The sequence below is a fragment of the Acetobacter fabarum genome, assembly GCF_029069195.1.
Taxonomy (GTDB): domain Bacteria; phylum Pseudomonadota; class Alphaproteobacteria; order Acetobacterales; family Acetobacteraceae; genus Acetobacter; species Acetobacter fabarum_A.
Genome location: NZ_JARDYK010000014.1, coordinates 1 through 40,600, shown reverse-complemented (window position 1 = coordinate 40,600; position 40,600 = coordinate 1). Strand labels below are relative to the sequence as shown.

The 40,600-nt window shown below is 50.7% G+C and carries 43 protein-coding genes, 2 tRNA genes and 1 pseudogene; 25 read left to right on the top strand and 21 right to left on the bottom strand.

The genetic code is table 11. The annotated features are described in order from the left end of the window. The first annotated feature begins 760 nt into the window (after window positions 1–760). A complete protein-coding gene (locus PY793_RS12915; protein ID WP_275178423.1) occupies window positions 761–1,015 on the top strand; it encodes an AbrB/MazE/SpoVT family DNA-binding domain-containing protein in 255 nt (84 codons plus the stop codon). Continuing rightward, window positions 1,015–1,350: a type II toxin-antitoxin system PemK/MazF family toxin gene (locus PY793_RS12910; RefSeq protein ID WP_275178422.1), complete on the top strand. Its 336-nt coding sequence runs from the start codon at window positions 1,015–1,017 to the stop codon at window positions 1,348–1,350. The genes PY793_RS12915 and PY793_RS12910 overlap by 1 nt, the downstream gene beginning before the upstream one ends. A gap of 521 nt (window positions 1,351–1,871) precedes the next feature. Here the strand turns inward: PY793_RS12910 and PY793_RS12905 are convergent. Then, a complete protein-coding gene (locus tag PY793_RS12905; RefSeq protein ID WP_275178421.1) occupies window positions 1,872–2,444 on the bottom strand; it encodes a recombinase family protein in 573 nt (190 codons plus the stop codon). 211 nt (window positions 2,445–2,655) lie between these two features. On the opposite strand from PY793_RS12905, the gene PY793_RS12900 reads away from it, so the two are divergent. Then, complete coding sequence (locus PY793_RS12900) at window positions 2,656–3,426, top strand: DUF4755 domain-containing protein (RefSeq protein ID WP_275178420.1); 771 nt, start codon at window positions 2,656–2,658, stop codon at window positions 3,424–3,426. Between the two features lie 15 nt (window positions 3,427–3,441). Here the strand turns inward: PY793_RS12900 and PY793_RS12895 are convergent, their stop codons facing one another. After that, window positions 3,442–3,828, bottom strand: coding sequence for a hypothetical protein (locus PY793_RS12895; protein WP_275178419.1), 387 nt, complete (start codon window positions 3,826–3,828; stop codon window positions 3,442–3,444). Window positions 3,829–4,388: 560 nt separating this feature from the next. Here PY793_RS12895 and PY793_RS12890 point away from each other — a divergent pair. The 6 genes from PY793_RS12890 (at window position 4,389) to PY793_RS12865 (ending at window position 10,892) form a co-directional block, all read left to right on the top strand. Beyond that, window positions 4,389–5,657, top strand: coding sequence for a DNA-primase RepB domain-containing protein (locus tag PY793_RS12890; protein ID WP_275178418.1), 1,269 nt, complete (start codon window positions 4,389–4,391; stop codon window positions 5,655–5,657). 108 nt (window positions 5,658–5,765) lie between these two features. Then, window positions 5,766–6,647 carry a GTPase family protein gene (locus PY793_RS12885; RefSeq protein WP_275178417.1) on the top strand — a complete coding sequence of 294 codons (882 nt, stop codon included), beginning with the start codon at window positions 5,766–5,768 and terminating at the stop codon, window positions 6,645–6,647. Window positions 6,648–7,482: 835 nt separating this feature from the next. Beyond that, a complete protein-coding gene (locus tag PY793_RS12880) occupies window positions 7,483–7,977 on the top strand; it encodes a hypothetical protein (protein ID WP_275178416.1) in 495 nt (164 codons plus the stop codon). 13 nt (window positions 7,978–7,990) lie between these two features. Next, window positions 7,991–8,410, top strand: coding sequence for a hypothetical protein (locus PY793_RS12875; RefSeq protein WP_275178415.1), 420 nt, complete (start codon window positions 7,991–7,993; stop codon window positions 8,408–8,410). 314 nt (window positions 8,411–8,724) lie between these two features. Then, window positions 8,725–9,123 carry a hypothetical protein gene (locus PY793_RS12870; RefSeq protein ID WP_275178414.1) on the top strand — a complete coding sequence of 133 codons (399 nt, stop codon included), beginning with the start codon at window positions 8,725–8,727 and terminating at the stop codon, window positions 9,121–9,123. Then, window positions 9,123–10,892: a hypothetical protein gene (locus PY793_RS12865; protein ID WP_275178413.1), complete on the top strand. Its 1,770-nt coding sequence runs from the start codon at window positions 9,123–9,125 to the stop codon at window positions 10,890–10,892. The genes PY793_RS12870 and PY793_RS12865 overlap by 1 nt, the downstream gene beginning before the upstream one ends. 53 nt (window positions 10,893–10,945) lie before the next feature. On the opposite strand, the gene PY793_RS12860 is transcribed toward PY793_RS12865, so the two are convergent. Beyond that, window positions 10,946–11,599: a Flp family type IVb pilin gene (locus PY793_RS12860; RefSeq protein WP_275178412.1), complete on the bottom strand. Its 654-nt coding sequence runs from the start codon at window positions 11,597–11,599 to the stop codon at window positions 10,946–10,948. Window positions 11,600–11,760: 161 nt separating this feature from the next. After that, window positions 11,761–11,946, bottom strand: a complete 186-nt coding sequence (locus tag PY793_RS12855) for a Flp family type IVb pilin (protein ID WP_275178411.1) — start codon at window positions 11,944–11,946, stop codon at window positions 11,761–11,763. Between the two features lie 430 nt (window positions 11,947–12,376). Here PY793_RS12855 and PY793_RS12850 point away from each other — a divergent pair, with 430 nt between their 5' ends. Together PY793_RS12850 and PY793_RS12845 are read left to right on the top strand one after the other, a co-directional pair. Continuing rightward, window positions 12,377–12,922, top strand: coding sequence for a hypothetical protein (locus PY793_RS12850; protein ID WP_275178410.1), 546 nt, complete (start codon window positions 12,377–12,379; stop codon window positions 12,920–12,922). Then, the gene (locus PY793_RS12845) at window positions 12,919–13,533 is read left to right on the top strand and encodes a recombinase family protein (protein ID WP_275178409.1); all 615 of its coding nucleotides are present in this window, start codon (window positions 12,919–12,921) and stop codon (window positions 13,531–13,533) included. Before PY793_RS12850 ends, PY793_RS12845 begins: the two co-directional genes overlap by 4 nt. Before the next feature lie 4 nt (window positions 13,534–13,537). On the opposite strand, the gene PY793_RS12840 is transcribed toward PY793_RS12845, so the two are convergent. The 5 genes from PY793_RS12840 to PY793_RS12820 all read right to left on the bottom strand — a co-directional run bounded on the left by PY793_RS12840 (window position 13,538) and on the right by PY793_RS12820 (window position 16,494). Then, a complete protein-coding gene (locus PY793_RS12840) occupies window positions 13,538–14,515 on the bottom strand; it encodes a DUF6538 domain-containing protein (RefSeq protein WP_275178408.1) in 978 nt (325 codons plus the stop codon). 97 nt (window positions 14,516–14,612) lie between these two features. After that, window positions 14,613–14,703, bottom strand: a tRNA-Ser gene (locus PY793_RS12835). A 72-nt stretch (window positions 14,704–14,775) separates the two neighbouring features. Beyond that, window positions 14,776–15,420 carry a phosphoribosylanthranilate isomerase gene (locus PY793_RS12830; RefSeq protein ID WP_275178407.1) on the bottom strand — a complete coding sequence of 215 codons (645 nt, stop codon included), beginning with the start codon at window positions 15,418–15,420 and terminating at the stop codon, window positions 14,776–14,778. A gap of 2 nt (window positions 15,421–15,422) precedes the next feature. Beyond that, entirely contained in the window at window positions 15,423–16,136 is a 714-nt protein-coding gene (pyrF, locus tag PY793_RS12825; protein WP_275178406.1) for an orotidine-5'-phosphate decarboxylase, read from the bottom strand. Next, a complete protein-coding gene (locus tag PY793_RS12820; RefSeq protein ID WP_275178405.1) occupies window positions 16,129–16,494 on the bottom strand; it encodes a LapA family protein in 366 nt (121 codons plus the stop codon). Before PY793_RS12820 ends, pyrF begins: the two co-directional genes overlap by 8 nt. A gap of 224 nt (window positions 16,495–16,718) precedes the next feature. On the opposite strand from PY793_RS12820, the gene pdxA reads away from it, so the two are divergent. The 7 genes from pdxA (at window position 16,719) to PY793_RS12785 (ending at window position 22,268) form a co-directional block, all read left to right on the top strand. Further along, window positions 16,719–17,690 carry a 4-hydroxythreonine-4-phosphate dehydrogenase PdxA gene (pdxA, locus tag PY793_RS12815; protein WP_275178404.1) on the top strand — a complete coding sequence of 324 codons (972 nt, stop codon included), beginning with the start codon at window positions 16,719–16,721 and terminating at the stop codon, window positions 17,688–17,690. Further along, window positions 17,687–18,409: a pyridoxine 5'-phosphate synthase gene (locus tag PY793_RS12810; protein ID WP_275178403.1), complete on the top strand. Its 723-nt coding sequence runs from the start codon at window positions 17,687–17,689 to the stop codon at window positions 18,407–18,409. Before pdxA ends, PY793_RS12810 begins: the two co-directional genes overlap by 4 nt. Further along, window positions 18,410–18,742 carry a hypothetical protein gene (locus tag PY793_RS12805; protein ID WP_275178402.1) on the top strand — a complete coding sequence of 111 codons (333 nt, stop codon included), beginning with the start codon at window positions 18,410–18,412 and terminating at the stop codon, window positions 18,740–18,742. It abuts the gene before it with no gap. Between the two features lie 7 nt (window positions 18,743–18,749). Then, window positions 18,750–19,946: an anhydro-N-acetylmuramic acid kinase gene (locus PY793_RS12800; RefSeq protein ID WP_275178401.1), complete on the top strand. Its 1,197-nt coding sequence runs from the start codon at window positions 18,750–18,752 to the stop codon at window positions 19,944–19,946. Then, entirely contained in the window at window positions 19,946–20,437 is a 492-nt protein-coding gene (locus PY793_RS12795) for a hypothetical protein (protein WP_275178425.1), read from the top strand. Before PY793_RS12800 ends, PY793_RS12795 begins: the two co-directional genes overlap by 1 nt. A 164-nt stretch (window positions 20,438–20,601) precedes the next feature. Next, on the top strand, window positions 20,602–20,799 hold the full coding sequence (locus tag PY793_RS12790) for a DUF3311 domain-containing protein (RefSeq protein WP_408744712.1): 198 nt from the start codon (window positions 20,602–20,604) through the stop codon (window positions 20,797–20,799). Then, a complete protein-coding gene (locus PY793_RS12785; protein ID WP_275178399.1) occupies window positions 20,796–22,268 on the top strand; it encodes a sodium:solute symporter family protein in 1,473 nt (490 codons plus the stop codon). The genes PY793_RS12790 and PY793_RS12785 overlap by 4 nt, the downstream gene beginning before the upstream one ends. An 85-nt stretch (window positions 22,269–22,353) precedes the next feature. Here PY793_RS12785 and PY793_RS12780 read toward each other — a convergent pair whose 3' ends face one another. Further along, window positions 22,354–22,737 carry a toxin-antitoxin system protein HicB gene (locus PY793_RS12780; protein ID WP_275178398.1) on the bottom strand — a complete coding sequence of 128 codons (384 nt, stop codon included), beginning with the start codon at window positions 22,735–22,737 and terminating at the stop codon, window positions 22,354–22,356. 114 nt (window positions 22,738–22,851) lie between these two features. Here PY793_RS12780 and alkB point away from each other — a divergent pair, with 114 nt between their 5' ends. The 3 genes from alkB (at window position 22,852) to PY793_RS12765 (ending at window position 27,308) form a co-directional block, all read left to right on the top strand. Beyond that, complete coding sequence (alkB, locus tag PY793_RS12775; RefSeq protein WP_275178397.1) at window positions 22,852–23,532, top strand: DNA oxidative demethylase AlkB; 681 nt, start codon at window positions 22,852–22,854, stop codon at window positions 23,530–23,532. A 29-nt stretch (window positions 23,533–23,561) separates the two neighbouring features. Then, window positions 23,562–24,743: a serine hydrolase domain-containing protein gene (locus tag PY793_RS12770; protein WP_275178396.1), complete on the top strand. Its 1,182-nt coding sequence runs from the start codon at window positions 23,562–23,564 to the stop codon at window positions 24,741–24,743. Window positions 24,744–24,923: 180 nt separating this feature from the next. After that, window positions 24,924–27,308 carry a TonB-dependent siderophore receptor gene (locus PY793_RS12765; protein ID WP_275178395.1) on the top strand — a complete coding sequence of 795 codons (2,385 nt, stop codon included), beginning with the start codon at window positions 24,924–24,926 and terminating at the stop codon, window positions 27,306–27,308. A gap of 119 nt (window positions 27,309–27,427) precedes the next feature. Here the strand turns inward: PY793_RS12765 and PY793_RS12760 are convergent, their stop codons facing one another. From PY793_RS12760 to PY793_RS12735, 6 genes are all read right to left on the bottom strand, one after another. Beyond that, window positions 27,428–27,796 carry a helix-turn-helix domain-containing protein gene (locus tag PY793_RS12760; RefSeq protein WP_275178394.1) on the bottom strand — a complete coding sequence of 123 codons (369 nt, stop codon included), beginning with the start codon at window positions 27,794–27,796 and terminating at the stop codon, window positions 27,428–27,430. Window positions 27,797–28,259: 463 nt separating this feature from the next. Then, window positions 28,260–28,931: a methionine ABC transporter permease gene (locus tag PY793_RS12755; RefSeq protein WP_275178393.1), complete on the bottom strand. Its 672-nt coding sequence runs from the start codon at window positions 28,929–28,931 to the stop codon at window positions 28,260–28,262. Then, window positions 28,912–29,892, bottom strand: a complete 981-nt coding sequence (locus PY793_RS12750; RefSeq protein WP_275178392.1) for a methionine ABC transporter ATP-binding protein — start codon at window positions 29,890–29,892, stop codon at window positions 28,912–28,914. Before PY793_RS12750 ends, PY793_RS12755 begins: the two co-directional genes overlap by 20 nt. Beyond that, window positions 29,889–30,704 (bottom strand): MetQ/NlpA family ABC transporter substrate-binding protein, encoded by an 816-nt coding sequence (locus PY793_RS12745; RefSeq protein ID WP_275178391.1) that lies wholly within the window; start codon window positions 30,702–30,704, stop codon window positions 29,889–29,891. Before PY793_RS12745 ends, PY793_RS12750 begins: the two co-directional genes overlap by 4 nt. 178 nt (window positions 30,705–30,882) lie before the next feature. Then, window positions 30,883–32,307, bottom strand: a complete 1,425-nt coding sequence (locus tag PY793_RS12740) for an FAD-binding oxidoreductase (protein WP_275178390.1) — start codon at window positions 32,305–32,307, stop codon at window positions 30,883–30,885. A gap of 160 nt (window positions 32,308–32,467) precedes the next feature. Further along, a complete protein-coding gene (locus PY793_RS12735; RefSeq protein WP_275178389.1) occupies window positions 32,468–32,653 on the bottom strand; it encodes a hypothetical protein in 186 nt (61 codons plus the stop codon). A 406-nt stretch (window positions 32,654–33,059) separates the two neighbouring features. On the opposite strand from PY793_RS12735, the gene PY793_RS12730 reads away from it, so the two are divergent. Beyond that, on the top strand, window positions 33,060–33,512 hold the full coding sequence (locus PY793_RS12730; RefSeq protein WP_342803933.1) for a dihydroneopterin aldolase: 453 nt from the start codon (window positions 33,060–33,062) through the stop codon (window positions 33,510–33,512). After that, complete coding sequence (locus PY793_RS12725; RefSeq protein ID WP_275178387.1) at window positions 33,509–34,294, top strand: SDR family oxidoreductase; 786 nt, start codon at window positions 33,509–33,511, stop codon at window positions 34,292–34,294. Before PY793_RS12730 ends, PY793_RS12725 begins: the two co-directional genes overlap by 4 nt. A 254-nt stretch (window positions 34,295–34,548) precedes the next feature. On the opposite strand, the gene PY793_RS12720 is transcribed toward PY793_RS12725, so the two are convergent. The 3 genes from PY793_RS12720 to PY793_RS12710 form a co-directional block, all read right to left on the bottom strand. Then, the gene (locus tag PY793_RS12720; protein WP_342803932.1) at window positions 34,549–34,722 is read right to left on the bottom strand and encodes a DUF6538 domain-containing protein; all 174 of its coding nucleotides are present in this window, start codon (window positions 34,720–34,722) and stop codon (window positions 34,549–34,551) included. A gap of 105 nt (window positions 34,723–34,827) precedes the next feature. Then, a tRNA-Glu gene (locus PY793_RS12715) sits at window positions 34,828–34,903 on the bottom strand. Window positions 34,904–34,955: 52 nt separating this feature from the next. Continuing rightward, window positions 34,956–35,855 carry an energy transducer TonB gene (locus PY793_RS12710; RefSeq protein WP_275178385.1) on the bottom strand — a complete coding sequence of 300 codons (900 nt, stop codon included), beginning with the start codon at window positions 35,853–35,855 and terminating at the stop codon, window positions 34,956–34,958. Between the two features lie 134 nt (window positions 35,856–35,989). Between PY793_RS12710 and PY793_RS12705 the strand changes: the two genes are divergently transcribed. Together PY793_RS12705 and PY793_RS12700 are read left to right on the top strand one after the other, a co-directional pair. Next, window positions 35,990–36,469 carry a DUF2946 family protein gene (locus tag PY793_RS12705; RefSeq protein ID WP_408744711.1) on the top strand — a complete coding sequence of 160 codons (480 nt, stop codon included), beginning with the start codon at window positions 35,990–35,992 and terminating at the stop codon, window positions 36,467–36,469. Between the two features lie 144 nt (window positions 36,470–36,613). Further along, a complete protein-coding gene (locus tag PY793_RS12700) occupies window positions 36,614–38,737 on the top strand; it encodes a TonB-dependent receptor (RefSeq protein ID WP_275178424.1) in 2,124 nt (707 codons plus the stop codon). Window positions 38,738–38,824: 87 nt separating this feature from the next. Here PY793_RS12700 and PY793_RS12695 read toward each other — a convergent pair whose 3' ends face one another. Both PY793_RS12695 and PY793_RS12690 read right to left on the bottom strand, forming a co-directional pair. Beyond that, window positions 38,825–40,279, bottom strand: coding sequence for an NAD-dependent succinate-semialdehyde dehydrogenase (locus PY793_RS12695; RefSeq protein ID WP_275178383.1), 1,455 nt, complete (start codon window positions 40,277–40,279; stop codon window positions 38,825–38,827). A gap of 225 nt (window positions 40,280–40,504) precedes the next feature. Continuing rightward, window positions 40,505–40,600 (bottom strand): annotated as a pseudogene (locus PY793_RS12690) (IS5/IS1182 family transposase); the annotation flags it as partial.

Genomic DNA, 40,600 nt, shown 5'->3' with positions numbered 1-40,600 from the left:
AAACCCCAGAAAACCAACACCTAAGCCGATTCATAAACCCATAAAAACTCTTAAAACCATCATAAAAATAATCATTAAATATGTTACAAAATGTCCATGAACGGCGCGGAGTGTTTTAGCTTATGAGCAAAACCGCCAAACACCCCGAAATGACAGGCCCACACACGAAGCCCCTGAACATTAACGCGCGCCATGACTAAACTTGCCCCGCCCCTAAAACTCAGTCCATCAGAGAAGAAGGAATATGCAGCGGGAGAAAACCGAAGTCTCATGACCGTAAACGACTGAATGTTTTTGAGGAGTCTGAGTTGGAAGATTATCTGGCTTGATGTTCCACAGCCGACAAAACGACAGGTCTTCATACCTTTGGGCGCATGACATGACTTGTTGAATACCAGAGCCGTAGCCCTACTACTCTGACACGCAGATACCAGCAGTTTCTACGTTGGGTCATGTAAGATGTAGCCATGCACATTCCGTGCGCCACAAGTGTGTATCACACAGCGGGAAGCCAAAAATTTTGTGCTGTAAAATCAACCACTTAAGTGGCGTGGCGGAGAGAGAGGGATAAAAAAATGCCCGAACCGCAACATATTGAGTTTACAGTAGTTTTTTACACAAAATCTTGATTTTTCCACTGTGTTACACCAGTGTGTATCACATGCATCTATCTAACTTGACAAGGTCATAAAATTTTTGACTTCATTATGTATATACGGTATATTCAGGCATAACGTTTATACATGACAGGGAGGTTAAAATGTCTGAGGCTATCGTAACAGCTGTTGGTAGCTGGGGGAATAGTGCTGGTGTTCGTCTTAATGCTTCCATTCTCCAAGAAGCCAATCTTCAAATTAAAGATAAGGTAGAGGTTAGAGTTTCAGGAGGAGAAATAGTTATTCGCCCTCAAAAAAAACGCCAGACCCTTGATGAACTTATGGCTCGTTTTGACCCTGAAAAGCATCGTCACGACTTGATGCTTGATGCTTTACCCGTTGGAAAAGAAACTATCTGATGGTTTATGCGCCAGAGCGGGGTGATATCTTCCTGCTCAATTTATCGCCCCAAGCTGGCAGTGAAATGGCTGGCGAGCATCGTGTTCTGGTTTTATCCGAACGTAACTTCAATGTCGGAACTGGCTGTTTCATAGCTTGTCCGATTACGACAAAAATTAAAGGCTCGCCTTTTGAAGTGGTGATTCCACTTGGGCTGAAGACACGTGGATGTGTGCTGGCGTCAGAAGTTAGGACGATGGATTACATTGCACGCAATGCAAAATTTATAGAAAAAGCACCAGCCACTCTGATTGATAATGTGACGGCTCTTATTTCAACGATTATTGGCCTATGAATTTAGGTATTGGTGTTGTTGACAGCCGCTATCGCGTTTAATGATATAAACAGTTCAAAGGTAAGAGGTATTTATGTCTCAGTCTAATTTGAAACCATGCCAAGATTGCGGGAAACAGCTTTCTCCATCCGCCAAGGCATGTCCGGATTGCAATTCAACTGATCCATTCCATTATGATTTGAAGAAGAGAAAAAGAGAAACAACTATCCTTTTGCTGGTTTTACTATTTATCATAGCCATTTTTGTAGCTTTTTATTTCCATATTCTTACCCCTAATATGGTAAGAAATTTTATATCCAACAACCTTAATCATTCTTAGAAAAGAAAAAGAAACAAATATCTCGAATCCCAGTAAAGAAAAATATTTCTTTACTGAGATTGCTCATAACCGAAAGTTAAAGAGAATAAAATGATTTAATGCATTATTTAAGTGGATGCAGCTCGTCCCAAAACTCCACGTTTCCGGGACATGGCAGAAAAGCTCTGGCTGTCATGTCTTAGTTTCATATCAGAACTGCGGTTTATGATACAGCCTGAACGGGGTTCATGGCTCTCCATGCTGTCATGCGTGAGGTATTCAGGATACGGGCTACCTCACTGACAGACTTCCCTTCCTCCCTGAGCCTCTGGGCGTGTGTTCTCTGATGTTTGGTCAGGGAACTCTTTCTCCCAAGATGAACACCATTGGCCCTGGCTGATTCCAGACCAGCTATACAGCGTTCCCTGATAATCTCCCTCTCAAACTCCGCAAAGCCAGCCAGAAGGGTCAGAAACAGTCTTCCCGATGGTTTGGCCGTATCAACCCCAAGATTGAGAATACGCACGCTTATGGCTTTTTCATGAAGCGTATCAATCAGGGACAGGACATCCACCGCATTGCGACCAAGCCTGTCCAGCTTCACCACAGTCAGCGTATCCCCCTTCCTTAGAGCCTTGAGCAGTCCTGAGAGCACAGGTCTCCGGTTCGCCAGCACACTCCCTGAAATTTTCTCTGTCCTGATCGTGCGGGAAGTCAGACCATAACGCACCAGCTCCTTGATTTGTGGGTCATTGGTCTGGTCGTCAGTTGATACGCGGGCATAGCCATAATCCATGTTATTTCTCCATCAATAATTACTCCATTGGTGATACAGATTTACGATACAGAAGTTTCATCAATAAAAATGCACTTATTCTACAATATCAGAAATATGTGTTTCTGGTATACTATATTGAAAGAGTTTTTTACATGATGGAGACTTGCGTGACGTTTAACAGGCCCAAAAAGATGTGCTGTTCCCTGTCCTCTGACATGGGAGTTTTGTCATGATTGTCATTGAAAAAGTCTCGGACGGGATTAATATTAAACAGGCAACAGACAAGTATATAGCTTGTCTTTTGTTCTTCAAAATTCCTGTTATATGTGCATCACTTTTGACGTTTTTGGGATTTCTAGCTGTTTTATTTGGCAGCGAAAGAAACGCACATGGAAGTATTATAACCTCTGCGATAGGCATGTTTGTAACTACATATTTTATATGTTTGCTTCCTTTTCCCATATTTTGGCTATTACGAATGGTATACTATAATTTGATTGGAGGTAGATTACTAAATAAAAAATACAGCGCAATATTAAATGTAGAATATTCAAAAATAAAACAAAAAATTGAAACCTATCAAAAGCCAATTATCTATGCCGATTATAGTCTTGCCATTCTTCAATGTCGCACTACTCGATTGGGGTGGTCCAAAGTGATGGCTTACCCCAACTTCATTGCGTTCAATGGACGAGACTTCTTCATGACCGACAATATAGGTCGCATGGTCAAGTTTAACTGGGATGACGTTCGCCAGTGGAGTCACGGCACACAAACAGGTGGAATGTTATATGGTGGAACCCCAAGCCAGGGCATTAACAATGAAATCGCCAATAGCCAACAGAGAGTAAAAAATGCAGAAGCCAGTGGTTTCTTTGTGACCATCAGGGATGTCAATCAACCTAAATGGCAGTTCGAGACTTCAGACCAAGCTCTACAAAACAAATGGATGGAAATCTTCCGTCAGGTCAAAGACGGAACCCTGAAACTCCAGGCCTGAATGAATTCACATCAGTCAGACACTTCCCATTTCCTGTCTGGCTGATGTTCCCTTTCTGAGGGATGTCATACACTTCCTGACCAGCATGGTGGCTTGCTTCTTCATTCTGTCAGGAGGTTCAATTCCCATACCCTGGAGACGTTCCAGCAAAGCCAGAACAGCAGAAGCATCCTCTGCACTGACAGCAGGTTTTCCATTGGAAGCCACCAAGGCTTTCCCTGCATTTCTGTCCTGTTTGATTTTTTCCAGAATAGCCAGTGTCAGCCACTCTCCGGCTTTCATGCCCTGCTTCCGGCTCTGTGTAATGACAGCTTGTCTGACATCAGCAGAAATTCCCCTGATGCCCCATGTTTTCGTAGTGTCTTCCATATGTTTCCTTCCTTGTTGAACAGATCTGTCCAACCAGTATGACAGGAATACAGGCAAGGAAGACTGGACATTGCAAGGAATGGCTCAACAGCCAGTTTGACTGGGATAATGAAAAGCCTGGACAACAAAAAACCCAGACTTGTGAGAATCTGGCTTCCATAACACAGATGGGAAACCACTCCATCCAATTACTGTTTTTTGTGTGATATTATTATGCCCTGCATGTTTGAATACATCAAGAAAAAACGCAATATATTAAAAATAATATTTTTATATTGAAATATTTCTATCATCTATGCTTTAATAAGAAAAAAGCCAGATGCAATAACATCTGACTTTCATAACCATGATGGAGACGAAACCACCGAGAAACAAAGACAACCACGTTTTATGATTTTGATTATGTAGTATTTAAATGAATTAGTCAAGAAAAAAATGTGCGTATTGGAAGTTTTTCTCCATCATTATTAAGGGAGAAAAATTTTATGGGCGCAATTTTAAAGAAAGAGATTTATACAGACCCAAGTGAAGCCAGAATATTACCCTATAATGGGCAAGCCTTTTTCACTCTCAATCGTATCAATAATGGGCATATGACCCAAAAAGCCTACAAGCTGGATCAGCTTGAGTTTGTCCTGTCCCATATTGCCAATGACAGGGATACCTACATGGCTCAGGGCTTCTTTTCCAGGCCATGCAGACGCGCCCTGTTCATAGAAACCATGACCCACGCCTATGTGGATATCGACTGCTACAAGACAGAATTTTTTCCAGACTGGATGACCAGACAGCAGAAGGTGCAAAGCATCCTCTCCTATTGTGATGACAATCTTATTCCTGTTCCTTCAGCCATCATCTCATCAGGACGTGGCATTTATCTCAAGTGGTATTGGGCCTCACCTATCCCAAGAGAGGCTGTAGGACGTGCTGTAGCCCTCAACAAACAGCTTGTGTCCCTGTTTGCCCCACTTGGTGCAGACCCGGCCTGTGTGGACGTATCCAGAATCCTGCGTGTTGTGGGAACCCTGAACAGCAAGAACAACCAGCCAGTAGAACTGTTGCACCAGACAGACAGGGATGGTCATGCCATGACCTATGTTTTTGATGATTTTGCAGACGAGGTTCTGCCCTATTCCCTTGAGCAGATACGCGAATGGAGAGAAGCCCAGAAAGAACGTTATGAAGCCAGGGGACAGGTCATTCATCTGGCACGTGAGAAAGCCAGGGAAAGGCTCAAGGCTGGCAACCGAAAGGCATTCAACAGGTTTGACTGGTCATGGCGTGTTGTGGAGGACATCAGGACCATAGCAGACAAAAAATATGGGGGTGTCATTCCTTACTGTGAGGAATCAGGGCATGTGGCTGGCCCTGACATGTATGCCCATATCGGGGCTTCCATGCTTGGCAATATCATCCCCTCCCAACAGCTATGGCCGGAAATCAAAACATGGGCTGGTCTCATCCTTCCTGCTTCCTATGTGAATGACAAAAGAAACCTGCTGGCTCATTCGTCCACCTTGCTCAAGAAAGCCAGGCAGGTTGCCAATATGACGGAAGAAGAACGTATAAGGAACGAGGAAGCCGGACTTAATCGTAAAGGAGCTTATCGTTATAAAACACAGACCATCATCGACAGGCTTGGTATTACCTCTGATGACATGCGAAATTTCAATCTCAAGGTGTTAATCGACAAGGACGAAAAACGCAGGAGAGACAGGGAAAACACCATGCACAAACGCAGAGAAGCAGGTGTTATGGAGCGTGTGGAATGGTTATCAATGGTAAAAGCAGATAGTGCAGAAAGCCGTAGACCATGGCTGTCGTTGGGAATTTCCAGAGCGACATATTATAGAAATAAATAATACATATTTAAATTATGAAAATTTCAGCATCCGAAAAATCATTGAATATTTCAAAGACATAGGTAAAATATTTTTCATCTTTTTTTACTATAAGATGGTGAAAGTCAAATGTCCAATTTTTTTTCAGAAAAGTTCGATACTAACAATGATGATAAAATAAAAATCAGACAGTTAATAGAGAATAGGATTAATAAAATAAAAACTTATACGCCGAAAATTGGCGTTTTTGGTGTTACTGGTGTCGGTAAGTCATCTTTATGCAATGCTCTTTTTGGTAAAGAAATTACAAAAGTTAGTGATGTACATGCTTGTACACGACAAATACATGAAATTAAAATTGGTTTTGACGAAAATGGTAGCCAAGGGATTATCCTACTAGATGTTCCTGGCCTCGGGGAAAGCCTAGAACGAGATAATGAATATAAAAAGCTTTATAGTGATATAATTAAAGACCTTGATCTCGTAATATGGGTCATAAAAGCAGATGATCGTTCATATTCTGTCGCTGAAGAAGCCTATAAAAATATTCTTTTACCTCACATTGATAGATGTCCCGTGTTTTTCGTAATAAGCCAAATCGATAAAATTAATCCTATTAGAGAGTGGGACGAAGCAAATAATAAACCAGGACCAACGCAAGAAAAAAATATTTTAGAAAAAGAAAAAAGCATTAGTGAAGCCTTTAATGTAAGCTTCCGCAATATTTCTGTCGTTTCTTCAACAGACAATTATAATGTTAGTGAAACTCTTGAAAAAATAATTGAAATACTCCCAAACGAAAAAAAATATTCCGTTTTTCGAGAAGCAAAAGAAAATTTAAAAAACGAAAAAATGGAAGAAAATGCTGAAAAAGGCGTCTGGCAAGGCATCAAAGATTGGATTGGAAATGCATGGAACGAAAATAAAGATTTAATTATTGAAGTTCTGTCCTCATCACTCATGGGAGTGGTAGGTAAAATTGGGAAGAAATTTTTGAGTTTATTGAAATAAATTAACGATTAGGTTGCGCCTATTTTTCAAAAAAATAAAAATAGGTGCAACACTTCGTGATATATCAGAATTTTTGAGACAGGTTGTGTCCCTACATATAATCTGCGAAGCCCCGAGATAAATTAAACCATAAAAATAAAGTCACAGATAGAAGAAAACTACCTGTAGAAACTCTTTTTAGGTTGGAATGTGTGAGCGTAGCATTGCGGAGCGACTAAAAGGAACAAACAACAATTTAGAGTCTCACGTGTGAAAAGAATAAACCAGGGCAATGAGCGAAGCGATGCCCATTACGCTAGTGAAGTAAGGTTTAATCTTAGGTCACATAGTGACCGGGGGTCTGGGGGGATTTTTTCAATTTTTTGACCAAAGTATCGATTTGGCTTTTGTGTGAGACTCAGCACTCCCTACATATAAACACACATTTCATGGAAATGCTCAGAATTGCCACATCATAAGCATTTTACCCTTCAGGCATATAATCCTACCCCTTAAAGATTTTTCGTTGCTCCATATGTCTTATGTCGTGTTTTCCGAGCTGTCCCGCGTGATGGAAATACCGGGTTTTTCCAGAACCTTGGTTTCTCTGGATTTTGGCATGATTTCCCTTTTTATCTCCATTGCTCAACAGGTTTTTATGTTGAGTAACGCGCTGTTTTTTCTTCTCATAGTCAACACAAAACCCTGTTGACCATTCCAAAAAAACATAACAACCATTCAACATAAATAATAAAATATGGTATTTATAAATATAGATTAACATTATACTTGATTTTATGTTTAATGTTATGTTAATATTTAATAATACAGCAACATAATTTAAAGGAGGGATATTATGGCAAAAGCCAAAAAAGCATTATTTACATCATTTGGTCTTCTCAATTTTCAGGAACGCAAGGTGTTGAATGAAGGCAATACGTTCTTTGAAGCAACACCAGAGGGTGGAAAGTCCGACAAGACGTTTTGCGTCACACTGGATGATGGAAAACAGATGTATTGCTATGTGAGCAACGACAAACTTGCTTTTTATAAGGCCAATCTGGATGGCACTCACAAGCAATGGCTGTTCAATGTTTTTCCGGATGGAGGCATATTTTCGGCTCATTCCATGGAAAACAAAAAACGTAAAAAAGAACAGGCCAAGGCTCAGGAACAGAAAACACAGCAGACTGGTGCTCAGAAGCCGGAACGCAGGACTTTGACGCTCCCCAAGGCTTCACATCAGAAAGCCCCTGTTGTCGTGGAAATCACAAAAAAGAAACGCAAATTCCCTTACCCTTCACCATTCAAACAGACAAAATTCACAAGAAGTTTTTCAGTTATTTTATAAGGAGAATTTTATCATGCAATTTCGATTATTAGACAATAAAGCCAGACCCAAATGGGAAATCAGTCGTTGGACATACAGCCCTGAAAGGAAACGAGCCATCAAAGAAACCCTTGGCACTTTCCCCTGCTACTATTCCCTGGTTTCCCGTGACATTCTGGATAAATGCACCACGCAGGAAAAAGCAGAGGTTCTGGAATGGTGGCGTGTCACCAGTGAAGCCGTAAACAGGGAGCGTGTCAGAAGTCAGGTCACAAAGCTTCCTGTTATCTTCAAAGACCTTGAAACCCTGCTAGATGTTATCCAGGATAGTCCTGAAGACCTCGCAGAACTCAAAAACCATGCCTATGCGTTGAAAGATACTGTCAGCAAGGTGGTTCGCAGGAAGTCACGCCAACAGAAAAATCAGGAAGCAGTCAACAGCAGTCCCGCTTGACCTTTCCTTATGCTTCTCCCTTCATAGTCAACAGGGTTTTATGTTGACTATTCCCCTATTTTTATAAAATCACATCAACACAAAATTATGTTTAAGTTTTCAGGTATGTAACACATTTTATGTAAAGCACCTGTATTAGACTTACAAAATACATTTTTATACCTGTTTATGTTTTCTCATCTTGTTTGCCATCTCCCTTGTTATCTTTTGAGTATAGCCAGGCATACCAGTATCCGCTTCGCGTCTTCTGGTAACTGGCAAGGGGGAAAATGCTTTTCCCCCGTTGACCCCCATTTAAGCAGGAGACCCATTTCATGAGTGAAAAAAGAAAACTGAAAAAATCGTTACTGGTTCGTCTGGATGATGAACAATATGCGTGCATTACAAACCATGCCAGACAGCGTGACATCACAGCCAACAGTCTTGTGCGCGAGTGTCTGGCAGGTGCTCTTTCTCCCTCTGATACATATCAGAAGGTCAAGCCAGTCAAAGCCTATAGTCCACGCACACCTCCCAAGCCGGAATACATCAAGGAGCTTTACAGGCTCAGGGAAAGCACGGCTGAACTGTGTGGGGCACTGGTGCAATACGCCATCAAATCACGTCAGGAGGGTCATGTCATGGCTCATGCTGAAGCAGAATCCCTTATCCCTGATGTGCGTGAAGCCGTGCGTAATCTGGACAGGCTCCGCAAGAAGCTTGAAGGAAAATAATGATTAGCGGGGCTACACGTGGCAAGGGTGGCTCAGGACTATGGCGTCACCTTCTAGACTACAAGCGTCAGAATGATGCTGTCATGGTCGGTGCATCACGTGGGTTGATTGAAACTGGCACGAAAGACCAGATTAAAGAACTCACCCATATTGGCAGTTATGCCAGCCATTCCAAGCCTCTCCACCATGTTCATGCAGACCCCGCGAAAGACTGGACACCAGACCAATGGGCTGATTTCTGGAAGTTCTATGAAAATGAATTTTCTCTTCAAAAACAGCCCTTCACTGAAGTTGTGCATGTCAAACATGGTCGGGAACATAAACACAGGGTGTATTCCCTTCTGTTGCCATCCGGTTCCTGTATCCGAATGGATAACGATTTCATCAGACGTGAGAAACTGAATCGGCTGGCTGAAATACGCACAGGAGAACCCATCCTGTCCGGCAGACATAATGGTGCTGTTATCAAGGCTCTGGGTGCAGAGGGCAAAACAGTAGAAGCCCAATTACTCAGGAATGCCGGACTGGAAGGCACACGCACCAGAGGGAAACTGAAGCCCCAGGAACGTGCTCAACAGGAACGCACCCATATTGATAAGGCTGGTCTGGCTGTAATCGTTCTCAAGGGCTGGAAGAGCTTTGTCCCGACTGTTCTCATGGAGCAGTTAAAGACCTATGGCTGTCATCTGGCTATGGGGGATAAGGGGCCAGTTGTCATGGACCAGACGGGGAATGTTCATGCGCTGAACAGGCTGGTCAACATGGCTTCCAAAGCAGAGGGAAAACCTTTGAAAATCACAGCAAAACAGGCTGTGAACTACGTCAGGGGGTATGACCTCCCATTTTATGCAGACATTCAGAAGAAAGGAAAAATTAATGACAGAACCATTCCAGAACTCGGAACAGGACAAGAGGATTACTTTATATCAGCAGACCTACCAGGAAGCCTGTGGAGCGAACAGAAACACACAGGACATTCTCGACCTGATGAGCAACCAGACAGGAGACAAACCCTCACCCATCGACCAGATACAGCAGTTGCTCGAAACCATCGCACAGCAACAGGTTCAAATCCTGTCATCACAGGGGAAAATTTTGCAAAGACTATCAGCACTGGAAAGCTGAACAGACATATCACCCACGTTGCCAGCCTGTCCCATAGTGTTCTTATTACCCCGGATTATATCAGGGACATAAAAACCCAATTGAAAGAATCCAAACAGGCAGACTGGTATTTTTATCGCAGAGCCTATCAGAACCTTAAAAACCAGCAATACTGGCTTGACCAATGCACCAACAGCATTGACAGCAACATTCTGCTTTTGCTGGTGGAACTGCTCCTGAGCCTGTTTTTTGGTGGGTCTGTGACCATCAGAAACAAGCCTTATCCCATTGCCATGAATTTTGGGCTTCCTGCTCCCATCAGTGATGCGACATGGAACATGATGAGCGATGACCAACAGGACAATATCCTGTTTGAAAGTTATCTTTTATACAGGGCATCCTACAGGAATTATCAGAAGTTACATGCCCAACAGACCAGGATTCCTGTCACGTTTGAGTTTTTCCTGAACCTGCATGGCAAAGATATGCTGACACAGATGATTGCCAGAAATGTGGGCTATCTGGAAAACAAAGTCATCGACAGGAAGAACAGGGAAATTGACGCGGAAAATGCGAAAATTCTTCAGGACACAAATGACAACATGGCATGGATGAAACAAAACAATTCAGACGTTGCAAGCCATGGAAACACATTGAAAATGTAAGGAAATACTCATAAAAAAGGAACCTCGAAAGGTTCACTCTGAGTGGTTTTTTGTTATGAACCTTTCATCAGTTGTTCTGACATTGTGTTCCATAAACCATCGACACTGTATACATGACCTTGTGCAGTTGTAACTTCTATTGAATTACTATTCTGTGCCCCCGATTCAATAAGACGGTTTCCGTTTGCATAAGCTTCCAGACCTTCAGAAGCCTTTTCCCAAGACGTTATAGGTTGATGAGTTGATGTATCATAAAGACCAAATACATGTGTAATTTGATCATTTGGATTTTTCTGATTGTAATCGTTCAATAAAGATAAGTCACTGCTTGCCCAGACGTTGGAATTTGGTGCGTCACTATTTTCTCCTCCCAAACTACTATCTAAATAACTATCATTAAAATTATCCGATAACGAATCTTTCAATTTATTCATGTCATCTCCTGTTGTAATTTGAGTTATCGGGGCTCCATTAGAGCTTCCACTGGAGCCAGTAGAACTACTACCGCTAGAATTACTATTGGTAGAACCAGAGCACTCCCCCGACCCTCCAAGATATTTGGATACGGTGCAATAAGTATTTGATAAATTCATACCAACTGCGGACATGCCACTAACAGCCAAAACACCAATCAAAGAGGCAATAAGGCCATATTCTATGGCTGTCGCCCCAACATCCTGTTGTATTTTCTTTTTATAATAAATCATGATTTGAAATCCTCCTTTGTATATATACAATTTTATTGTAATATATATTCATGAATAACTTCAAACATATCGAGCTATTTGAAAAATTCTTTTCATACTCTGGGCAAAAAAAAGGAACCCCAGAAGGTCCCCCTCTACTATTTCAAACCTGTTTCTGTGGGTTAACTACCAGATGCAGAAGATGCTTCAGCTAAAGAAGAACCAACAGAAGTAAACACACTTTTAAGGTCTCCACCAACAGTTCCAACGGCACCAATAATTGCTACAGAAATCAAGGCAGCAATCAGACCATACTCGATAGCTGTAGCACCAATTTCATTTTTACGAGTTTTAACTAAAGTTTTCATATGAAAATCCTCCAAATATTAATATAGATCACCACATACTTATGATGCCTTGAATATATGATACTGCATTGATTTGCATATTTTCAATAAAACGAACTTTTATGATTTATTTTCTTGACATTATCATTTATGTATAAAATAATGATTATATGTTGTATTGACATAAGTGACCATCAAACTCCCTCCCGAAAGCAGTTTGGTGGTTTTTTGTTGCCCGTAAAAAATTTCCAAAAATGTGAGTCTGTAATTTTCTTCAAAAGACCATTACAAAGTAATTGTGAAATAATTAAATAAATACTGTTTCAAAAACTTGACTTTTTGAATACGCATTCCTTATTATGTAAATACAAATGGAAAATCGTATTCAATATTGTATATTCAAAAGTATTTTAGAAAATAATCCCTGATTAACAATTTAAGGAGATATTTTATGAGTGAAATTACATTCCGCACTGGAAACCTGACCGTCCATCATATTTTTTCACCTGTTGAGGGGTTTGATGACATCGCACCAGGATATGTGGAGAATTTCAGGATATTCCTGCAATCCTCTAAAATTACAAAAGCAATGCAGGAAGCCTATATTTCCGCATTGCGTGAATTCCCGGTATATCCCGAAAGCAACAAGCTTGAAGACACGATAGAAGAACAAGCCTATAAATTATTAGATTTATATAATTCTGATGCCATCCGGAATATTCTGGACGTGCTCACTCCACAGATTATTGAAAAATATGGCGAAGACCAGTTATCCGTTTTCATAGTGGCTTTTCTGGAAGGCGTTTTAAGGGATATTGAAATCATAAAGGGGGATGGCAAAAATCGCATGTCCTATTTCAATCTTGACCTTGATTGTGGCTGTGCTTCTGTCCTGAAGAGCTACTTTCCTGATGATTATGCATTGGGAGATTATCTGGCCCGCTATTTCCTTGCGGACAGAGTGACAGCCCTGCATGTCTTTGGCGGTGTGCAATGATTTATGGATATGCACGTGTCAGCACCAGAGACCAGTCGACTGATATGCAGGTCAGTCGATTGCTGGAAGCCGGGATTCCAAAAGAAAGAATTTTTATGGATGTCATTTCCGGTGCAACAGAAGACAGGCCACAGTTAAACAGTTTGCTGAATCTGTTGAACAAGGGTGATGTTATGACTGTCTGGAAGGTGGACAGGCTTGGAAGAAGGACGGCCCATCTCGCACGATTGCTGGAAGAATTTGACCAGAAAGGGATAACAGTCAGAAGTCTGACAGAGGGGGTGGATACGTCAGACAGGTCAAGCCGTGTCAGTTATCTGCTGATGTCAGTCATTGCTCAAAATGAGCGTGAAACCATTAATGAGCGCATTAGAAGTGGCATAGACCATGCCCAGAAATACGGAACGAAAACAGGTCGTCCCATAGGCAGACCCAAAGCCAGTTCTGCAAAAGTGCAACATGCTCTGGACCTTTTAGCCTCTGGAAAAAGCTACAGACATGCATCTTCCATTGCTGGCGTGTCTTTAGCCACATTGGTCAGACGTGTTCAGGCCATGCAACAGAAGAACCAGTTCACACGCCAGACCAGTATTTTTGAGGCGTTGAAGTAACCTGCTACCAGAGGAATGTCCCATTCCGGTCAGCCAGATGGTCAAGGAATGCAGGGTATTTCACCTTGTCCATAAACAGTTTAGCTTCTTCATATGAGGTGAAAGCCCTGCGAATATCCTCCTGACGTAGCTGTTTTTCCTCCAGGGTTCTTCCGCGACCTTTGACATCAGCAAAGCCCCTGTCCGCAACATACCCACAGGACACAGCCCAAGCCATGAAGGTGCGGATTTCTGACATCTGACGTTCAATGGTTTTCGTCTTGCGAACCTGTCCATCCCGGCCCGGAGTGTCGCGCAGATGGTCTGCATAGCGTTTCACGTCAGCCTTGGTCATATCCCGCATGGGTTTGCGACCAATGACAGCAAGCACCTGCTTCATCGTGGTGTTATAGGCTGAGATGGTTTTTCTGCTGTAGCCGGGATGGTCCCGAAAAAATTCTTCAACAAGGTCCGGCCATGGTGTCATGGAATAGGTGTCTGATTCTGCTGTTTCCTCAGTAACAGAAGCAACAGGAGCAGGACTTGCCACACCACCAAGTTTGATGGCTCTTTCCAGCCCTTCGGTAACACCTTTGCTGTGTGCTTCCTGCCATGCGTCAGTCAGGATTGTCAGGTGTTCCAGATGTTCCCTGTCTTTACGAACGTCATGTTCCAGCAGACCAATGCGGGCTTTCATCCACTCAGCAACAGCCTTGATGTCATTTTCCGGTAGCTGGCTGATTTCCTCCTGATGACGTTGCAGAAAGTTTTTCAGGTCAGAAGCCGTAATCTGTTCATCTCTGTAGGCTGTGATGGCTTGAGCGAGCTTCTGACGCATGTCGTTCCAGATATTTGACAGTGTAGCGACCAGAGCCACAGCCCTGTTTCTGGCTGTCATTCTATCATGGGTTTTCAGGCTTTTAACAACATAACATCCCATAAGGGGACGCAGATCAGCAGGGTTCCTGACACGCAGATACCAGCAGTTTCTACGTTGGGTCATGTAAGATGTAGCCATGCGCATTCCATGTGCCACAAGTGTGTATCACACAGCGGGAAGCCAAAAATTTTGTGCTGTAAAATCAACCACTTAGGTGGTGTGGCGGAGAGAGAGGGATTCGAACCCTCGGTACGCTATTAACGTACACACGCTTTCCAAGCGTGCGCCTTAAGCCGCTCGGCCATCTCTCCGGCGCGAGGACGGTAATAGCAAGATTATAGGAACAGGCAAGAGGGAAAAAGTCCTCCTGCTCTGTTTTTTCCTTAAATCCTGTCCGCCTGCCGTGCATTGCGCACAAATTGCGCAATCAAGTCCGGGTTCTTGATGCCAGGGGCACTTTCTACTCCCGACGACACATCCACATCACGAGCCCCCGTGAGACGGATAGCTTCTGCCACGTTATCAACCCTGAGCCCCCCGGCAAGCATCCACGGAAATAAAGGCTTCCACCCTGCCAGCATGGCCCAGTCCAGCTTCTGGGCATTTCCTCCGGGGCGGGTTGCATCTTTGGGGGGGCACGGCTCTATGAGCATTTTCTGAACAGGGCAGGACGCTGGCAGATCCCCGGCCGCCGCGACAGGGAACGAAAGCCAGACAGGCAGGCCGAATACCTGCGCAACCTGCCGAGCGCGCTCCTCTGACGCATAAATCTGCAAGACATCGAGCGCAGCATGGTCCAGAACCCGGGAGATGTCTTCATCCCGTGGATGCACAAACAGGCCAACGGTCCGAGCCTGCCCCACACCTCGGGCAGCAAGCCCTGCCGCCTGTCGCGACGCTACACAGCGTGGAGAGCGGTCAAAAAAAACAAAGCCAATCCAGTCTGCCCCGTGTTCCACACAGGCATCAAACCCCGCTTCCTCCGTAATGCCGCAGATTTTAACACCTGTGCGCAAACGTTGGGGCATATTCAGCTTTCCAGTTCCGCCATAATGGCAGCAGCCGCGACTGCTGGTTCTGCCGCCTGTGTTATGGGACGACCGACCACAATCCAGTCCGCGCCTGCATCCCGCGCCTGAGCAGGGGTCATGACCCGCTTCTGATCCCCTTTTGCTACGCCAGCAGGACGAATACCGGGAGTGACAATAACCGGGTCACTTCCCAGGTCATCTCGCAGTACATCCAGTTCATGGGCGGAGCAGACCAGACCATCCATACCCGATTCAACAGCCAGCCTGGCCAGACGACGCACCTGTGCCCGCGCGCCATCCATAACACCGGTTTCCGCCAGCCCCTGATCGTCCAGACTGGTCAGAACCGTAACGCCCAGCAGCAGAGGACGCTGCCCTTGAGGAAAAGCTTCATCACAGGCAGCGCGAGCGGCCTCCATCATGGCGCGACCACCCGAAGCATGCAGCGTGAGCATACGTGGACGCAGATGCGACAGGGAGCGCACCGCTGCGCCAACCGTATTGGGGATATCGTGCAGTTTCAGGTCCAGAAACAGCGGTGAGTCACCTGCAACATCTGCCACGGCCTGAAAACCGGCAGCATAGGTAAACTCAAGCCCCAGTTTGATAATACCAGACACGGGTGCCACATCCCGCACCCATTGCCGCGCCTGAGCAGGGTCCTGTGTATCCAGAGAAACAATAAGGCCGGTGCGCCGGTGTATTTTAGACATTGGAGTGTTCTTCGCTCCCTGCGGGGTTAAGCGGTAGCGTCACAACAGGCTGCTCATCAGGAGCAGACACTACGGGAGGAGCACGATTAGCCAGCATGGCCCGCACCTGTGCCAGTTGCGCCTCCAGATCCCGGACCTGCTGCTCGGCCTTGCGCGCCCTGCGCCCCTGCCGGAACTCAACCACCCACAGGCAGAACGCTCCGAGCAGAAAAGCCAAAGCCCCCACACTCAGGGCCAGCACACCCAGCGAGCACTTCCAGCTATATGTGAGCATCCACATATCTAGCGGATCCTGATTACTGGCACTGAACACAACAAGTGCAAGCAGGAACGGTACAACAATTATGAGCCTGATCATGGTGATGTGGTAGCCCTATCCTACGCAAAGAACAAGAATGGCAGACAAACCAGCCGCAAGACAGCCTGTACCACCTTATCACGGTCTTTTAACCACGTGTTGGCATAAACACATACTCCGCACACCTCTACCCGACTGCCCCCCTTTACGCGCGCGCTTTTCTGCGTTTCTCTGCCAGAAGTCCAGACAAACACAACAACAAGACAAATAAGGAAGATACAGCCATGCTGGTTCTGACTCAGGGTGACCCGGCCAGTATTGCGCCCGAAATTACCGCCACGGTCTGGCAGACACTGCGCCAGAACGGGCCTGCCTTTGCATACGTGGGCGACCCCTCCCTGCTGGAGCGGCGCGTGCCGGTACAGACCATTCGCTACCTGTCCGATGGTGCGGATGTGTTTGGCCATGCCCTGCCTGTACTACCCCTGCGTCTGGCTACACCTCCTGCACCGGGGGAACCAGACCGCCGTAATGCCGCCAGTGTGATTGAGAGTATTCGCCTGGCCACAGAACTCACCCTGAGCGGGGAGGCCTCGGCCATGATCACCAACCCGATCAGCAAGGAAGTCGTGCAGGGGGCGGGGTTTCGGCATCCCGGTCATACGAGCTATCTGGCAGAGCTCTGCCAGACACCTGGGGATGAAGTCATGCTGCTGGCTGGCCCCTCCCTTAAAGTCGTGCCCATTACCGTGCATGTTGCCTTGCGGGATGCCATCACCCAGCTTTCCACGGAACTGATCATCCGCACCGCCCGCACGGTAGCGGCAGGCCTGCAACGCGACTTTGGCCTGCGCCACCCAAGACTGGCCTTTGCGGGCCTGAACCCCCATGCAGGCGAACACGGGTTGATGGGGCATGAGGAACAGGAGATTATTCTCCCCGCCATAAACGCCCTGCGCCATGAAGGGCTGCATGTCAGCGGCCCACTGCCGCCAGACACCATGTTCACCCCCCATGCCCGCACACAGTATGACGTGGCCCTGTGCATGTACCATGATCAGGGCCTGATCCCGCTCAAGACACTGGACATGGCCGAAGGCGTGAACGTAACCCTTGGCCTGCCCATTATCCGCACATCGCCAGACCACGGGACGGCATTTGACATAGCAGGCCAGAACAAGGCAGACCCACGCAGCCTGACAGCGGCCATAAAACTGGCCGCAACGCTGGCCGCGAACAGAAGGAAAAAGGCATGAGACCGGCCATCAGGCTTGGCGTCAACATTGACCATGTTGCCACCGTCCGTAACGCCCGTGGGGGCCAGCACCCCGACCCCGTAGCCGCGGCCCTGCTGGCCGTGCAGTCTGGAGCCGATGGCATCACGGCCCACCTGCGGGAAGATCGGCGCCATATCCGCGATACAGACCTCGAGCGCCTGCGTTCCGAGGTAGGCGCCCCCCTGAACATGGAAATGGCCGCAACGCAGGAAATGCTCGCCATTGCCCAGAACCTGCGCCCCCATGCCTGCTGCCTTGTGCCTGAACGCCGCGAGGAACTGACAACCGAAGGCGGGCTGGACGTAGCAGGCCAGTCCATAGTACTGACGCCAACAGTCCATGCGCTCAAGGAGCAGGGCATCCGGGTTTCCCTGTTTATTGACCCCGACCCCACCCAGATTGCCGCAGCAGCCGCCATGGGTGCACAGGTTGTGGAACTGCATACCGGAGCCTACGCACAAGACCGGGTGGGGGAGCTGGAGCGTCTGCGACGCGCGGCTTCTCAGGCTGCCAGCCTAGGGCTGGAAGTGCATGCAGGCCACGGCCTGACTTACGACAATGTAGGGCCTGTTGCCGCCCTTGCCCCCGTACGGGAACTGAACATCGGCCATTTCCTGATCGGTCAGGCCATTTTTGACGGGCTGCCAACAGTTATCCAGACCATGCGCGCCCATATAGACAAAGCAGCAGGACACTAAATGAAAGAACAGGACTACAAGGCCCCAAAGGCGCTCATGGCGGCGGTTGTAGGCATGGGGGTGCTGATCATTATAGGTGTGGTTGTGCTGGTAGGCGTGGTCATCCACCGCATGAACGCTCCCCACCCGCCTGCCCTGACCAGCGCCACCCCGCTAACGGACGTTCGAGACGCCCATCTTGCCCTTGGGCCGGACGAACATATGCTGGCCATAACCCGCGTACATGATGACCTTCTGGCCATCCAGATCGCGGGCAGGGAGCACGAGCGGATCATGCTGTGGAATGTGGCCACCGGGCAGGTTCAGCCCGGACTGGACACCACACACCCCTGATGCGCTGATGCCTGTATCCCCTCCCCCGTTTACGCCAGATGGCAGCCTGAACGCACTGGGCCTGATGAGTGGTACATCGCTCGACGGGGTGGATGCCGCACTCATCCGCACGGATGGCACGTCCATTACCGCCCACGGACCATACCTGACCTTGCCCTACCCGGCACACATACGCCAGAACCTGCGCCAGCTCCTTGATAGCGCCCCCACCCTTACCCCAGACAATGCTGCACTCAAGGAGGCCGAACACGCCCTGACGCAGGTGCATGTGCAGGCCGTGCATCGCCTGCGCCAGCTTGCGCCGGACTGGGCGGTGGATGTTGTGGGTTTTCATGGCCAGACCATTCTGCACCAGCCCGGACGCACATGGCAGATCGGGGATGCAGCCTGCCTTTCCGCCCGGACCGATCTGCCTGTGGTCCATGATTTTAGAAGTGCCGATGTTGCCGCGGGGGGAGAGGGGGCCCCTCTGGTCCCGCTTTACCACGCCGCCCTGCTCCGCAAGCGCCCCGGCCCGGTTGCGGCACTCAACATTGGTGGCGTTGCCAATCTTACCCTTGTAACCAGTGATGGGCGCATTCTTGCGTGCGATACCGGGCCGGGCAACGCCCTGCTGGATGACTGGGCCTACCAGCACACCGGCATACCGTGCGATACCAATGGCCAACTGGCGCGTCAGGGTACAGCCAACCCCGCTCTGGTGGACCGGCTGCTCGCACACCCATTTTTCCATAAACCTGCCCCCAAGTCGCTCGACCGGATGAGCTTCCATAGCGCTCTGGCGCAGATCGGAGCACTTGGTGCTGCGGATGGTGCGGCAACACTCACCGCCTTTACCGCGCGGAGTATTGCCTGCACTCCGCTCCCAGAACAGCCACGGGAATGGTTTGTCTGCGGGGGAGGCCGGCACAACCCGGCCCTTATGGCGGCTCTTGCCCAAGCCCTGCCCGGCTCCCTTTACTCTGCCGAACAGCTTGGCTGGAACGGAGACGCGCTGGAAGCGGAATGTTTTGGTTTTCTGGCGGTACGCAGCCTTGCCGGGTTGCCCCTTTCCCTCCCCACCACAACGGGTGTACCGTCTCCGCAGACAGGTGGGCGGCTGACTTGCATGAACATTACACCACGGGGGCGTCGGCTCTGGTCACATACACACGCGGATAGCCCTTCCCTCCCCATTCAGACTGACAGGAAAGACCTTGCTTGATGAAACGTTTTTTCGCGCTTTGCATTGTCTTGCCCAGCCTGGGCTTCGTAGCCGTGCACCACAATGCCGCAGCCCAGACCATGCTGGATAACAGCGCCCAAAAAGCATCGCCTTTTGTCAAGGAAACGCTCAAATCACTGACAACGCGTTTTTCTGCCGCACACCCCAAGTTCCGTAACCTGAGCGTACATACCAACAGCGACAAAAAACAGGTTATCTGCGGGCAGGTCAGCCTGAGCGAAAACAAGAGTCCAGCCGAAGACAGTTTTCTGTCCTTTGGAGCTGCGGAGGATTCGGAACAGCCGGTAGTGTACGAATCCCGGTCCATCCCCACCACACTGGACTCGCGCGAGGCCAATCAGTGGATCAACCATGGCGCTGATCTGGAAGAACTGGAAGAACTGGGTTGCGTGCCAGAGGGTAGCTACCGCCAGTACGGCGACAGCCTGAACAAGGTGTTGCAGGAACACAAGATCAACACCAGACGCTAACCTCTTTTGCCCCTGCCCCTTATAACAATCACGTTATAACAGGGGCATATCTGATGCGCAAAAAACACAATCCTGATTATACTCGCCTGAAATCGCTTCAGGCATAATTGACATAAACCGGTTTCCATCGGCATGTTCAGTCGGTCGCGAACAAAAATAACAAAATAACCCGGTTTCACGAAATGAAATATCTTAATTTCCTCCTTCTGCTGCCCTTTTTGGGTTTGCTCTGGACACCACTGTATGATCGACATGACCCGGTCCTGCTCGGGTTTCCCTTCTTTTACTGGTACCAGTTCGCCTGGGTTCCGGTGACATCCGTCCTGATCTGGGTGGTCTGGAAAAAAGGGAACCGCGCATGAGCACGATCAATCCGTGGGCGCTTGGCGTCTTCATTCTCTTCTTTGCCGCAACCATTGTGATCGGGTCTTCCATCCAGTGGCTACGCGCGCTGTTCAGCAAAAAAAACAATGCCACCTCGCATGAGGAATGGTCACTGGGCGGGCGCGAATTTGGCCCATGGGTTACGTGGTTCCTGGTCGGCGGGGATTTTTACACGGCCTATACCGTAATTGCCGTACCAGCACTGGTTTACGCTGCGGGCGCTTATGGTTTTTTTGCGCTGCCCTATACCATTATCGTGTATCCGTTCATTTTTATCGTCATGCCCAAACTGTGGAAAATCGCGCGTGAAGGCGGGCATGCCACAGCAGCCGATATTGTGCGTGCCCGCTTTGACAGCCGTGCGCTGGAAATTGTTGTCGCACTCACCGGGCTGGTTGCCGTCATGCCCTATATTGCCTTGCAGCTTATTGGTATCCGCACCGTTATTCAGGCACTTGGGCTACCGGGGGATCTTCCCCTTATCATCGCCTTTCTGTCTTTGGCGGCCTATACATGGCTGGGCGGGCTGCATGCTCCAGCCCTGACTGCATTTATCAAGGATATCATGATCTATATTGCCGTCCTTGTGGCAGTTACGGTCATTCCTCTGCACACCGGCGGATATGGGGCACTTTTTTCTTCTGTTGAACATGCCCAGAGCATACTCAAGCCCGGTCAGGGCCTGCCTTATGCAACACTTGCCCTTTCCTCCGCACTGGCGGCCTTTTTGTACCCCCACACACTTACGGGTATTCTGGCATCCCGCTCGGCAGATACCATTCGCCAGAATGCGGTATTCCTGCCTGTTTACACCATTGTACTGGGCCTGATCGCCATGCTGGGCTTTATGGCGCACGCCGCTGGAATTATCACAACCAATAATTCCATGGTCGTGCCCATGCTGTTCCAAAAGGTGTTTCCTGCGTGGTTCGCTGGCTTCTGCCTGGCCGCCATTGCGGTTGGGGCGCTTGTACCTGCAGCAGTTATGGCTATTGGCGCTGCAAACCTTGTAACCAGTAACCTGCTCCCTGCGCAAAAAAACCCGGTACGCACCAGCCGCCTGACCTCACTTGTGGTCAAGCTGGGCGCTCTGGTGTGCGTATTGTTCCTGAATGCGCAGTTCGCCATTGACTTCCAGCTTCTTGGCGGTGTGTTTATTCTACAGACCTTTCCTGCACTTATTATGGGTCTGCTCAAAACACGCTTTTCCGCTACAGCCATGCTGACAGGCTGGCTGGTTGGCACTGTGTTCGGGGTCAGCCTGTGCTGGATGGACGGACTCAAGCCTGTTCACCCGGTCAATTTTGGCCTGTTCTCGGGCAATGTTTCCACAGGCCTGCTGGCTCTTGGGGTTAATGTTGTTATCGTTATTGTGGTCTCGGCTTTTTGCCCGGCCAAAACGACAACCATCGTAGCAGAACATGACAATGTGGAAAAACCGGCCTAAACGCTGCTCCACACGCTCCACAACAAAAAGGGATGCTCCCAGCCGGAGCATCCCTTGATTGTATGCGCCCACCTGCTGGCCCCGCCTAAAGACTGAGCAGAACAGCCGAAGCAGACTTTTCTCCGCCGGGTTGAAAGGTCCTGACCTGCTCACGCACAACATCATACAAATCTATGCCGCATCGGCGTGCGGGCTCGGCCATCTGCTCATAAATTTCTTCCAGCAGGTAAGTCTTCTGGGCGTCATCGCTCAAAAGGAGCGGAGAACGCCTGTTATACTGGCACAAACTCAAAAAGGAGCGTAGTGCTGCCTCGCCCTGCGGTTCCAGACCAGCAACCGTGCTTGCAAAAAAATCCACCTCCGCGTTCAGCCCAACAAATACCCCCCGAAAAATAGAACGGGGCACCTGGTAGCTGATAAGAGCGGGAATACCGCCAATAAGCATAATATCCTGCGCAGATAGGGGCATGGGTGTTGTCTGACTCCTTGCAAGCTGGAACAGTATTCGGCAATGCTGATAGCATTCTTCTGTGCTGTGCCAAAGACCGTACGGGGTCGCAAACGGTTTTCATCAGGAGCCGCCATGACAGACACCCAGAACCCCGCCAGACAATTAGACCTCCTGCTGCCAGACAACCGCCCCAGCCGCGAGGTGCTGGAGCCAGGTGCCCTGCTGCTACGCCAGTTTGCCACACCGTCTGCCGCTATTTTTTTACAGGCTTTGCAGGCAGTGGCTCAGCAGGCTCCTTTTCGCCACATGCGCACACCCGGCGGGGGCTGCATGTCCGCCGCCATGACCAGTTGCGGAGCGCTGGGGTGGGTCAGTTCTCCACAGGGTTACACGTACACACCATTGGACCCACTTGACCAGCAGCCATGGCCCGCCATGCCAGCAAGCCTTTTTACGCTTGCACAAAATGCTGCGCAAACCGCTGGCTATGCCGGATTTACCCCCAATACCTGCCTGCTCAACTGTTACCAGAACGGTGCCCATATGGGGCTGCATCAGGACAGGGATGAAGGGGACATAACGCAACCTGTCGTATCACTCTCTCTCGGGCGGACTGGCCTTTTTATGTGGGGTGGGCCAAACCGGCGCGACAGGGTACGCACCTTTGCGCTGGACCACGGGGATGTTCTGGTCTGGGGTGGCCCGGCCCGTTTGCATTACCACGGTATTAAAGGGCTTGCTCCCAGCTCCCACCCGACAACGGGACTAACCCGGTTCAACATCACCTTCCGCCATGTTATGCCATCCTCCTGACCCTTTTTTCTGGCCCGGACATACCCAACATGCCCTTCCGCACCCCTCTGACCCGCCGCAAAGCCCTGCTCGCCGGACTGACGCAGGCCACCTGCCTTGCAGGCCTGTACCGCCCGACTTATGCCCAGCAAACCCAACCTGCCCCGTTTGCCCCGGTGGAAGAGATTTTTCGCAAAGCCATACAGAAGGGCAAAACACCCGGAGTAGTTGCCGCCATAGGCCATGAAGGCCAGGTCGTGTGGCGTGGTGTTTTTGGTCAGCGCAGCGTGCTCCCCCAAGCGGAAGCCATGACATGGGACACCCTTTTTGACATGGCCTCCCTGACCAAAGTTCTAATAACAGCCCCTGCTGTCATGCAGTTTTATGAACGGGGCCTTATCGCGCTGGATACACCAGCCTGCCATTACCTTCCGGCTTTTGCTGCCAATGGCAAGCAGGACATTACCATCCGCCAGCTTCTCACACACTACTCCGGTCTGGCACCGGATCTGAATATGAGCTTTGCATGGCAGGGTAAACAGACAGGGGTTCAGATGCTTATGAACTGTACCCCCCAAACTCCACCAGATGTGCAATTTGCTTACAGTGACCTCAACTTTATAACACTCGGCCTGATTGTGGAACGTCTGTCCGGTCAGTCCCTTGACGCTTACGCAATGGAGCATATCCTTAAACCTCTTGGTTTACACAATTCCTTTTTCCTTCCTGCTCCATCATACCAAAGCACTATCGCACCCACAGAATATGATGAAAACGGGCATATGCTGCGCGGCATTGTGCATGATCCGCTAGCCCGGCGTATGGGAGGGGTCGCAGGGCATGCCGGGCTGTTTTCCTGCGCGCAGGATACAATAACTTACTCACAATCCATCTTGAACAAGCTGGCGGGCCTGCCTTCGGATTTTCCGCTCAAGGCAGAAACCCTGCACCTTATGTCTACCCCCCAGCAACCCGCTGGTAAAACCGACCTGCGCGGATTGGGATGGGACATAGCAACCCACTACTCCACGCCACGCGGAGCTTACTTTCCCTCCTCTTCTTTTGGTCACACCGGCTTTACCGGCACATCTCTCTGGCTGGTGCCCAACACCCGTAGTTTTGTGGTAATTCTGACAAACCGCTTACATCCGCATGGACAAGGCACTGTGGTTTCCCTGCGTGGAGATGTTGCCACTGCCGCAGCACTGGCCTTGCGCTCAATGGAGCACTAAAGGCCAAGTGTACCGCCATTTATGGAGCAGGAAAAACCAGTGTGTGATTCCTGCATCACTTCACGATTATATTTCTCCATATATAGGTTTATGTGTGGCCGTATATAGACAAAGCCCTCACTCGCCCGGCAAAACAGGCATCCATTTTGTACCCCTCCCTACCCCGGATGAGCCTGATCCATGCATGCACGTTTCCATACATTTTTCGCCACCGGAACATTTGGCGCGCTGCTGCTAACAACGTCTGCACTGGCAGCAGAGCCTGTGGTCCCCGGGCAACAGGGCGCAACAAACAGGCAGACTGCCCTTAAAGCGTCTGCCTCCCCCACCCCAAAAACCACCAGCCCTCAAACGGCCAAGACCATGGCTCCCATTGCCGGGATTCTGGACGGCTCGAACGGTGAAACCATAAACGTCCATGGCCACCATGCCGCAGACGGCACCAGCGCCAGATACATGAACAAGATTGTCTATCTTGGCCCACTGGGGAACCGGGATACGCTGGATACACCCTACTCCGTTATGGGGGTGCCGCATGATGTTGTGGTTAACCAGCAGATCCGTAACATTAATGACATGGCGCAGTATCTGCCCTCTGTTCAGCTCGAAATTCGCGGTGACCCCAATACCTCCCGCCCACAGTCGCGCGGGTTTGAGGCCGACGTCTGGTCCAACTCCCGTCTGGATGGGTTGAACGTGGTTTCCACCACCCCCTATGCAGGGGAATGGGTGGATAACCTGCAGGTGCTCAATGGTCTGTCTGGCGCAATGTATGGCCCCCAGAACCCTGCTGGCATGTTTGAATACACACTCAAACGCCCCACAGACCGACGGACCGAACGCCTGTCCGTTGGTGTGGATTCCATTGGTACACCAACGGTTAACGGTGATATCTCAGGCCGGATAGGCAAGAATGGCTGGTTTGGCTACCGGCTGAACATGCTGCATGCCAATGGCACGGCCTATACACAGGGCAGCTGGATACGGCGTGAGATGGTCAGCGCTGATTTTGACATCCATCTGGATGAAAAAACGGTCATCGAGCTTGATGCCAGCCATTACACGTTTGTAGAGCGCGGGACAGCCCCCGGTTTTGCAGTGCAGGAAATGGCAACAAAAACGATTCCATCTTATGTAAGCGCCCTACCCACCGCTCCAGACCTGAGCAAACCCTATCTGGGGCAGGACTGGAGCGGCTATAATATGGAAACCAACACTTTTCTGGCCAAGATCAAGCACGAGATCAACAAAGACTGGAGCTTTACACTCGGCGGATTATATCAGGACGCGGCACGCCAGTCTTTTGCTTCGAACAATACGCTTATTAATAATATCGGGGGTTATACCCAGACGGTAACAGCCGCTGCAACAGCAAATGACTTCCGTACCGGTAGCAACATGGCGTATTTTAACGGACGTGTTTATACAGGCCCCATCAAGCATGATCTGGTGATTGGCACAAACGGATACATGTCAGGCACCTATAACCCGACTACCCCTGGCACACCCGTGAATACGGTAACATATGCCGACCATGCCAGCATCTACAATCCCATCAAAGTCGACGGCAAACAGCCTTATTATCATGGGCGTTGGGAATCAGGGCGTATCACTACACAGTCTTTTATTATTGGAGACACAGTAACATTTAATAAACACTGGTCAATTCTGGGCACATTGGGCTGGAGCTGGATAGACCAGAGAAACCCCAAAAGTAAAGCCGTACCCAGTCCTTTGGAAAAATCCGTTCAGGCCAGCGCGGCTTTCAGCCCGACTGTCAGCCTGCTGTATAAACCAACCGACAACCAGACCCTTTACTTCACTTATGCCCGCTCGGTTGAACCCGGCGCTGTGGCCAATGCTTCCAATTCCAACGCATACCAGACACAGCCTTTGATCCGCCCGGAAGAATATGAAGTCGGCTATAAACTTCGTTACGGAAAAATGCAGTTTAACCTTGCAGGCTTCAGGATGACATCAAAATACGCAGGTAGTTATTGCCCGAACGGCTCCACCTGTATCTCGTCTACAAGCCCACAGTTACTACCACTGGAATATGGTTACGTTGGCACACAACGCAACTATGGCGTCGAGGCACAGATTTCAGGCGAAGTCCTGCCCAACCTCTCCGTTCTTGCCGGCTTTACCTGGCTGGATGCAGAACTGATCAACGCCAAACAATCCAAGTATAATAATAAGGAAATTATAGGCGCGGCTCCTTTGCAGGCCAACATGCTGCTGGACTACCGGCTACCCGCATCTCTTGGCTCCTTTGCTTCTGGCTGGGCATTCAATGCCAATGTGCACTATACGGGCAACCGGGCTGCGAACCTGACAAATACGCTCCATACAGGCTCCTACACCACGCTGGACCTGGGCACGCGTTACGCCTTCAATGTTGCCCGCTTCCCGTGGGTGGTGCGCTTTGGCGTCAGCAACGCCACAAATGAACGGTATTGGGCCTCGGTTTTTGCTGGCTCGCCCGGTGCGGTGTCCAACACACCTGAAACACTTTACGCAGGCCTGCCCCGCATTTATCACTTCACCCTTTCCATGGAATTCTGAGGGATTCAGGGGTGAGGCGGATTTTCCCCTCCCCCCGGTTTATATGGTTCCGTGCGTGCACGGAGCCTGCAACGCACACGCGATGGAAGCGATGTTTTCCACCAGAGTAACTGAAAAGATTATCCCTCCAGACGTGCTGTTCTGGCCTGCCGTTCCATCCATTTCTGGGCCGAGACTTTGCGGGACGCATCAAGCATGCGGTACAGTGAGACCATGTCCCGCTCGTCGGGTGAGACGATCAGATCAATATCTTCCTGCACATAACCTGTCAGAAATACTTCTGGTTCCACGTGCAACAGTGCTGCCAGTTTGGGAATATGCTTGCGTGCGCTTCCCTCACGCCCTGTTTCCCAGAATGCTATGGCGGGGCGGGACACACCAAGTGCGTCGGCAACCTGCTGCTGCGTAAGGCCGGCGGTTTTACGAAGAATTTTGATCCGCTGACCAAGTTCAATACCCGGCGAGATCACATTGTCCCGTTGAGCCATCTTGATTCCTCCATTTTACCACGCTGTGGCAGAATGCTTTGCCGGAAAAAATTTGCACCACATCCCAAAGTGGGCACTACTCTGCCGCAAATTCACAAAAAAGCAGGCAGCCAATAAATTGGTGCATACCTGTCATAATCATAACACAGGATAAATCATGCGCAACAAATTACCGCCATGTAATTTATTACACATCTTTTTATGATCAGATTTTTGTGTAAACGCGTTAATTTTTTGCATCCGGAAATGGAAAAAAGAAATGCTGTTTTCCATTTATCCTTTTCCATAAAAAGAAAAAATGGAATCTGATACTCAGGCCTTCAGCCCTTTGGCAGCACCCGATTCTACATTACTCATGCTTTAAAATTAACATTGCTCCGACCTACTCCCTACACACAAACACGAGCAATGACTCGGCTTATCCTCTCGTCCAGGGATGCGTCGGAGTGTGCTTCCTGCCTTATTACTCTGCACGCCCGGGGTTTGTATGGCGCAAGGAGTGTGCAAAAAAATTACCAACCGCCTGCAAGGCCATAACCAGAGCAACCAGCACGGCCACCACCCCGAACATGACAGTGGTGTTAAAGCGCTGATACCCGTACCGGATTGCCAGATCTCCCAGACCACCGGCCCCTATGGCCCCAGCCATGGCCGATGCACCCACCAGCGTTACCAACGTAACCGTAAAACCCGAGATAAGCCCCGGCAGACTTTCTGGTAACAGCACATAACGCACCACCATCCACCGTGTGCCTCCCATGGCTCGCACGGCATCCACCAGCCCGGTATCCACCTCCCGCAGCGATACTTCGGCAATACGGGCAAAATAGGGAATGGCAGCTATGGACAAAGGTACAATGGCAGCCGTTGTACCCAATGCCGTGCCAACCACCATGCGGGTGAAGGGAATAAGCAGCACAAGCAGAATAATAAACGGTACAGCCCGCACCGCATCCACCACTCCCCCCAACAGACGGGACAGCAGCGGAAGAGGATATAGGCCCGCAGGAGATGTGAGAACAAGCAGCACCGCCAAGGGCAGCCCACCGGCCACCGCCAGCGCGCCAGAGGCCAGAACCATTTCCAGTGTTTCAGCCGTGGCACGCCAGAGCAGATCAAGAATGAGCCGGGACATATCCAATTACCTCGGCTGCACAGGCATGCGCCTGAAGAGCGTTCATGGTTGCAACGGAAAGACCACCAGTTTGCACCACCACATCCACCTGTTCCTCCCTTTCCGGATTGGGCAGGGTATGCAGCAAGGTAAAGCTGGTCTGGCACTGCTGCTCCAGAGTATGGAGCAAAGAAGTAAACACCGCCTGCGTGGTTACTGTCAGACGCACAATGGCATGACTGCCATCTTGCGGGGTCTGGCTGAGATTAGGTGGCAGAACGGCCGCCAACTGGTTGGCGTCCAGAATATCGGCCGGTTTTCCGCGGCTCACAATACGCCCTTTTTCCAGCACCAGTACCTGTTGCGCCAGACTGCGCACCACATCCATCTCATGCGTGATAAAGACAACAGTCAGGCCCAGCACACGGTTAATATCAGCCAGAAGAGCCAGAATGGTCTGGGTTGTTTCCGGGTCCAGTGCCGAAGTTGCCTCATCACACAACAACAGGGCCGGGTGTGCGGCCAGTGCGCGGGCAATGCCAATACGCTGCTTCTGCCCCCCCGAAAGCATGGCCGGATATTTGCCCGCGTGGTCCGCCAGACCAACAAGGTCCAGCAGTTCCATCACGCGCTTGCTCCGCCCGGCTTTGGGCATACCCGCAATTTGCAAGGGCAGGGCCACATTGGCCGCAATGGTGCGCGAGTTCAGCAGGTTGAAGTGCTGGAAAACGAGCCCAATCCTGCGCCGTAGCAGAACAAGCTTTGCCTCGGGCAGAATAGCCATATCCTCCCCTTCCAGCAGTATTCTGCCAGACTGGGGACGATCCAGACCGCTCAGGCACCGCAGCAGCGTGGATTTACCTGCCCCTGAGCGGCCAATAATACCCAGCCTTTGCCCCTTGGCTACCGTAAACGAAATATCGTGCAGGGCAGGCTGACCGCCAAAAGAACGGTTAAGGCGTTCGACTTCTAAAAGGTTCATGGCCAAGATGGCAGCACAGCGCCATGAAACGCCTTGTCCAGAGCCTGCCGCACATTGGGTTGCTGGTATGCATGCACCAGCTTAGGCACCCATGGGGCAGATTTATCTGCTGCGTTCACGGCTATGATGCAGATATACGGGTTATTGTCGGCTGTTTCCTGCGCAATGCGCGTTTTTTCAATATCCACGCCAACTTTTTTAGCCCAGTCCGTATTGATCACGGCGCCATCCAGATCAGTGAGCGCACGCCCCACCACTCCGGCATCAAGCTCGCGGATACTGATGTTACGGGGGTTTTCCGTAATGTCGAGCGCAGTCGGTGTATTGCCCGCATCAGCCGCGAGTTTGATCAGCCCCAGTTTTTGCAGCAAAAGCAGGGCACGCCCTTCGTTTGTCGGGTCATTGGGCACACCAATTACAGCCTTGTCCGGCAGATCGGCAACCGATTTCCAGCGCGTTGAATAAAGTCCGATTGGCGCCACATAGGTATGCCCAACCGATACAATTCCATACCCTTTGGCCTTGTTCTGGGCATCCAGAAAAGGAGTATGCTGGAAGGCATTGGCATCCAGCTCATGTTCTGCCAGCGCCTCATTCGGAGCATTGTAATCTGAAAAAGTGACCAGCTTGAGTTGCAGCCCCTCCTGGGCGGCATTGGCCGCCACCACGGGCCACACGTCCTCATCTTCCCCTGCCATAATGCCCACGCGCAGGACCTGTGGCGCGGCATATGCGGTCTGGCCCGCCAGAGCACATGCCAAAGCCATGCTCCCAGCCAGCACAGCCCGACGGGAAAGAAGGAAAGAAACCATCACTGACAAACCCCGCTACAAGGAATGGGAAGAGACAACACAATAAATCACTATCAGTTCCGCTTGAATAAAATATAGCACCAGATTGTCAAGTTTATTTGTGGTGTCTCGTCCACTGATCCGCAAAGGTAATACGGTTTTTACCCGGCTCGGCTTCGCATAAACAGTTACAGACCCGCTACCCGATATAGGCCAGCCCTTCTGGCAGGAGCTTGCCGGGGTTAAGAATATTACGCGGATCCAGAGCAATTTTTAATGTTCTCATTACCCCAAGAGACTGCGCACCATGCTCCTGTTCCAAAAATTCCAGCTTACCAACCCCCACGCCGTGCTCTCCACTACATGACCCATCAAGTGCAAGCGCGCGGCCAACAATTTTGCGGTCGAGTTCCAGAGCTTTTGCGCTCCCTTCGGGGCTATCTTCCGTCATGATCAACGTATGAAAATTGCCATCTCCGACATGGCCAAGAATGGCAGCCTGAAGCCCGGATGCTTCAATATCAGCCTTAACCCCCACAATCAGAGGAGCCAGTTGCGAAATAGGCACAATGCAATCCGTGCTGATCACCCGCGACCCCGGATAAAGTGCTTTTACCGCCCAAAAAGCGTTATGCCGCGCCTTCCACAACCCGGCCCGTTCATCGGGTGTGTCTGCCCAGGCAAAACCAAGGCCGTTATTGTCGCGGGCCAGAGCCTCGGTCACATCCACCTGTTCTCGCACGGAGGCGGGAGCCCCTGCGAATTCAAAAAACAGAGTGGTAATTGGCCGCAGTTCATCCAGCCCGGAATAGCGGATGCTGGCCGCCATCTGCACGTCGTCCATCAGTTCCACGCGCGCAATCGGCACCCCGACCTGAATAATTTCCACCGCGGTACGCACGGCGTCTTCCAGATTTTCAAACTGGCAGATCGCAGCCGAAATCTGTTCGGGAATACCATGCAGGCGCAACTGGACTTCCGTAATAATGCCCAATGTTCCTTCAGAACCAATGAACAGGGATGTCAGGTCATACCCGGTAGAGGATTTTCTAACCCGCCCACCAGTTTTTATGATCTCTCCATTTGCCATAACTACCGTCAGGCCAAGCACATTTTCTTTCATTGTGCCATAATGCACTGCCGCAGTGCCCGAAGCGCGAGTCGCACACATACCCCCTAGCGTGGCCTCCCCACCCGGGTCCACGGGAAAGAACAGTCCGGTATCCCGCAAACGGGTATTGAGTTCCTGCCGGGTCAACCCTGCCTGCACGCGGCAGTCCATATCCTCCGCATTAACCTGCAAAACCTCTGTCATTCTGGACAGGTCGAGGCTCACGGCATGTTCGGGTGGGGTGACGTGCCCTTCAAGCGATGTGCCAGCCCCGAACGCCACAACAGGCACATAAGCCTCGTGGCATAAGGCCAGAACTGTCGCAACATCTTCCGTTGTTTCAGCAAACACAACTGCTGCGGGCAGGCGCGCAAATTCCAGCGCCTCGCCATGGCTGTGCGCTTCGCATACAGAATGGTTGGTGGAGACCTTGTCTCCCAGATAATCCTTCAATTGCGCCAAAACAGCAGGAACACGCGCCGCTGCATGGGGAATAAAAGAAACGTCAGGCATTTTTACTTCCCCGGTCTTTACTGAAAAAATCTATTTGGTCCAGCTACAAATATCATCAAAACACACAATGTCATCCTCACCAAGATACGGACTGAACCTTGATCAGAGTAACAGGCATGCAGCCGGGGCAAGAGCTGTGCATTCCACAACTACCCAATGTTCAAGCCCGGTGATAATATTTTTGCAAGGAGAGTTTCTGCCCTGACTGAACGACCATTTGCTTAACCGGCAGGCGGTGCATACCATCATTACACACATAGGACCGGGCAACCTCCCCCAGTAGCACATTGGCATGGGCTACATTGCCCTGTGCATCCTTGTGCCCCGGCCCCTTCTTATCATCCACGATGCCCGCACCCCCACGATGTAGCCCACCTTTTTTCCGTCATACAGGCATCAGGGCATGGCAATCACTCCGGCCCCTGCCATAACAGGAAGAAAAAATTGCAGCCCACACAATAAAAACTGTGCAAAACTCATTGATAACATACACTTTATAATTATACATATTTATTAAATACTTATGGAATAAGGAACCCCGCTGCCATTTCTGGAACAGGAGCGGCACATCAAAATCCGGAATCATAATATGATTCCAGCAAAAAACTAAATCCTGAGTGTCAGAAAAAGAGAATAATGCGCCTTAATCCCGCGCATTAATTTCTCAACATACCTCTTGTCGAGGTGGAGAAATTTTTTATACTGGAAGATCTTATATTTTATTATTTACCAACACAAGGATATTTGATGAGATGATTAGGGACAACATGCCAGCACCCCATGCTGTATCACCGTCAGGCACCAGACCCTATCTCAAGTCAGTCTTACGAAATGTGGTTGTGAATGCACAGGTCGGTTTGCACCCGTGGGAATTATATCCAGAAAGACCGACACGGCTTTGTGTGAATGTCGAGATGTTTGCATGGTTGCGCGGTGCGCAGGCTCTTAACAAGGACTTTTACATAGATTACGATCCAGTGCGGAACGCCATCACCAAATGGCCAGAGCGGCCACATACCCCGTTGCTGGAAACCCTCGCCAGAGAACTGATCGAGGTTTGTTTTGAAAACCCGTTAGTGGATGCGATACGTATCTCAATCACTAAACTTGATATCTTTAACGAAGCAGACGGAGCTGGTATTGAGATTTGTGGTGAGCGCTCTGAGCTACTGCCCGAAGGTAATGTAAAGCAGGAAAAATTATGACCAATCGCGATCAGAATAACACTACCCGGGTTGCTCTTGTAACAGGAGGAGCAAAACGCATCGGAGCCGTTCTCTCGCAAAATCTTGCCCGGAATGGCTGGAAAGTTGCCATTCAGTACAATCATTCAGAGCAGGAAGCTCTCGAACTCGTAAACTCACTGACTTCAATGGGTTATGATTGCTTCGCCATTCATGCTGATTTCAATAACCGCGAAGATGTTCAAAATCTTATCCCGGCGGTAATCAAGCACTATGGCGCCATAGATGTTCTTGTTAACAATGCATCTAATTTTGAGTACGATAACATTGACTCACTTACATTTGAATCATTCGACAAACATATGGAACCCAATCTCACCGCACCTCTTTTCCTATCAAGGGATTTTGCACGTGCTCCCGGGAATATCGATGATCGCTGCATAGTAAATATTCTGGATCACAAGGTTAAAAGCCTCAATCCTGATTTTCTTTCCTATACAATCAGCAAGGCTGCGCTGTTGTGTGTGACACAAGTATTGTCCATGGCATTCAAATCCAAGATCCGAGTCAATGCCATTGCACCCGGGCTGACCTTAAGAAGTGGCAAACAAACAGACGAAGGCTTTGAGCGCGCCTGGCGGGCCACTCCACTCGGCCGCAGTTCAACCCCGGAAGAAATTTCTGCATGCCTGACTTTAATCCTGTCGGCATCCTCCATGGTTGGGCAGGTCATCTATCTTGACGGGGGAGAAAGCCTCATCAACCGGGTACGAGATATTGCATTTGATACAACTGTCGTCTGAATATCAGTTTTTACAAACACCGGTTTCATAAAAAACAAAGTGGTGCATATAAAGGGAATGACTGCAATCTATTAAGATTTCCGGTCTTCCTCTCTGGATCAGTCCTTCTACATTACCATTTTTGACTGTTGGCTTTGCTAATACCACTGTGTTTTTTAGTTGGAAGGGCACTCTACCAATGATTATTACTGCCCTTCTGGTCTCTCATTCCTGCACTGGTATGGATGCTGTTCGCTGAAAAATACTTGAAATATTTACATGAGTTCCTTCCGGATAGCATTGAACGCTGAAGCGAGTCCGGAAGCCTGCGCTCCTGTGCGCGTGCCATCATTGGTTTTGAGGGAACGCACATCAGGCTGACCGGCGAAAGGTGTCAGGCCAGCGGGAACACGCATTCTGGAATGCCAGATATGGCAACGTCGAACCATGTATGGAGTAGCCAGAACTGGCCTCCCCTATGTAACACAGACAGGTTGCACTGTGAGGGAAGGCAGATATGATTTTTATTGAAAAATCAATGCCTTATAAACGTATGGTATCCCGTACGGGATTCGAACCCGTGTTGCCGCCGTGAAAGGGCAGTGTCCTAGGCCTCTAGACGAACGGGACAAGAGGCAATGACCAGTCTCCTACTGTAAAATGTTCCTCAACACAAGCTTAATTACTGAATATGAAAACCAACGGGTATGCGGCCCGTGACCACAGCCGATTCAGGAGGTGTGCAATGGAGGTTTTTAACGGTTTGCAGCGCCTGATCGTCCAGATCATCATAACCCGTGCTTTGCACCAGCCTTGCGGCAATCACCTGCCCCTTGCCGTTAATACTGACTTCAGCCACGGCCTCGCCTTCTTCACGCAGATGCCGTGCAGATATGGGGTAGTGTGATTCGGGGGCAGAGCAGGATAACTGGAAACCCCCTTTCTGCCCGGCGGCGGCAACACTGGCTGGTGTGGCAGCATGCCCCCCACTTGCCGCCATATCTGTTTTTGCATGTGTATGGGCTGTTGTATTGCCCTCACCCACATGCGCTGCCTCCGGCAGCATTTTTGCAGTGGTATGAACACTTTTATCGTGCTGCATGGCAGGGAAGGACTGAGCCAGTTTTTTTGGCACAGCCGATGCGGGAGGAAGATGCTCAGCCTCGACCTTTACGGAAGGAGGCAAAACCTCCGCCTCGCTCTGTGCCAGGGATTGCGGGTCCATATCCGGCATATCTTTCATGATCGGGGCAGGCTGGGGCTGAATTTTGGGAACCGTCTGTTCCGCCTGTACGGTCTCAGGCAATGCCGCTTTGGGGGCTTCAAACAGCATGGAAACCGCAGCAGGCTGCTGCGTACCGGTCTGGGGGGAGACGGTCATGATCAACCACGCGGTCATGGCCACATGCGCCACAACTGCCACGGCAAAAGCCGCCAGCCAGACAAGCCTGTGTTCGCCAGACACCCCTATAGCCAGCCCGTATTGCCTGACCGCCCCGACAGGACACCGCACAGGCCCGCATGACGCTACCGTGTGGTCAGGCTCGACCCGTTCCTGTCTGTCTGTATGCCATCTGCTCACGGTGCTGCCTCCGCCTGGAATTATGACATAGCCCTGTTTGATTTGACAGGGCGGTTCATAAAAGCGCAAACATGGGGCAACCATGGCAAAGCGCCTGTGTGCCTCTGACTGTTGAAAAGCCTCTGATCCGCACCATGTTCCGTCGCAACCCCATTATTCGCGCGCTGCTGTTATGGCCGCTGGTCATGGTTACGCTGGCGGGTCTTGTCGGGCTTATGGCGCTCCAGTCACTTTCCCTGCCCGAAGAGCTTCCGCGCGCGACGCTTATCCGGTTGACAGGCATAGATATTGCCCCGCACGCGCTACAACAGCCCAACACACAGACCCATTGCGCCCCCATGCGCGGGGGCAGCATGGGCCACATGCGCTGCATGGCCAGTGCACATAACAACCAACATTCCCCCGCCCACCATCATAATGAAGCAAGCTGCCCGCTTTGCCCATTGCTGGCGTTTTTTGCAGCACTCCCGGCTGTTTTCCTGCTTTTGCCTGCCCCTGCCCTGCGCTGGATCCGCCGGGGCAGTGCGGCCTCCACCCCACGGGCGCCACCCATTTACATTCTGGGTCTACCCCCCTCACGCGGACCACCTCTTACCCTGCTCCAGGCTTTCTGAAACCTCGCTCCCTGCTTTGCTGCACCATGCGCTCTTGCCTGCATGCGGCAGGCCGGGGATCCTCTCAGTATGCTTTGAACAGGGTTTTTTCTGTTTATGTCCTATCCATTTTTCGCCCGCAGCCAACGCAACTGGCTGTGGCTTATGGCTGTGTGCGCGCTCCCCTGCGCTGCAAGCCCCGGCTTGGCCGCAACTGTTGTGACCCTCCCACGGGTGGATATTTCCACCGCGCAGGAAGATGCAGATATGGCCGATAGCCTTTTAAGTGCTTCACAGGTCGACCAGAGCTCGGCCCGCATGTCCCGCCTTTCCAGCCCGGATGCGGCATCGCTCTTTCGTAATCAGCCCGGCTTCAGCAGTTATGGCGGAGGGCGGCTGGCCAACCTGCCCGTGCTCAACGGCATGGCGGATGACCGGGTGGCAACCGTGGTGGATGGCGTGCGCATCAACCCCGCCTGCCCCAACCACATGAACCCTGCCCTCTCTTACATAGACCCCGACAGTGTGGAGACCGCAACCGCCATTGCGGGGCTAACATCGGTCAGCAACGGGGGGGACAGTCTGGGTGGCACCATTGATGTGGAACGTGCGAACCCGCAATTTGCCCGCCACGGCAAAATCCTGTTTACCGGACGGGCGCGCGGCACCTACCGCAGCAATGGTGGCGGATATTCCGCCGCCGGCAGCATGACCGTAGCAAACGATACGTTCAGCCTGCGCTACAATGCGTCCTACGACCAGTCGGAAGACTACAGTGGCGGGGGCGGAATAGGCAGGGTCGGTTCGACCGAATACGTGCGCTACACGCATGACGTAACCCTTGGCATACATAAGAAAAATCACCTGCTGGTGCTGACCTTTGGCCAGCAGGATGCCCCGCGTGAGGGGTTTGCCAACCAGTATATGGACATGACCAACAACCGCTCCACCTACGTAAATGGCAAATATGTGGGAGACTTCAACTGGGGCACACTGGAAGCGCGCGGCCACTGGCAACGTGTCGCCCATACCATGAACATGCTGGATGACAAGGGCGGACACAGCCTGACAAAAGGCATGCCCATGAATGATGACCAGCGCTCGGCTGGCTATTCCATAAAGGCCACAATTCCGCTGGGCCGCCAGCACACGTTGCGCCTTGGCAGTTCATTCGACCATGAAGGCCTGCGGGACTGGTGGCCTCCCCTTGCTGGCAGCATGATGATGGGGCCTGATACCTTTAACAACATCAATAACGGGCACCGGGACCGACTGGGTCACTTTGCAGAGTGGGAAGCCCAGTGGACACCCCGCGTCTCCACCCTGCTTGGCCTGCGGAATGATCTGGTGATGATGAACACGGGTAATGTTTCGCCCTATTCATGGACAGGCATGATGAGTGCTGCGGATATAAAAGCCGCCAACACCTTCAACCATACCAGCCATGGACGTTCGGATGTAAACTTTGACGTAACCGCCCTGACCCGCTGGAGGGCAACAGACAGCCTGACCATAGAGGCAGGCTACGCCCGCAAGTCCCGCGCACCCAACCTGTACGAACGCTACGCATGGGGGCACGGTGTCATGGCTTCCATGATGATCGGCTGGTTCGGTGATGGCAACGGCTACGTGGGCAACCCGAACCTGAAATCCGAAGTCGGGAACACCGCCAGCGTGACATTTGACTGGCATGACCCCTCCCTCGCTCAAAAATGGGGGATAAAAGTACAGCCTTATTACACCTACGCGCATAACTATATTAACGTAAACCTTAATCCAAAACCCAAGGGCATGAACATCAACCAGAACCAGTATACGTTCGCAAACCACAACGCCCAGATGTACGGCATCAACTCCTCTGCCCATTATACAGTGTGGAACACCAGCCGTTATGGCAAAGGCGAGTTGACCGGCGTGCTTAACTGGGTGCGCGGGCAGGACAAGGTCTCCCACACAGGTCTGTACCAGCAAATGCCCCTGAATGGCACAATCGGCCTGAACGAGAGCGTGGGATCATGGACAGGTCGGGTCGAGATGAACTTTATCAAAGCAAAAAGCACCGTAGATTCACTACGCAACGAACCCCGCACCCCCGGCTATGCGCTGCTGAACCTGAACGGCAGCTATAACTGGAAGATGATGACCCTGACAGCAGGGATCGATAACGTGCTCAACCAAGCTTACTACATGCCCCTTGGGGGTATTCTGACATCCGACATAAAAAACGGTCGCATGCCCATGCCGGGTATGGGGCGGTCTTTTAACGTCAGCCTTGCCGCCACATTCTAATTTTTTGGCAGTCGTCCACATACAAAAATACCGTGCGCTCCATCAGCGCACGGTATTGTTCAAACCTGATTATAACATCAGACGCTTTTAGTATGCCGACGGGCTGTGCAGGCTGGATACCAGCTTGATGATCGTATGTGCCCGCAAAGCAGCAGGGCCACCCTCCGTGCCGTAACCCGAATCCTTGACCCCACCAAACGGCACTTCCGGCACGCCAATACCATGGTGGTTAATGGCCACCATACCGGCTTCCAGCTTTTCGCCCAGCAGACGCCCTGTTCGTTCGCAACGCGTATACACATACGCTGCCAGACCGTAAGGCAGGCGGTTGGCTTCCTTGATCGCATCTGCCAGTTCGGAAAACTCATCCATAATGGCAATCGGGCCAAACGGTTCTTCCTGCATCACCCGCATATCCAGCGTGGGCTTGAGCACCAGTGTCGGGGGGAAGAAAAAGCCCTTGTTGGGTAACGCGGTATCAGGCTGCCACAGTTCCGCCCCTCTGGCACGGGCATCATCCACCAGTTCCGTCAACGCCTTGACACGGCGTTCGTTAATAAGAGGCCCCATGGTTACCCCCGCGTCCAGCCCACGGCCAATTTTAAGCGCGCTCATCTGGGCCTTGAACTTTTCAATAAACGCGGCGGCAATGTCCCTGTGCAGCAAAAAGCGGGTGGGGGCTATGCACACCTGCCCCGCATTACGGAACTTGGCAGCAGCCACACGCTCGGCCGCCTGATCCAGATCCGCGTCACGGCAGACAATAACCGGGCCATGACCACCCAGTTCCATGGTCACCGGCTTCATCTGTCCACCGGCCAGTGCTGCCAGATGCTTGCCCACAGGGGTGGAACCGGTAAAGGAAATCTTACGCACCACGGGATGGGCGATCAGATACTCCGAAATTTCCGCTGGTGTGCCATAAACCAGAGACACGGCCCCGGCGGGAATACCCGCATCACAAAAACAGCGGATAAGCTCGGCCGGAGAAGCCGGGGTATCTTCAGGGGCTTTGACAATAACGCCACACCCGGCACCAAGTGCGGCCCCCAGCTTGCGGGCAATCTGGTTAATGGGGAAATTCCACGGCGTAAAAGCAGCCACCACACCAATGGGGCGGTGCAGTACACGCTGTTCAACATCTGGCACGCGCGCGGGCACCAGTTCGTCGTTCAGGCGGCGGCCTTCTTCACCAAAATATTCAATAACACCAGCGGCTGCGTTAATTTCGATCACGGCCTGCGCCAGAGGTTTACCCTGTTCGCGGCTCATGATCCGGCCAATGGTGTCCGCACGCTCACGCAGCAGGTCGGCCGCCTTGCGCATGATTACGTAACGGTCCCATGCACTCAGGTTCCGCCATGCGTCATAACCCACAGCGGCACCGGCCACCGTTTTATCCAGATCAGCAACAGAGGCATGGGCAACCCTGCCAATAAGCTCGCCACTGGCAGGGTCCAGAATGGGGAGTGTACGACCATCAGCCGCATCCTGCCATTGTCCTGCGATCAGAAGCTGGGTGTTGATTGGTGTCTCTGACATATGCATCTCTCAGCCAAAATGAACGGGTGCGTTGATAACCCGGTTATGCCCACACAAGCATCAGCCACTCACCATCTTCCGCCCGAGTGCGCAAGAGGCCCGCTGCATTTTACGCCCAGCGCTGGCACGCCCGCAAAAAAAAGCCAGCAGCATAATGGCAGATCACACGCAGCCGGGCAAACCTCCGCCTGCCATCTGGCCCCATACCGTAACTAGGCTCAGGACTCATTCTTTAAGATAGAAGATGAAGCTTGCTGCGATATGGATTGCGGACATGAAGGTGTGAGCGCAACGGTCATATCTGGTCGCAACACGTCGCCA

Excerpts from the sequence above, each read along its gene's own strand:
- pyrF (WP_275178406.1), bottom strand. The coding sequence starts at position 16,136 with ATGTCTAAAATACACCGGCGCACCGGCCTTATTGTTTCTCTGGATACA.
- PY793_RS12805 (WP_275178402.1), top strand. The coding sequence starts at position 18,410 with ATGAAAGAACAGGACTACAAGGCCCCAAAGGCGCTCATGGCGGCGGTT.
- PY793_RS12915 (WP_275178423.1), top strand. The coding sequence starts at position 761 with ATGTCTGAGGCTATCGTAACAGCTGTTGGTAGCTGGGGGAATAGTGCT.
- PY793_RS12705 (WP_408744711.1), top strand. The coding sequence starts at position 35,990 with ATGTTCCGTCGCAACCCCATTATTCGCGCGCTGCTGTTATGGCCGCTG.
- PY793_RS12870 (WP_275178414.1), top strand. The coding sequence starts at position 8,725 with ATGAGTGAAAAAAGAAAACTGAAAAAATCGTTACTGGTTCGTCTGGAT.
- PY793_RS12820 (WP_275178405.1), bottom strand. The coding sequence starts at position 16,494 with ATGATCAGGCTCATAATTGTTGTACCGTTCCTGCTTGCACTTGTTGTG.
- PY793_RS12845 (WP_275178409.1), top strand. The coding sequence starts at position 12,919 with ATGATTTATGGATATGCACGTGTCAGCACCAGAGACCAGTCGACTGAT.
- PY793_RS12830 (WP_275178407.1), bottom strand. The coding sequence starts at position 15,420 with ATGCCCCAACGTTTGCGCACAGGTGTTAAAATCTGCGGCATTACGGAG.
- PY793_RS12900 (WP_275178420.1), top strand. The coding sequence starts at position 2,656 with ATGATTGTCATTGAAAAAGTCTCGGACGGGATTAATATTAAACAGGCA.
- PY793_RS12795 (WP_275178425.1), top strand. The coding sequence starts at position 19,946 with ATGAAACGTTTTTTCGCGCTTTGCATTGTCTTGCCCAGCCTGGGCTTC.
- PY793_RS12695 (WP_275178383.1), bottom strand. The coding sequence starts at position 40,279 with ATGTCAGAGACACCAATCAACACCCAGCTTCTGATCGCAGGACAATGG.
- PY793_RS12725 (WP_275178387.1), top strand. The coding sequence starts at position 33,509 with ATGACCAATCGCGATCAGAATAACACTACCCGGGTTGCTCTTGTAACA.
- PY793_RS12840 (WP_275178408.1), bottom strand. The coding sequence starts at position 14,515 with ATGACCCAACGTAGAAACTGCTGGTATCTGCGTGTCAGGAACCCTGCT.
- PY793_RS12850 (WP_275178410.1), top strand. The coding sequence starts at position 12,377 with ATGAGTGAAATTACATTCCGCACTGGAAACCTGACCGTCCATCATATT.
- PY793_RS12780 (WP_275178398.1), bottom strand. The coding sequence starts at position 22,737 with ATGCCCCTATCTGCGCAGGATATTATGCTTATTGGCGGTATTCCCGCT.
- PY793_RS12785 (WP_275178399.1), top strand. The coding sequence starts at position 20,796 with ATGAGCACGATCAATCCGTGGGCGCTTGGCGTCTTCATTCTCTTCTTT.
- PY793_RS12855 (WP_275178411.1), bottom strand. The coding sequence starts at position 11,946 with ATGAAAACTTTAGTTAAAACTCGTAAAAATGAAATTGGTGCTACAGCT.
- PY793_RS12730 (WP_342803933.1), top strand. The coding sequence starts at position 33,060 with ATGATTAGGGACAACATGCCAGCACCCCATGCTGTATCACCGTCAGGC.
- PY793_RS12755 (WP_275178393.1), bottom strand. The coding sequence starts at position 28,931 with ATGTCCCGGCTCATTCTTGATCTGCTCTGGCGTGCCACGGCTGAAACA.
- PY793_RS12885 (WP_275178417.1), top strand. The coding sequence starts at position 5,766 with ATGTCCAATTTTTTTTCAGAAAAGTTCGATACTAACAATGATGATAAA.
- PY793_RS12760 (WP_275178394.1), bottom strand. The coding sequence starts at position 27,796 with ATGGCTCAACGGGACAATGTGATCTCGCCGGGTATTGAACTTGGTCAG.
- PY793_RS12910 (WP_275178422.1), top strand. The coding sequence starts at position 1,015 with ATGGTTTATGCGCCAGAGCGGGGTGATATCTTCCTGCTCAATTTATCG.
- PY793_RS12740 (WP_275178390.1), bottom strand. The coding sequence starts at position 32,307 with ATGCCTGACGTTTCTTTTATTCCCCATGCAGCGGCGCGTGTTCCTGCT.
- PY793_RS12700 (WP_275178424.1), top strand. The coding sequence starts at position 36,614 with ATGGCTGTGTGCGCGCTCCCCTGCGCTGCAAGCCCCGGCTTGGCCGCA.
- PY793_RS12905 (WP_275178421.1), bottom strand. The coding sequence starts at position 2,444 with ATGGATTATGGCTATGCCCGCGTATCAACTGACGACCAGACCAATGAC.
- PY793_RS12720 (WP_342803932.1), bottom strand. The coding sequence starts at position 34,722 with ATGGTTCGACGTTGCCATATCTGGCATTCCAGAATGCGTGTTCCCGCT.
- PY793_RS12750 (WP_275178392.1), bottom strand. The coding sequence starts at position 29,892 with ATGAACCTTTTAGAAGTCGAACGCCTTAACCGTTCTTTTGGCGGTCAG.
- PY793_RS12765 (WP_275178395.1), top strand. The coding sequence starts at position 24,924 with ATGCATGCACGTTTCCATACATTTTTCGCCACCGGAACATTTGGCGCG.
- PY793_RS12745 (WP_275178391.1), bottom strand. The coding sequence starts at position 30,704 with ATGGTTTCTTTCCTTCTTTCCCGTCGGGCTGTGCTGGCTGGGAGCATG.
- PY793_RS12770 (WP_275178396.1), top strand. The coding sequence starts at position 23,562 with ATGCCCTTCCGCACCCCTCTGACCCGCCGCAAAGCCCTGCTCGCCGGA.
- alkB (WP_275178397.1), top strand. The coding sequence starts at position 22,852 with ATGACAGACACCCAGAACCCCGCCAGACAATTAGACCTCCTGCTGCCA.
- PY793_RS12880 (WP_275178416.1), top strand. The coding sequence starts at position 7,483 with ATGGCAAAAGCCAAAAAAGCATTATTTACATCATTTGGTCTTCTCAAT.
- PY793_RS12800 (WP_275178401.1), top strand. The coding sequence starts at position 18,750 with ATGCCTGTATCCCCTCCCCCGTTTACGCCAGATGGCAGCCTGAACGCA.
- PY793_RS12860 (WP_275178412.1), bottom strand. The coding sequence starts at position 11,599 with ATGATTTATTATAAAAAGAAAATACAACAGGATGTTGGGGCGACAGCC.
- PY793_RS12875 (WP_275178415.1), top strand. The coding sequence starts at position 7,991 with ATGCAATTTCGATTATTAGACAATAAAGCCAGACCCAAATGGGAAATC.
- PY793_RS12890 (WP_275178418.1), top strand. The coding sequence starts at position 4,389 with ATGACCCAAAAAGCCTACAAGCTGGATCAGCTTGAGTTTGTCCTGTCC.
- pdxA (WP_275178404.1), top strand. The coding sequence starts at position 16,719 with ATGCTGGTTCTGACTCAGGGTGACCCGGCCAGTATTGCGCCCGAAATT.
- PY793_RS12810 (WP_275178403.1), top strand. The coding sequence starts at position 17,687 with ATGAGACCGGCCATCAGGCTTGGCGTCAACATTGACCATGTTGCCACC.
- PY793_RS12865 (WP_275178413.1), top strand. The coding sequence starts at position 9,123 with ATGATTAGCGGGGCTACACGTGGCAAGGGTGGCTCAGGACTATGGCGT.